48 protein-coding genes, 4 tRNA genes and 1 pseudogene are annotated in these 57,671 nt (G+C 39.5%); 14 read left to right on the top strand and 39 right to left on the bottom strand.

From position 1 onward, the window contains the following. Nucleotides 1-672 precede the first annotated feature (672 nt). The 16 genes from H4J65_RS08285 to aspS all read right to left on the bottom strand — a co-directional run bounded on the left by H4J65_RS08285 (nt 673) and on the right by aspS (nt 12,738). A tRNA-Ser gene (locus tag H4J65_RS08285) sits at nt 673-760 on the bottom strand. Between the two features lie 128 nt (nt 761-888). Beyond that, nucleotides 889-1,935 carry a quinolinate synthase NadA gene (nadA, locus tag H4J65_RS08290; RefSeq protein ID WP_182185248.1) on the bottom strand — a complete coding sequence of 349 codons (1,047 nt, stop codon included), beginning with the start codon at nt 1,933-1,935 and terminating at the stop codon, nt 889-891. A 183-nt stretch (nt 1,936-2,118) separates the two neighbouring features. Further along, nucleotides 2,119-2,194: transfer RNA gene (locus tag H4J65_RS08295), tRNA-Lys, on the bottom strand. A gap of 93 nt (nt 2,195-2,287) precedes the next feature. Further along, nucleotides 2,288-2,363: transfer RNA gene (locus H4J65_RS08300), tRNA-Lys, on the bottom strand. A 46-nt stretch (nt 2,364-2,409) separates the two neighbouring features. Continuing rightward, nucleotides 2,410-2,485: transfer RNA gene (locus tag H4J65_RS08305), tRNA-Lys, on the bottom strand. 146 nt (nt 2,486-2,631) lie between these two features. Then, nucleotides 2,632-3,420 carry a tol-pal system protein YbgF gene (gene ybgF, locus H4J65_RS08310; protein WP_182136085.1) on the bottom strand — a complete coding sequence of 263 codons (789 nt, stop codon included), beginning with the start codon at nt 3,418-3,420 and terminating at the stop codon, nt 2,632-2,634. A gap of 12 nt (nt 3,421-3,432) precedes the next feature. Next, nucleotides 3,433-3,987, bottom strand: coding sequence for a peptidoglycan-associated lipoprotein Pal (pal, locus tag H4J65_RS08315; protein ID WP_182136086.1), 555 nt, complete (start codon nt 3,985-3,987; stop codon nt 3,433-3,435). A 43-nt stretch (nt 3,988-4,030) separates the two neighbouring features. After that, nucleotides 4,031-5,377, bottom strand: a complete 1,347-nt coding sequence (gene tolB, locus H4J65_RS08320) for a Tol-Pal system beta propeller repeat protein TolB (RefSeq protein WP_182197452.1) — start codon at nt 5,375-5,377, stop codon at nt 4,031-4,033. Between the two features lie 33 nt (nt 5,378-5,410). Next, nucleotides 5,411-6,313 (bottom strand): cell envelope integrity protein TolA, encoded by a 903-nt coding sequence (tolA, locus tag H4J65_RS18190; RefSeq protein WP_182185249.1) that lies wholly within the window; start codon nt 6,311-6,313, stop codon nt 5,411-5,413. Continuing rightward, nucleotides 6,313-6,741: a protein TolR gene (gene tolR, locus H4J65_RS08330; RefSeq protein WP_182136089.1), complete on the bottom strand. Its 429-nt coding sequence runs from the start codon at nt 6,739-6,741 to the stop codon at nt 6,313-6,315. The genes tolA and tolR overlap by 1 nt, the downstream gene beginning before the upstream one ends. A gap of 14 nt (nt 6,742-6,755) precedes the next feature. After that, the gene (gene tolQ, locus H4J65_RS08335) at nt 6,756-7,439 is read right to left on the bottom strand and encodes a protein TolQ (protein WP_182136090.1); all 684 of its coding nucleotides are present in this window, start codon (nt 7,437-7,439) and stop codon (nt 6,756-6,758) included. After that, nucleotides 7,429-7,845: a tol-pal system-associated acyl-CoA thioesterase gene (ybgC, locus tag H4J65_RS08340; RefSeq protein WP_182136091.1), complete on the bottom strand. Its 417-nt coding sequence runs from the start codon at nt 7,843-7,845 to the stop codon at nt 7,429-7,431. The genes tolQ and ybgC overlap by 11 nt, the downstream gene beginning before the upstream one ends. A 584-nt stretch (nt 7,846-8,429) precedes the next feature. Next, entirely contained in the window at nt 8,430-9,434 is a 1,005-nt protein-coding gene (gene ruvB / locus H4J65_RS08345) for a Holliday junction branch migration DNA helicase RuvB (protein ID WP_182185251.1), read from the bottom strand. A 103-nt stretch (nt 9,435-9,537) separates the two neighbouring features. Beyond that, a complete protein-coding gene (gene ruvA, locus H4J65_RS08350; protein ID WP_182197454.1) occupies nt 9,538-10,155 on the bottom strand; it encodes a Holliday junction branch migration protein RuvA in 618 nt (205 codons plus the stop codon). 124 nt (nt 10,156-10,279) lie between these two features. Then, nucleotides 10,280-10,807 carry a crossover junction endodeoxyribonuclease RuvC gene (ruvC, locus tag H4J65_RS08355; RefSeq protein WP_182136094.1) on the bottom strand — a complete coding sequence of 176 codons (528 nt, stop codon included), beginning with the start codon at nt 10,805-10,807 and terminating at the stop codon, nt 10,280-10,282. Nucleotides 10,808-10,953: 146 nt separating this feature from the next. Beyond that, complete coding sequence (gene aspS / locus H4J65_RS08360) at nt 10,954-12,738, bottom strand: aspartate--tRNA ligase (RefSeq protein WP_182185252.1); 1,785 nt, start codon at nt 12,736-12,738, stop codon at nt 10,954-10,956. Between the two features lie 358 nt (nt 12,739-13,096). On the opposite strand from aspS, the gene cmoA reads away from it, so the two are divergent. From cmoA to H4J65_RS18050, 4 genes and pseudogenes are all read left to right on the top strand, one after another. Next, nucleotides 13,097-13,831 (top strand): carboxy-S-adenosyl-L-methionine synthase CmoA, encoded by a 735-nt coding sequence (gene cmoA, locus H4J65_RS08365; RefSeq protein WP_182197465.1) that lies wholly within the window; start codon nt 13,097-13,099, stop codon nt 13,829-13,831. Between the two features lie 4 nt (nt 13,832-13,835). Continuing rightward, entirely contained in the window at nt 13,836-14,801 is a 966-nt protein-coding gene (gene cmoB, locus H4J65_RS08370) for a tRNA 5-methoxyuridine(34)/uridine 5-oxyacetic acid(34) synthase CmoB (RefSeq protein WP_182136097.1), read from the top strand. Between the two features lie 754 nt (nt 14,802-15,555). Beyond that, nucleotides 15,556-16,902 (top strand): anti-phage deoxyguanosine triphosphatase, encoded by a 1,347-nt coding sequence (locus tag H4J65_RS08375; protein WP_182197467.1) that lies wholly within the window; start codon nt 15,556-15,558, stop codon nt 16,900-16,902. 103 nt (nt 16,903-17,005) lie between these two features. Further along, nucleotides 17,006-17,116 (top strand): annotated as a pseudogene (locus H4J65_RS18050) (patatin-like phospholipase family protein); the annotation flags it as partial. A gap of 121 nt (nt 17,117-17,237) precedes the next feature. Here H4J65_RS18050 and H4J65_RS08380 read toward each other — a convergent pair. Together H4J65_RS08380 and H4J65_RS08385 are read right to left on the bottom strand one after the other, a co-directional pair. Further along, nucleotides 17,238-19,691, bottom strand: a complete 2,454-nt coding sequence (locus H4J65_RS08380; protein ID WP_182197470.1) for an Ig-like domain-containing protein — start codon at nt 19,689-19,691, stop codon at nt 17,238-17,240. Between the two features lie 518 nt (nt 19,692-20,209). Beyond that, nucleotides 20,210-20,380, bottom strand: coding sequence for a hypothetical protein (locus H4J65_RS08385; protein WP_182197472.1), 171 nt, complete (start codon nt 20,378-20,380; stop codon nt 20,210-20,212). Nucleotides 20,381-20,565: 185 nt separating this feature from the next. Here H4J65_RS08385 and H4J65_RS08390 point away from each other — a divergent pair, with 185 nt between their 5' ends. Next, complete coding sequence (locus H4J65_RS08390) at nt 20,566-21,615, top strand: patatin-like phospholipase family protein (RefSeq protein ID WP_182197474.1); 1,050 nt, start codon at nt 20,566-20,568, stop codon at nt 21,613-21,615. Between the two features lie 81 nt (nt 21,616-21,696). Here H4J65_RS08390 and H4J65_RS08395 read toward each other — a convergent pair whose 3' ends face one another. The 8 genes from H4J65_RS08395 to H4J65_RS08430 all read right to left on the bottom strand — a co-directional run bounded on the left by H4J65_RS08395 (nt 21,697) and on the right by H4J65_RS08430 (nt 33,612). After that, complete coding sequence (locus H4J65_RS08395; protein ID WP_182197477.1) at nt 21,697-23,529, bottom strand: protein kinase domain-containing protein; 1,833 nt, start codon at nt 23,527-23,529, stop codon at nt 21,697-21,699. Nucleotides 23,530-23,731: 202 nt separating this feature from the next. Next, nucleotides 23,732-25,324 carry a dihydrolipoyllysine-residue acetyltransferase gene (locus H4J65_RS08400; RefSeq protein ID WP_182197479.1) on the bottom strand — a complete coding sequence of 531 codons (1,593 nt, stop codon included), beginning with the start codon at nt 25,322-25,324 and terminating at the stop codon, nt 23,732-23,734. 11 nt (nt 25,325-25,335) lie between these two features. Then, nucleotides 25,336-26,313 carry an alpha-ketoacid dehydrogenase subunit beta gene (locus H4J65_RS08405; RefSeq protein WP_182197481.1) on the bottom strand — a complete coding sequence of 326 codons (978 nt, stop codon included), beginning with the start codon at nt 26,311-26,313 and terminating at the stop codon, nt 25,336-25,338. Continuing rightward, nucleotides 26,313-27,497, bottom strand: coding sequence for a thiamine pyrophosphate-dependent dehydrogenase E1 component subunit alpha (locus H4J65_RS08410; RefSeq protein ID WP_182136105.1), 1,185 nt, complete (start codon nt 27,495-27,497; stop codon nt 26,313-26,315). Before H4J65_RS08410 ends, H4J65_RS08405 begins: the two co-directional genes overlap by 1 nt. Nucleotides 27,498-27,935: 438 nt before the next feature. Continuing rightward, complete coding sequence (gene astE, locus H4J65_RS08415; protein ID WP_310649929.1) at nt 27,936-29,045, bottom strand: succinylglutamate desuccinylase; 1,110 nt, start codon at nt 29,043-29,045, stop codon at nt 27,936-27,938. A 666-nt stretch (nt 29,046-29,711) separates the two neighbouring features. Then, on the bottom strand, nt 29,712-31,235 hold the full coding sequence (treF, locus tag H4J65_RS08420; RefSeq protein ID WP_182197484.1) for an alpha,alpha-trehalase TreF: 1,524 nt from the start codon (nt 31,233-31,235) through the stop codon (nt 29,712-29,714). Between the two features lie 8 nt (nt 31,236-31,243). Further along, nucleotides 31,244-32,485, bottom strand: coding sequence for a sugar MFS transporter (locus H4J65_RS08425; RefSeq protein ID WP_182197486.1), 1,242 nt, complete (start codon nt 32,483-32,485; stop codon nt 31,244-31,246). A gap of 104 nt (nt 32,486-32,589) precedes the next feature. Further along, complete coding sequence (locus tag H4J65_RS08430) at nt 32,590-33,612, bottom strand: LacI family DNA-binding transcriptional regulator (RefSeq protein WP_182185259.1); 1,023 nt, start codon at nt 33,610-33,612, stop codon at nt 32,590-32,592. 258 nt (nt 33,613-33,870) lie between these two features. On the opposite strand from H4J65_RS08430, the gene H4J65_RS08435 reads away from it, so the two are divergent. Then, complete coding sequence (locus tag H4J65_RS08435; protein ID WP_182197488.1) at nt 33,871-36,153, top strand: TonB-dependent receptor; 2,283 nt, start codon at nt 33,871-33,873, stop codon at nt 36,151-36,153. Between the two features lie 241 nt (nt 36,154-36,394). Here H4J65_RS08435 and rho read toward each other — a convergent pair whose 3' ends face one another. From rho to seqA, 5 genes are all read right to left on the bottom strand, one after another. Further along, entirely contained in the window at nt 36,395-37,339 is a 945-nt protein-coding gene (gene rho, locus H4J65_RS08440; RefSeq protein WP_182197491.1) for a transcription termination factor Rho, read from the bottom strand. Nucleotides 37,340-38,092: 753 nt separating this feature from the next. Beyond that, complete coding sequence (locus H4J65_RS08445; protein WP_182197493.1) at nt 38,093-39,040, bottom strand: GGDEF domain-containing protein; 948 nt, start codon at nt 39,038-39,040, stop codon at nt 38,093-38,095. Between the two features lie 5 nt (nt 39,041-39,045). Next, nucleotides 39,046-39,408 carry a group 1 truncated hemoglobin gene (locus tag H4J65_RS08450; protein ID WP_182197496.1) on the bottom strand — a complete coding sequence of 121 codons (363 nt, stop codon included), beginning with the start codon at nt 39,406-39,408 and terminating at the stop codon, nt 39,046-39,048. Between the two features lie 514 nt (nt 39,409-39,922). Then, the gene (gene pgm / locus H4J65_RS08455) at nt 39,923-41,569 is read right to left on the bottom strand and encodes a phosphoglucomutase (alpha-D-glucose-1,6-bisphosphate-dependent) (protein ID WP_182197499.1); all 1,647 of its coding nucleotides are present in this window, start codon (nt 41,567-41,569) and stop codon (nt 39,923-39,925) included. A gap of 73 nt (nt 41,570-41,642) precedes the next feature. Continuing rightward, nucleotides 41,643-42,194, bottom strand: coding sequence for a replication initiation negative regulator SeqA (gene seqA / locus H4J65_RS08460; protein WP_182136114.1), 552 nt, complete (start codon nt 42,192-42,194; stop codon nt 41,643-41,645). Nucleotides 42,195-42,458: 264 nt separating this feature from the next. Here seqA and H4J65_RS08465 point away from each other — a divergent pair, with 264 nt between their 5' ends. The 5 genes from H4J65_RS08465 (at nt 42,459) to H4J65_RS08485 (ending at nt 45,704) form a co-directional block, all read left to right on the top strand. Next, complete coding sequence (locus H4J65_RS08465) at nt 42,459-43,226, top strand: alpha/beta fold hydrolase (protein WP_182197501.1); 768 nt, start codon at nt 42,459-42,461, stop codon at nt 43,224-43,226. A gap of 181 nt (nt 43,227-43,407) precedes the next feature. Next, complete coding sequence (locus tag H4J65_RS08470) at nt 43,408-43,629, top strand: DUF2788 domain-containing protein (protein WP_182136116.1); 222 nt, start codon at nt 43,408-43,410, stop codon at nt 43,627-43,629. Nucleotides 43,630-43,641: 12 nt separating this feature from the next. Next, entirely contained in the window at nt 43,642-43,929 is a 288-nt protein-coding gene (gene ybfE / locus H4J65_RS08475; RefSeq protein WP_182136117.1) for a LexA regulated protein, read from the top strand. Between the two features lie 23 nt (nt 43,930-43,952). Continuing rightward, nucleotides 43,953-44,480 carry a flavodoxin FldA gene (fldA, locus tag H4J65_RS08480; protein ID WP_182136118.1) on the top strand — a complete coding sequence of 176 codons (528 nt, stop codon included), beginning with the start codon at nt 43,953-43,955 and terminating at the stop codon, nt 44,478-44,480. A gap of 459 nt (nt 44,481-44,939) precedes the next feature. After that, nucleotides 44,940-45,704, top strand: a complete 765-nt coding sequence (locus tag H4J65_RS08485; protein WP_182197503.1) for an ABC transporter substrate-binding protein — start codon at nt 44,940-44,942, stop codon at nt 45,702-45,704. Nucleotides 45,705-45,936: 232 nt separating this feature from the next. On the opposite strand, the gene H4J65_RS08490 is transcribed toward H4J65_RS08485, so the two are convergent. Next, nucleotides 45,937-46,620 (bottom strand): sulfite exporter TauE/SafE family protein, encoded by a 684-nt coding sequence (locus H4J65_RS08490; protein ID WP_182197505.1) that lies wholly within the window; start codon nt 46,618-46,620, stop codon nt 45,937-45,939. 271 nt (nt 46,621-46,891) lie between these two features. On the opposite strand from H4J65_RS08490, the gene H4J65_RS08495 reads away from it, so the two are divergent. Together H4J65_RS08495 and hflX are read left to right on the top strand one after the other, a co-directional pair. After that, complete coding sequence (locus H4J65_RS08495) at nt 46,892-47,944, top strand: sensor domain-containing diguanylate cyclase (RefSeq protein ID WP_182197516.1); 1,053 nt, start codon at nt 46,892-46,894, stop codon at nt 47,942-47,944. A 605-nt stretch (nt 47,945-48,549) separates the two neighbouring features. Beyond that, the gene (gene hflX, locus H4J65_RS08500) at nt 48,550-49,917 is read left to right on the top strand and encodes a GTPase HflX (RefSeq protein WP_182197519.1); all 1,368 of its coding nucleotides are present in this window, start codon (nt 48,550-48,552) and stop codon (nt 49,915-49,917) included. A 198-nt stretch (nt 49,918-50,115) separates the two neighbouring features. On the opposite strand, the gene H4J65_RS08505 is transcribed toward hflX, so the two are convergent. Then, nucleotides 50,116-50,571 (bottom strand): DUF4442 domain-containing protein, encoded by a 456-nt coding sequence (locus tag H4J65_RS08505; protein ID WP_182185271.1) that lies wholly within the window; start codon nt 50,569-50,571, stop codon nt 50,116-50,118. A gap of 211 nt (nt 50,572-50,782) precedes the next feature. Between H4J65_RS08505 and fur the strand changes: the two genes are divergently transcribed. Next, nucleotides 50,783-51,226 carry a ferric iron uptake transcriptional regulator gene (fur, locus tag H4J65_RS08510; protein WP_182136124.1) on the top strand — a complete coding sequence of 148 codons (444 nt, stop codon included), beginning with the start codon at nt 50,783-50,785 and terminating at the stop codon, nt 51,224-51,226. 192 nt (nt 51,227-51,418) lie between these two features. Here fur and H4J65_RS08515 read toward each other — a convergent pair whose 3' ends face one another. The 6 genes from H4J65_RS08515 to H4J65_RS08540 form a co-directional block, all read right to left on the bottom strand. Further along, the gene (locus tag H4J65_RS08515) at nt 51,419-52,528 is read right to left on the bottom strand and encodes a HupE/UreJ family protein (protein WP_182197522.1); all 1,110 of its coding nucleotides are present in this window, start codon (nt 52,526-52,528) and stop codon (nt 51,419-51,421) included. A gap of 47 nt (nt 52,529-52,575) precedes the next feature. Next, nucleotides 52,576-53,676: a lipopolysaccharide assembly protein LapB gene (locus H4J65_RS08520; protein WP_259367567.1), complete on the bottom strand. Its 1,101-nt coding sequence runs from the start codon at nt 53,674-53,676 to the stop codon at nt 52,576-52,578. 36 nt (nt 53,677-53,712) lie between these two features. Beyond that, nucleotides 53,713-54,255: an Ig-like domain-containing protein gene (locus tag H4J65_RS08525; protein WP_182197525.1), complete on the bottom strand. Its 543-nt coding sequence runs from the start codon at nt 54,253-54,255 to the stop codon at nt 53,713-53,715. Between the two features lie 11 nt (nt 54,256-54,266). Beyond that, nucleotides 54,267-55,859, bottom strand: coding sequence for a DUF4331 domain-containing protein (locus tag H4J65_RS08530; RefSeq protein ID WP_182197527.1), 1,593 nt, complete (start codon nt 55,857-55,859; stop codon nt 54,267-54,269). 561 nt (nt 55,860-56,420) lie between these two features. After that, the gene (locus H4J65_RS08535) at nt 56,421-57,119 is read right to left on the bottom strand and encodes an anti-sigma factor domain-containing protein (RefSeq protein WP_182197530.1); all 699 of its coding nucleotides are present in this window, start codon (nt 57,117-57,119) and stop codon (nt 56,421-56,423) included. Beyond that, nucleotides 57,116-57,646: an RNA polymerase sigma factor gene (locus tag H4J65_RS08540; RefSeq protein WP_182197532.1), complete on the bottom strand. Its 531-nt coding sequence runs from the start codon at nt 57,644-57,646 to the stop codon at nt 57,116-57,118. The genes H4J65_RS08535 and H4J65_RS08540 overlap by 4 nt, the downstream gene beginning before the upstream one ends. Nucleotides 57,647-57,671 lie beyond the last annotated feature (25 nt).

Consider the following 57,671-nt stretch of genomic DNA (forward strand, 5'->3'; position numbering starts at 1 on the left):
CTTGCCTGAAGCGAGATGCGCATTCTACGCACCTGAGTTTTAATGTCAACGTTTTATTTAGATTTTTTAAACTTTCTTTTCAGAAGATTCAAACTCATTTTTAAAACGTTAAGTTAACTTAATCAAGCTAGACTAGATTAGATAACTTATTAAAACCGTTCGTTTGGGTTACCCCTTGGAACTGGAGCGCATTCTAGAGATTTCTCGCTTCACGTCAACACCTAATATCAATTAAATTGCGATTAAATGACTGTTTGCTTTTTAATTAAGCAATGTGAGCAAATAGAAGCCGATACATACATTAATAAACACTAATGCGTAATAAATAGCGGGCTTTTGCTTAAGTTAATGCAAGTAACAATGGCCTTCAAACGCCTTTTATCTTAAATGATTAACTTAATTGTAAGACGCTGCCTAATAATATTCTATTAGACCCTTCTATACTGTGTTCATTTCTAATAACCCTTGTTATGAATGAATACAAACTTACTTACCGCTAAGATTAGTTATTGAATAGCGCTTAGGTTTAATTTTTTAGCATGACTAGTTAGTTATAGAGTGCAAAAGGCATTGTTGACTGGATTGAATGCAAGGTTTGGAAACGAAAAAAGCCGCTAGATAACTAGCGGCTTTCATATTTAATATTGTTATACCTTACAGTAAATCAATAGATGGCGGTGAGGGAGGGATTCGAACCCTCGAAGGCTTGCGCCTTACACGCTTTCCAGGCGTGCTCCTTCGGCCACTCGGACACCTCACCGTTTTAATCACTATCTATTGAGCTCCTCGTACCGAGCTGCGCTATGTTAGAAAAATAATCTCTATAACGCAACCTAATTTAAACAAAGTTAAATCAGTTGCTTATTTAACAGCCAACGTATAATAAGATTACTTATTTTTGTTCATTTCAGTATTAAAATTTAACATGCGATCTAGAGATTTAAGCGCTCCTGTGCGAAGTTTCATATCAACGAAGACTTCTCTACCTTCTGGGTTTAACAGTGCTTGTTCAATTTCCTTTAAGCCATTCATTGCCATCCACGGACAATGTGCGCAACTACGACATGTAGCACCTTCGCCAGCTGTTGGTGCTTCAAAGAATTCTTTATCAGGGCATAACTGTTGCATTTTATAAAAAATACCACGGTCCGTCGCCACAATGAATTTTTTATTGGGTAGTGCTTGAGCCGCTTTAATTAATTGGCTAGTTGACCCTACCGAATCGGCCAGATCAATTATTTCTGCTGGTGATTCCGGATGAACAAGCACGGCAGCATCTGGATGAAGCGCCTTCATATCAATGAGTGCTTTGGTTTTAAACTCATCATGAACAATACAAGCACCTTGCCACATGATCATGTCGGCACCCGTTTGCTTTTCAATGTATGCACCTAGATGGCGATCAGGACCCCAAATAATTTTCTCACCCAGGTCATCAAGATGCTCAACAATTTCTAAAGCACATGATGAAGTCACTATCCAATCAGCACGAGCTTTAACAGCGGTAGAAGTATTAGCATAGACCACAACGGTTCTGTCAGGGTGTTGATCACAAAAAGCACTAAACTCTTCAATTGGGCAACCTAAATCTAACGAACATGTGGCTTCTAATGTAGGCATTACCACTGTTTTTTCTGGGGTCAGTACTTTTGACGTTTCACCCATAAAACGCACACCCGCTACAATCAAAGTCTCTGCAGGATGGTTGTTACCAAATCTTGCCATTTCTAATGAATCAGCTACACAACCACCGGTTTCTTCTGCTAATGCTTGAATTTCAGGATCAGTGTAATAATGTGCAACAAGTACAGCGTTTTTTTCTTTCAATAATAATTTGATACGTGCTTTATACTCTTCACGCTCTACAGCACTTAGTGGCGTAGCCTTTTTGGGGAATTGAAAGTCAAAGTCAACGGCTAAATTTGCTTGGGTCATATGTCTTCTCAATGAGTGCCTTTAAAATCGTGAGAATTATAAGGTATAGAAGAATAAAAGTGTACTACGAATATGGTTCAAGGTGGATAAGAAATATAAAAATTAAGTTACTGATATGAATAATGGTGTAGGTGCTTAGGTAAAATAAAACATTACTGAGGTATAAGATAGGGTTTTTAAAAGTGGTCGGTCGTGAAGGATTTGAACCTTCGACAAATTGGTTAAAAGCCAACTGCTCTACCAACTGAGCTAACGACCGATAAACTACTTTTAATTTTTAATAATGAAACCGCATGGTGCTAATTTCAATGCCACTATGTTCTTAACTATCAACTATCAAGGTTAAGAAAAGTGGTCGGTCGTGAAGGATTTGAACCTTCGACAAATTGGTTAAAAGCCAACTGCTCTACCAACTGAGCTAACGACCGTCATATATTCTGAAACAAATACCAAACACTTTTATTGGTAAAAAAGTGGTCGGTCGTGAAGGATTTGAACCTTCGACAAATTGGTTAAAAGCCAACTGCTCTACCAACTGAGCTAACGACCGGTATTTGTTCCCGCTGGACTACTCGTCCAATGCGGGGCATATAATACTCATAATATTTTTAAGTGCAACAACAATCGTCGACTTTTTTGCACTTTATTGTTTGTTCGAACAAAAAGCCACCAAAGCGCACAACTTATAAGCAAAAATTATGGTTTGATACTATTTAATCGTGGTTGCGCTAGTTTTGCAGCACTTGAATTAGGGTATTGCGCTATCAGCTTTTTGTATACGGCAATCGCTTTGGTTTCATTATTTTCTTTTTGCTCAACCATAGCAAGCTTTAACATTGCGTCACTACGTTTACTGGAATCAGGATAATTACTCACCACTACATCAAATTCTTGACGTGCTTGAGTTAACTCACCTTTGTTAAACAATAACTGTCCTAACCAATAATGGGCGTTCGCTGCATAAGTCGAGTTAGGGTACCTTTGATTAAACGCTTCAAACTCAGGAATAGCTTGTTCGTAACGCTTATCTTTTAACACCATATTAACCGCACGATCATAGGCTTCATTTTCAGTTAAGTTATTACTGTAATTTACCTTACCTGCATCACCGCTAGGTGCAATGATTGTTGCGGGTATTTGATTTGCTGGTTTTAGTGCTTCTGATACTCTGCGATCAAGCTCTTGATACAACTCACGTTGACGGTCAAGTACCTGACTCAATTGATAAGTGTGTAACTCAGTGATGCCACGAAGCTCGTTAACTTCGTTTTGCAGTTCATCGAGTTGTCGTTGAACGTTAACTTGGGCTCTGTTACGGGCATCAAGTTTGCGCTCAAGACTAACCAGCTGTTCACTCAAGCTTAATTTGGCAGCCTTGGTAGGCGTGCCAGCGGTTACTTCAATAACAGGAGCCCGTTCAGCTGCTACTGCCAAATTGGCAGCCACAGCGAACGTCATCCCGAATAGAATACTATTGGGTTTCATTTCATTACCTGATTAGTAGACCAACACGGCACGACGGTTTTTAGCAAACGCGCCTTCGCTACGATCTTTAACCATTGGTTTTTCTTCGCCGTAACTTACTGTGCTTAATTGTGCAGCTGAAACGCCCATGTTCTCTAAAAACGTTTCAATAGCTTTTGCACGGCGCTCGCCTAATGCAATGTTATATTCAGGTGTACCACGTTCATCAGCATGACCTTCAATTAACACGTTGACCGTTGAGTTTTCGTTAAGAAACTCAGCATGTGCTTCAAGAATAGCGACAAAATCACCACTTACTGTTGATCTGTCAAAATCAAAATAAACAATATGCTCTGAACGTAATTTTTCAATTTCTTGACGTTTTTTAGCTTCAATAGCATCAGCACGTTGCATTGCTTCAACTTTTACAAGTTCGGCTGCTTCACGAGCTTTTTGTTCAGCCATAACGGCTTCATTTTTTTGCATCGCACTAGCGTCTTCGCTAGCTGAGTCAGATGAACTACAAGCCGATAAAGCCATGATAGGTAAAACAACCGCTAAGGCTTTTACTGTTTTATTAAAGCGCATTTTATGTGTCCTTATTATTTACAAATTAAATTACTAATAATTATTATAAAAATGGTGACCATGAAGGTGACTTCACTTCGCCATTAAGTGCTGGCAACCTTGCCTTAAATCTTCCATCTACGGAAACTAAACTTAGTACCTGACGGTTATTGTGTAAAGTACTATAAATAATCATACCACCGTTAGGTGATATACTTGGTGATTCGTCCAAACGTGTTGTGGTTAACACTTGAAAAATCCCTGAATCAAATTCTTGCTTGGCTAGATGATACTTACCGTTTGTACGATTTACCATCACTAATTGACGACCATCAGGTGTTAATGAGCCACCTAGGTTCATTTCGCCATCAAAAGTTAGCCTTCTAATTTTGCCATCTACTAAACTTACGCGATATAGCTGCGCTCTTCCACCCCGTTCTGAACTAAATATCAATGACTTGCCGTCTGGTGTCCAACTGGGTTCAGTATCAATGGCACGATGACGGGTTATACGTCGTAACTTTTTCGTTGCAACATTCATCACGTAAAGCTCAGGATTATCATCTTTAGACAATACCATTGCCAGTTTTTTACCATCTGGTGACCAATTAGGTGCACTGTTAATGCCTTCAAACGAGCTGATTAAATTACGTTGCCCGGAATAAATATCAATAATATGAATTTGTGCTTGTCGATTTTCAAAGGTTACATAAGCTAACTGATTACCACTGGGGTGCCACGATGGTGACATTAATGGCTCTTTTGAACTTAATAAAACATGTTCGTTAAAACCATCGTAATCGGCAATAGCTAACTGATAAGGATATTCACCTTGATCGCGCACAATGACATAGGCAATTTTTGTTAAAAATGCACCACGTGTACCTGTGAGCTTTTCATAAACAGCATCACTGATACGGTGGGCGTAACGACGAAATTGATCGGCGCCAATCTCAACGGTACTTTCATCCAAAATATGATCTGAGGTACGCACTAACTTGCCATTACTTAACATTTGCGTTTCGCCACCAGTAACTTGGCCACGAATAACATCAACCAGCTGGTATTTAATTTGATAACGACCTATCGAGGTTTCGCTAACTTCACCAATAACAACGGCTTCAACACCTTCACTTGCCCAAGCGCTGTAATCAATTTCACTATCCTTGTTAGGTATCTGAGGATAACGTGAGGCTTTAATTGGACTAAATTTACCACTGCGTAGTAAATCATCACTGACCACTGTAGATAAACGCTCTGGCATAACACCCGTTCCTGTCCATTTAAATGGCAACACGGCAATGGGTCGTGCACTATCAACACCTTCGGTGATAACAATTTCTAACGTTGCCCTTACCTGCTGCGAAAACACTGCAGCAAAGAATAGTAAAAATAAAGTTATATTTTTCATAGCGTCGATTATCTTCCTAATATATACAAAAACTTAATTAAATTTGTCTGGTGCTACCGTTAAACTGATCGTTCTCATTTCTCGAAATATTTCAGGGTCTTTAGAAACAGGTAAAGTACCCGCTTTATATACCGCTGTTTTTGCTGCTTCACAAACTCGTCTGTCGCCTTGGCCTGTGACCACATTGGTCACAAAACCTGAGGGTGCTAGACTTATGGTTAACTTACAAGATTTACCTTCCATCGTGCTACGGTCAGTGATCAAATTACGCTTTATGGTTTGCGTTATTAATGCGGTAAACCGACCAATTTCTGTCATCATTTGTTGGCGACGAGCCTGTTGACGATTGGCCATTTCTTCAGCCATTTGTTGCTCTAATAACTTTTGCTGAGCGGCACGTTCTCGATCTTCTTGCTGTTTACGTTTTTGCTCTGCCGCTTTCTTTTTACGTAAATCTTCTGCTTTTTTAGCTGCTTGCTCTTCTTTTATTCGCTTAGCTTGCGCGTCTGCTGCCGCTTTATCAGCTTGCGCTCTTTCAAGCTCTTTTTGTTTGCGCTGTTTGTCTGCCGCATTTGCTTTAGCTTGAGACTTTTTAGCCGCGCTGTCAGCTGCCTTTTTTTCTTGCTCTTTTATCTTACGCTGACGTTCAAGACTCTTAATGCGTTTTTCTTCATTTAGTTGTTTTTCTTTTGCGGCGGCAATACTATTCTCAAGATTTTTAAGCTTTTGAGCGTCATCGGCCTTTTGCTTTTTAATCTTATTAATTTGCGCCTCTACTTTACTTCTTTCAACAACAACCGCTTGAATAGGCTCCATTTGTACTGACGTTGGCGTCGATTTTGGTGGCGATGAGAAATCACCCCACAACAAAACAACAGCAAGTACTATGTGTATGGCAAAACTTAACGCTAAGGGAGTTGAATACTTCGATGACACTACTTACTCTCCGGGGTATCAGTCATTAAACCAACAGATGGTACACCTGCTATTTTTTGTAACATCACCATTAATTGAATAACCGCATCATAAGAAACCGCACCATCGCCATTAACCACCACGGGGGTATCAGGTGCCAACTTTAAATGTGCGGCGACTAAGGTGGCAACTTCTTCTGCTGACATAGGTTCATTTTTGCTGGTTCCAACCGCCAGATAATAATTGCCATTAGCATCAACTGAAGCCACTAAAGGCGGTTTCATGTCTTTACTGAGAGGTTGCGCATCAGCTTGCGGTAAATCAACTTTAACGCCTTGTGTTATCAGCGGTGCCGTTACCATAAAAATAATCAGCAACACTAACATTACGTCAATATAAGGTACTACATTTATCTCAGCAACCTTGCGGCGCCTGACTCGATTATACATAGTTAATCTCTACCTTAGCCGTGTTGCTCTGTCGCTGTTTGTCTTTGTAATATACTTGAAAATTCGTCCATAAAGTTACCATAGCTATTTTCAAGTTTTTCAACATTATGACTAAAACGGTTAAATGCCATCACGGCAGGAATGGCGGCAAACAACCCCATTGCAGTCGCGATTAATGCCTCGGCAATACCGGGCGCAACCATAGCCAGAGTGGCTTGCTCAACCGCACCTAGGGCAATAAATGAATTCATGATACCCCACACGGTACCAAACAAACCAATATAAGGGCTTATTGAGCCAACGGTGGCCATAAAGGGCAAATGTGTTTCCAAGTTATCGACTTCTCTTGACATTGCCACGCGCATTGCCCGGTGCGTGCCGTCAACTATCACTTGCGGTGAATAGCCATGCGATTTACGTAAACGAGCAAATTCACGAAAACCAGAAACAAAAAGACTTTCAATACCGTCAATATGCTCTTTGGCAGAAACTTCACTGTAGAGCTTACTTAAATCAGCCCCACTCCAAAATTTGTCTTCAAAGTCTTTTAATTGTATTTTAGCTGCAAGCAATACTTTACGACGTTGAAAAATCATGGTCCAACAGGCAATTGAAAATCCTAATAAGGTCAACATGACCAGCTGAACTAATAAACTGGCCTGTAAAAATAAATCAAAAAACGAAATTTCAGCTGACACGTTTTAATGCTCCTAATATGCTTTTGGGGATAGTACAAGGTTTAGGTTTTGCTAGAGCCAAGTTAACACAAGCGACTTTAATCTCAGCCGTACATAATGTTATCTGGTTCTGGTTCACAAGTTGCTGTGAAAATACCAAACTCGCAGACTTTAATCGGCTTATTGTTGTGGTCATTGTTAGCAAGTCATCAAGTTTTGCTGATGCCTTATTGTCCATTGCCACCTTTGTGACCACAAAACCGATATTTTGTTCTAAAAATATTGATTGATTAATGCCAAGTTCGCGCAGCCATTCTGTTCTAGCGCGTTCAAAAAACTTTAAATAGTTCGCGTAATAAACGATACCACCGGCATCGGTATCTTCATAGTAAACACGTACGGTGTGTTGATGACTGCTTAATGACATTAAATTTTTCGATTTATCTTAGTATAAAATTTTCAAGTGCTTATCTTAATAGATAAAGCTCACACGGAACAAGAGCTAAGGTACTTTCTTTGTAAAAATTTCAACAATAAATCTAATTACGGATCTTTTATTAGTCTAATATTATAAAAAATCATTACTGATCAGCGACTGTAAATGGTTGCTCTCCCTATATTAATGCAAGATTACTATAATTTATTTCGCATTAGTTTTCCTAATGATTAACATAAATTATTTTTGTTTGTGTTGCTCAACTCATCGGACTAGAATAGCCTTGTTGTTTGAGCTAGCGCACGAATTTTGTTTTTTACATTTTTCATCTTAGCCCACAAATGTTTTGATAGGTGTTGTTACCTTTCTCTGTTATATATTTTCTAGGATCCCCATTTCCTTTTAGCAGCTTATATTTTAAGTTGGCCCACATAGATTTATGTGGGCTTTTTTTTACTTAAAATTCAAAGAATAAACATCGACGTTCTTTCACATCCATGTGACCACGCCATACCGTTCATCCTGAACAAAAAAAGCACCCTAAGGTGCTTTTTATAACGGTAAAAACTTAGCAGTTAACTTGGAAAGTCTAAGCCAAAGTGTAGATAAGCTCTACTTGTAGCAATTCGCCCGCGCGGTGTGCGTTGTAAAAAACCTTGCTGGATTAAAAAAGGCTCTAGTACATCTTCAATGGTTTCACGTTCTTCGCCAATGGCAGCGGCAATGTTATCAAGACCAACGGGGCCGCCGGCAAATTTATCAATGATCGCTTCCAATAATTTCCGGTCCATTAAATCGAAACCTTCATTATCTACCTCTAACATATCTAAGGCACTGGCAGCGGTTGCTTTACTGACTATACCGTCAGTTTTTACATCCGCGTAATCTCTGACTCTGCGTAATAAGCGATTAGCAATGCGCGGTGTACCACGAGAACGCCTTGCGACTTCAAATGCTCCCGCTTGAGCAATGTCTAAATCTAAGAAATGTGCTGAACGCATGACAATTTCGGTTAACTCTTGCGTGTTATAAAATTCTAGCCGTTGCACTATCCCGAAACGATCGCGAAGTGGTGAGGTTAACGCGCCTGCGCGAGTTGTTGCACCAATTAAGGTAAAGGGCGGTAAATCAAGTTTTATAGAGCGGGCTGCTGGCCCTTCGCCGATCATAATATCTAACTGATAATCTTCCATTGCTGGGTAAAGAATTTCTTCTACCACAGGACTTAAACGATGAATTTCATCGATAAACAAGACATCATTTTCTTCAAGGTTAGTCAGTAATGCCGCCAAATCACCGGCTTTTTCCAATACCGGACCTGAGGTAGCCCGAACACTGACGCCCATTTCATTGGCGACGATATTGGCTAAGGTGGTTTTACCTAAACCCGGTGGACCAAAAATTAACAAATGGTCAAGCGGCTCTCGTCTTTTCAAAGCCGCCGCAATGAAAATTTCCATTTGAGACTTTACATGAGCCTGCCCAGTATAGTCGGACAACATTTTAGGCCTAATAGCTCGGTCAACCGTTTCATCTTCACGGGTGGCTACGGGTTCAATTAATCTGTCTGCTTCTATCATGTATTACTCATTGAAAAATTCATTGAAAACTCATTGAAAAATTTTATCGTCATTTACCTTTGGCCCAAACTTGTTATCGTCGATATGGCGAAGTGATTAATATTTATAACATGGCTTTTAAGGCACCACGGATCAAGTCTTCGCTACTTTTGTCAGGATGAAAAGCTGATTTAACTGCTTTGTCTGCTTGTAGTTGACTATACCCTAAAGAAACTAAGGCGTTAATAGCATCGCCTTTACTATCACTGATAAAGGCATTCGCTTGATTAACATCCGTTGGCATCATGTGCACCAAAGCATCACTACTGTCAGTTTGCCAATCTTTTAATCTATCGCGCATTTCAATCAACAAGCGTTCCGCTGTTTTTTTGCCAACACCGGGTATTTTCACTATGGTGGTTAAATCGTCATGTATAACACAACTGACAAATTGATCGGCAGACATGCCTGACAAAATAGCCAAGCCTAATTTAGGCCCAACCCCATTAACCTTGATCAGTAAGCGAAACAGTTTACGCTCCACTTTATTAGCAAAGCCATAAAGTAATTGTGCATCTTCGCGTACCACAAAGTGGGTATATAAAGTCGCTTCTTGATTAACCTCGCCAAGGGCATAAATGCTGGTCATTGGCATTGTCACTTCATAACCAACACCATTACATTCAATTAAAATTTCGGGGGCCATTTTTTCTATTAATATGCCACGTAAACGTCCAATCACGGCTTAACCTTTGCTTGATATACTATATGACAACACCATACCACTAGATATTTATACAGTAAAGTTTACGCCCTGAATTATTTAAAGCGGTGCACAAATAACGATAATACTAAACAAATAGCTATTAGCGTAAGCGTCCACGTACTGTTTTAGTGGCTTGGCCTGAGAGTTTACTGATCGAGTCGTGACTGTGCGCATGACAAAGTGCAACGGCCAGTGCATCGGCGGCATCAGCTTGAGGTGTGCCCGGTAATTTCAAAATAGTTTTAACCATATGTTGCACTTGCGTTTTATCTGCCGCACCTGTACCCACAACCGATTGCTTAATTTGTCTAGCAGAGTATTCTGCAATCGTTAAACCATTGTTCGTCGCCGCAACAATAGCCGCACCTCTGGCTTGGCCTAACTTTAATGCAGAATCAGGATTTTTCGCCATAAAGACTTGCTCAATAGCAAACATGTCAGGTTGAAATTGCAAGATAAGCTCACTAACGCCAGCAAAAATTGTTTGCAAGCGCATACCTAAATCTTCACCTGCCGCTGTGGCTTTAATACAACCACTGCCTAAATAGGTAAAATTACGGCCCGATTGTTTAATGACGCCATAGCCGGTTAAACGTGACCCTGGGTCAATACCTAAAATAATACTCACTCGTCATTTACCTTAATAAAAGCGTTAACTTTAAAAATAATACTATTGAAAAAAAACGCACGAATAAGGCCTAAGTAGCATTAATTCGTGCGTTTTAATTGTTTTAACATTAACGCTTAATCACGTTAAAATTTTTCTAACCGACGTTATTCTGCTTTTGGCTCAGTATCAGTTTCTTTTGCCAAACAAGCAATGCCTAATTCAGCCAGTTGTGCTGGGTTTGCATGACCTGGCGCATTAGTTAACGGACACGCCGCAGTTGTTGTTTTCGGGAATGCCATCACATCACGAATTGAACTAGCTCCAGTCATCAGCATCACTAAACGGTCTAAACCAAAGGCTAAACCGGCATGTGGTGGCGCGCCGTATTGTAATGCTTCTAGTAAGAAACCAAACTTTTCTTGCGCTTCTTCATCGCTAATACCGAGAATGCGAAATACAGCGGCTTGCATATCTTGATTATGAATACGCACTGAACCACCACCTAATTCACAGCCATTAAGCACCATGTCATAGGCATCAGACAAAGCACCCACTGGATTTGCTTCTAATTCAGCAGCGGTTAAATTGGTTGGCGCGGTAAACGGATGATGAATAGCATGCATGTTGCCGTCAGCTTCTTCAAACATTGGAAAGTCGACAACCCATAATGGTTTCCAATCACCTTGCAATAACTCAAGCTCTTCACCCACTTTTAAACGCAAAGCACCTAATGATTCAGTCACCACATTATAAGTGTCTGAGCCAAAGAAAATAATATCGCCGGTTTTAGCATGAGTACGGGTTAATAAGGCATTAACGGCGGCTTCATCTAAGAATTTTAAAATCGGTGATTGTAAGCCTTCAAGACCGGCATCAAGGTCATTAACTTTTAACCAGGGCATGCCCTTCGCGCCGTAAATACCAACAAATTTAGTTAACTCGTCAATCCCTTTACGAGAGAATTTAGCGGCGCCTCCTGGAATACAAATAACGGCAACTCGGCCTTTATCGTCGTTAGCCGGGCCAGAGAACACTTTAAACTCAACATCTTTTAAGATGTCAGCCACGTCAACAATTTCAAGTGGATTACGTAAATCTGGTTTATCAGAGCCAAAACGAGTCATCGCCTCTAAATAAGTCATGCGCGGAAATTCACCTAAGTCTACGTTAAGTAGCTCTTGGAATAAGCCGCGGATCATAGTTTCAGTCACTTGCATCACTTGATCTGAACTCATAAATGAGGTTTCAATATCAATTTGAGTAAATTCTGGTTGGCGATCTGCACGTAAGTCTTCATCACGAAAACATTTAACGATTTGATAGTAGCGTTCCATACCTGACATCATCAACAATTGTTTAAATAATTGTGGTGACTGTGGTAAAGCAAAAAATTGCCCTTTATGAGTACGACTAGGCACTAAATAATCACGCGCACCTTCAGGGGTAGCGGCTGTTAAAATGGGTGTTTCTATATCCAAAAAGCCTTGTGATTCGAGTGATGCACGCACCGCTGAAGTCACTTTAGCGCGAAAACGCATACGCTCAGTCATTTCTGGGCGACGTAAATCAAGATAACGATATTTTAATCGCAGCTCTTCAGAGTTCTTCTGATTTGAATCTAAAGGTAGCGGTGCTGACTTATTTAAAATAGTCAACTCTAAGCCCAACACTTCAATAGCGCCAGTTGCCATATCTTTATTCACTTGGCCATCAGGACGAGCGCGTACTTTACCTCTAATTTGCACACAAAACTCATTACGCAAAGTATTGGCTTTTTCAAGCACTTCAGGAAAGTCCGGGTCGTAAACAACTTGTACGATACCTTCACGGTCTCGTAAATCTAAGAAAATTACCGCACCTAAGTCACGACGACGATTAACCCAACCACAAAGTGTGACTTCCTGACCCACATGAGATTCATTAACCTCACCACAATAAAGACTACGCATGTATTTACCCTAAAATTCGAATAAGCTGAACAAGTTAACAGATGTTTTATAAATCTATAACTTGTGATGATAAAAATTGCCAACATTATAAAGCAATGCTAAGTAAAGTCACCCGACATTCAATGAATAGTCTAATTAGACCCGTTCCACTTCGATATGCAGGTTAATGACATTGATGATGCTTACCCCCTCAAGCTTTAAGCCGGTTATTCATTCCGTACTAAGCACTGCCAATAATGGCGTAAAGTCGGCTATAACGCCCTAAGCAGAACATAAAAACACATTACCTTGTTTATCAGAGAATATATCAGGTAAAATACGCTTTTATAGCCGCAAACGTTAGTATAGTTTTGACATCATGAAAACATCAGATACCGATTTAATTTTTTCTAATAAACAAAGTAAAATTAAAGACTTTGCATTCGACGCACAAGTCGTAGAAGTTTTCCCCGATATGATCAGCCGCTCAGTGCCTGGTTATAGCACTATTATTGATACCATAGGCAGACTCAGTCAGCGCTATGTCACCGATAACAGCCAAGTTTACGACCTGGGCTGTTCACTCGGCGCGGCAACATTGGCGATGCGTAAAGGTATCAGCGCAAAAAACTGTAAAATTGTCGGTATTGATAGCTCAAGCGCTATGGTTGAACGCTGTAAAATGCATGTGAGTGCTTTTAAAGGTGAAACACCGGTTGAGATAATAGAAGCTAATATTCTTGATATTGAAATTAAAAATGCCTCTATGGTAGTGCTTAATTTTACTTTACAATTTATCGCGCCAGAACAACGTCAATTATTGTTAAATAAAATAGCTAAAGGCCTTAATCCCGGTGGTTTATTACTACTGTCAGAGAAAATAGCTCATACCGACAGCGTCTGCAACGAGTTACTCGTCGACTTACATCATGACTTTAAGCGTGCCAATGGTTATAGCGAATTAGAAATCGCCCAAAAACGTACCGCACTAGAAAACGTCATGCTCACTGATAATTTAGACACCCATTTAAAGCGTTTAAAACTGGCTGGCTTTAACCATAACGCGCCTTGGTTTCAATGTTTTAACTTCTTTTCTCTGATCGCGATTAAATAACCCCATGATTTCATTTAACAACTTCTATCAAAAAATAGCGAGTAATCGATTAAGCCACTGGCTTAACATTTTACCCGCGCAACTGACTCAGTGGCGTGAACAACATTTACACGGCGAGTTTGCCCAATGGCAAAAAACCTTAATGGCGCTACCAAAAACATCACCATCAAGTGTTGATATTAGTACCACAGTAAGGGCAGGCGAACGCGCTGACATTAATGACGGTGAATATAAACGTTTAGAGAATTTACTGAAAAAGTTTAAACCTTGGCGTAAAGGCCCGTATCATATTCATGGGCTACACATAGATACTGAATGGCGTTCTGATTTTAAATGGGATCGCTTAGCGCCGCATATTAGTGACTTAACTCATCGTTATGTACTCGATATTGGCTGTGGCAGTGGCTATCACTTGTGGCGCATGCGCGGTGCAGGTGCTGAGTTTGTTGTGGGTATTGACCCGACACAATTGTTTTTATCACAATTTCAAGCCATACAACATTTTGTTCAAGATGATCACGTTAACTTATTACCGCTAGGTGTTGAACAGTTGCCTGAGTTAAATGCCTTCGATACGGTATTTGCTATGGGCGTTTTGTATCATCGACGCTCGCCAATAGATTTTCTTTACCAACTAAAAGCGCAATTAGTTAAAGGCGGCGAACTGGTCTTAGAAACCCTAGTGGTTGATGGCGATGAAAATACCGTGTTAGTGCCGGGCGAGCGCTACGCGAAAATGCGCAATGTTTGGTTCTTACCCAGTTGTGAGGCTATGTGTGCATGGCTTGAACGTTGTGGTTTTAAAAATATTCGTGTGGTTAATACTGATATCACGGCCCTTGACGAACAACGTAAAACTGATTGGATAGATACTGAATCATTACAAGACTTTCTTGACCCTGATGATAACAGTAAAACCATTGAAGGCTACCCAGCGCCAAAACGGGCAATATTTATTGCCAATAAATAGCCTTATGTTGGTTAACTGTCACTAAAACACAATGCTATTTCACCACGAGGGACAGAGGGATTTCGTCCTTCGGTGAGAAGAGTAAAAAAATTAAAGCAATGTCATAACTTTCGACATTAAATTTATTACGTGTTTACTCAGTGTTAACTCCTTCTCTTCTCATTCTTTCCTCCCTGTAAATTCTAAAAAAATTCACAGGAAGAAATGAATGAGGACTGAATGAGGTAAAAAACACTAAACCATGTCACAATCAAGAAACGTTGTCCTACACCAATAAAAGCAAAATAAATTAACGTAATGTCTTACTCAATATCAACTGACCTTCATTAAATTTACTCAGTGCTTACTCCTTCTTTTCTCATGTTTTCCTCCCTGTAACACACTAAAAAACTCACAGGAAGAAGTGAATGAGGACTGAATAAGGTAAAAAATGCTAAGCCATTTCACCAGCGAGGGACTTTGTCCTAAACGAAAAATAAATTAACTCAATATCAACTGACCTTCATTAAATTCACTCAGTGTTTACTCCTTCTTTTCTCATGCTTTCCTCCCTGTAAATCCTCCTTGTAAATACTAAAAAAATTCACCACCGAGAGACTTGGCTCTGTACCTAGAGGGAAAAAATTAAAGTCGTGGTCAAACGGCTAGCAAGTGCTGAGTAAGAGCTAACTTAATGGCTTGGGTATTACCTTCCTTTAAAGAATAATATACTATTTGTATCATACGGTTAATTCAGCGTGAAAACAGAGGCATCATGGACAATCCTTGGCAAATAAGACGATTAGAGCGAGTCGCAAAAAGACATCAAGATCACCGCAGCCCATTTCAACGTGACCGAGCACGTATTCTCCATTCAGCCGCATTTCGACGATTGCAATCAAAAACCCAAGTGATGGGCAGTGGTCAAAGTGACTTTCATCGCACCCGATTAACCCATTCTTTAGAAGCGGCACAAATTGGTAGCGGCATTATCGCGCAAATTCGCAGTAAATATCCTAAGCATAGCGCTGCCCTACTGCCTAATGACGACAGTTTGATTGAAGCATTATGTTTAGCGCATGATATCGGCCATCCCCCCTTCGGCCATGGTGGAGAAATTGCCCTACATTATATGATGCGTGATTATGGTGGCTTTGAAGGCAATGGACAAACCTTTCGTATCGTGGCGCACTTAGAACCGTTTAGTGAACATTTCGGTATGAACTTAACCCGCAGAACACTACTGGGCTTAATAAAATATCCACAAACCTTAAACAATTTACAACAAAATATTCCGCAAGCAATACCGGCATCTTTTCGCCAATTAGAAACGTCGAAATGGCACCCACCCAAAGGCTTATATCTTGACGATATTGAAATGTTTCATTGGGTATTAGCGCCTTTATGTCAGTCAGACAAAGCACTTTTTCAACAATTTACCAGCAAAGCGAATAGCCATAGTAAAACCAATTATAAATCTTTAGATTGCTCGATGATGGAATTAGCCGATGATATTGCCTATGGCATTCATGACCTAGAAGATGCCATAGTTACCGGCGTGGTTAATCAACAAGACTTTGATGAAAATGTGATCAAAAGGCTACTAAAAATAGACGATGATTGGCTGCACGATTATAGCTTAAGCTTAGCGGATAATCTTTTTAGTCCTCAACGATATCAGCAAAAAGAAGCCATTGGCGGTTTAGTGAATTACTTAATAACAGCCGTCGAATTAGATGATATTAACGCAACTAAAGTGTGTAACTTTCAAGAGCCACTTTTACGCTATAATGCCGTGCATCCGTTAATTGCCGCTCAAGTGCTACAGATTTTCAAAGACTTTGTTTATCAATTTGTGATCAAGCAAACGTCAATTCAACGGTTGGAATATCGTGGTCAGCAAATTGTGATGGAATTATTTCAAGCCTTGTCTTCCGACCCTGAGCGCTTATTACCTAAAAACACCTCCATGCGTTGGCTACAAGCAAAAGAAAACAAGCTCAATCAACACCGTGTTATCGCTGATTATGTCGCGGGGATGACCGATGAATATGCCACCAAACTTTATCAAACCTTATTTTTACCCATAGGACAAACTGGATTTGGTCAACACGACTATTAACTTATCCAGCGGATAACCTAAGCAGGTGCTGATGAGTTAAGCACCACTAGAAAATAGTATGCACTTAATAACCCATGGAGAGGTTTTTCTAACGATGGCTAATATGCTAGATATTTATTGTGGCAGCAACGCCTTAAAAACAATACAAGAATACGGTTTTAAACAAGAACTTTTTACCACTATGCTGGGCGCCAGTGGTGGGCCAAAATGGTTTCTAGTTTGTATGTATTTAAAACAGACAATGTTAAATTTGATATCACAACATTTGTTAAGACGTTAATTCCCAAGAGTGACCTCAGGAATTAACTAGATTTGAAAATATAAACTTAATGTAACTAACGTGTAGTTATTAATCGAGGGGATTTATTTTGACTAGTGACATCGCGTGCTATTTTATTACTGGTACTAGATGCTGATGTTAATCCTAAATTTTGAGTGTTTTCCCATGCTTCAGTCCAACGACTTAAGTCTTCTTTCATCAGAATATTAATACGAGGATTGATAAGCTGGCCAATTTCATCTTCAGAAACTACACCGTCAGAATTACCATCATAACCTATTGTAGAATATTCGAGCACTATCGCTCTACCCATATCATCGACTGAAATGACTTCCCAAGTACGATGGCGTGTTTGATAAGAATTTTCCTTGTACAAATTAACGATGTTACTCTCAACATCCCAAGTCCAATTGTCATCACCCATGTTAAAATGATCCACACCATGTTCATTCCATTCAGCGAGTTCACCTGTGATACCTCGAATGAAAGTACCATCCGCGTTAAATTTATATCCCCAAATATTTTCAAGCTTTAGTTTATCGCCGTCCCATTGGTCAGCGATTGAGCCATTAATAAAAGCTGCTTGTATCTCTGGTAGCTCAGTAACAAGATTGTCTGTGTATAAAGTAAAACTGTCATCGAATTTAGCTACTTGTGAACTCACGACATAAGTTAATTTACCATCAACCCACTGTTCAATTTTTGCCAGATAATGTTTACCTGATTGCTTAAAAGGCGTTATTTTATAGCTGATGTTTTGTTGCGTCAGAGTTAAAGTTCCGTCATCAAGTGTTGGCGTAAATTGATAAGCCGACTTATCTGTTGTCGCTGAGGTTTCACTAATGGTAATGGTGTCCCCGAAAAAGCCTTCAACTTGCTGTTGTGAAGAATCCTTAATTGAATAGTCAAAATGCATGACCCAACGACCAGATATACCATTTAGCACTTTGCCTGCAAATAAACTATTGTCATTGTGAACATAAGTACGAGTTGAGTTGATAAATTCTGTACCAGTAGGAGATTCACCCTGCCAATCCATTGCCTCTGGAGGCGTCATTTTATAGCCAAATTCGCCTGAAATATTCACTTGGTATGCTGTATCAGTTTTTGATAATAGGGTGACACTTTCATGCCCTAGACCGGAATGAATTTCAATTTCTAAGTTTTTACCGATTACTCCATTATCTGCAGCTTCTTTTAACTTATCTTGAACTGATTGTTCAAAACCATAACGAGTGGTTACGCTATCAAACGGATAAGAAAAATAATCTAAGCGTACTTCATTGTTTTTATAGGCTAACACAAGCTTGCCATTGGTTACTGTCCAATCCGCTTGTTTGGTATCAACACCATCATAGTTTATGGCATAGTTACTTGCTGTTCCGTTACTATTAAAGTGCCAGCCAGTTCCCTCATGTTGAAGCCACCCTTGTTTAGCGCCATAAAAACCGAGCATGGTTTTATCGGTAAACATTTCAGTAGTGAATTGTGCTACCGCGTCTGGGTCCGAAACTGTTGCCGCTATGGCTACGTCTAACGCTTGAGTATAGGCTTCAGTTACCTCACCGCTTTCATCAACATAAGCGTTTGCTACTAGGTAGGTAGTTATAGCGTCTGTTGTTGAACTAGCGTCATCAGAGTCCAGTAATGACAAAATAGACTCGCCTTCAGGTATTTGAAAGTCGGGGTTATCTACTAATAATTTAATAAAACCTGCGGTTTCTAGCGTATCCTCTGCCGAAATATCGCTTTTTAACGCTTCAAGCTGCTCGTTTGAAGCTATGTTTTGGTTTTCATTCCTGTCTTTCGCTAGTAAATACGTTGCCGTAGAAAGGTGAGTCACGTTAGTTCTATTGTTTTCTTGATTTGTTAGTTCTTTGTTAGCATCAACAGAACTAAGCAGATTTTTAACTTCTCCTAGCATAGCAACCAACTCAACGCTTGCCTGATTGTTTATCTCACTACCTTGTGCTTTTATGAAAAGCATATTTTGCATGTTATTAATGGTGATGGGTAGCTGATAGTTGCCTTTCGAGTCGGCTGTGGCGGTATAAGTTTGACCGTCTAATTCAATTGTAACTAATGCATTTGAGATTGGGCTGTCTGTAACCTTTCCCGCTATTGTCATTGTATGATTGATTGTAAGGTTAACTTCAGCTTCTGCGGTTAATGCACCATCAGATATTTGATAGCTTAGGGTGTCAACGCCTGCATAATCTGTTTGTGGAGTGAATAAAAGCGCATTATCAACGATTTCAACCGTGCCAAATTGTGGCTGAACAGTGATGCTGTCTAAGGTTAAAGTATCACCGTTACTGTCTGTGTCATTAGCTAATACATCAAGTGTGCTTGACTTATTATTTTGTGCAAGGCCAGTATCAGCATTAGCTATAGGGGCTGTGTTGCTTTCGGGAGGGGGTGGAGTTGTAGTTTTGGTTGATTTATCACTACCGCCACAACCTGTAATAATTGATAACGCTAGCATTGAAAGTAATAACTGTTTTTTCATGGTATGTCCTTATTAATTGGTATTATGGTTTGAAATTTTTAGTGTATTAATTTTAATTGAGGTATTCATAAGTATAAAAATGACTATTAAGCTAATCTCTATAAAGAGAAAAGGGCCAGTTCATTTTTAATCATGCGCAATAACTCATATTGTTTTTATTAGTGGGCTTTCCGATGCCATACGGCTAACAATTGCTGAGTCCCCTTTATTATTACGAAGGTCGACTATTTACAGCCTGTACGAACTTTTGTTAATTATGGGAAATTGAGCTTATTCTTTTACTTTGAGCTTGGTGTAGGGAGGTTTTTGACAAGTATTAGCTACTGATAATAGCGGAGTTCGAAGAAGAAAAAGTAGCAGTGATGAATGTAAAAATGTTATGAGCATATTAGTTCCTTTAAATTTAAAATCCCTGTTCTTAGGTAGTTAACTACCTAAAACAGATTACACAATACACTAAAACTCATATATAACAACAACTAATACTACTGAGTAAAATAAAGCCAAATTGAGGTTGTTTAGAAAAGCCTTTCCCCCACAACTTTTAAATTACCATCATTCACCTCAGAACTATTATGTTTTTTGAAATGAATGACAAAATCTCCTTCATCTAATACTTCTATATTTTTCACATCACAGTTGAGCATTTTTAGAATAGGTTTCATCTGAGGAGCATATTTTTGATGCATAGCTTTGATGCATAGCTTTGTTCATTTCGAACATTTTTTCATTCATCAATACACGCTTGTTGTGGAATTTAAACCGCTTCATCTATAGGCTCAGACAGAGTACTATTGCACTCTACCTGATGACTATAAACCTAATAATGAAGGGTTAATAACCAGTCACCCGAAAATTAAATTGAAGAAATAAGATGTTAGATATTTATGCAGGCTCTAATGCCTTAAAAAAAATACAAGAACACGGTTTTAAACAAGAACTTTTTACCACTATGCTGGGCGCCAGTGGCGGGCCAAAATGGTTTAGCTTATTTGGCTTAGACAAATACCTTTTTGGTGAATATTTTAAAGATCGCCGCACTGAATTAAATTTAGTCGGTTCGTCAGCAGGGGCATTTCGCTTTGCCGCCCTTAGCCAGCAAGATCCCGTTGCGGCGATTACGCGCTTAGCGACACTCTATTCACAAACCACTTATTCGGAAAATGCCAAAAATAAAGAAATTACCGCCAAAGCAATGGCTCTACTTGAAGAAGTCTTAGGTGCTAACGGCAGTGATGAAATTATCAACAATCCAATTTTCAAAGCACACTTTATTGTCGCAAAATGCCGTGGCTTAACTTCTTTTGAGCAAAAAACGCCGTTAATGTTGGGGTTAATATCAAGCATGGTATTTAATCAAATCAATCGCGGTTTACTGGCCAAACAATATCAACGCTTTGTTTACCATCATCCTAAAAGCCAGTTAACGATTAATGACCCTTATAATTTTAATACCCAATATCAAGCCTTGAGTCACAAAAACTTAACCACCAGTTTGCTTGCCTCTGGCTCTATCCCTGTTGTTATGGGCGGTGTAAAAAACATTGCTGATTCGCCAAAAGGCATGTATCGCGACGGTGGTATTATTGATTACCACTTTGATGTTGATATCAAGCCAGCATCTGGCCTTACCCTGTATCCACACTTTTCACCAACGCCAAAAGCCGGTTGGTTTGATAAAAATTTAGCGCGTAAGGTCAATACCGAGTATTACAAAAACACCGTAATGTTAGTGCCCTCTGCAGCCTTTATTGCTCAATTACCTTTTGCAAAAATACCTGACCGTAAAGACTTTATTAATCTAGCGCCTGCAACACGGCTAAAATATTGGCAAGCAGTGTTAAAAGCATCTGAATGTTTAGCGGATGAATTTTCAGCATGCGTAGCTAAACCGAACACCGAACATATTAAACTTATTCAATGAGCTTAATACTAAACGGACTAATTTAGTCCGTTTAGTATTATTTGAATCAAGCCTTTATGGCTATTTTATTGTTAGACAGAGTTAAGGTTGTGCTGTTTGCTTGGGGTTTCTCGGATAAAACTTATCCGGTAAGCCATTTATGTGTTCAAAAAATCGTGTGTCTTTGTAAGGCAGCTTCATAAAACCAGAAATACCAATACCGGTAATCGTTGGTAGCAACTGTAATATTTCTGTCAAGCATTGCGTAAATTCTGCTTCTTTATCGTGATTTAGCAACATTAAATAACTGTGAATTTTAAGGTGTCGTGGCAAAACCTCAAAAATAATACAACCTGTGTGATGGATCTGATTTAAACGCCCTAGCACCACCATAACTTCGTCGGGTAAATATAAATATTCATCTGGGTCGACACCATCTTCAAAGTAAGAATGCAGTCGTGTTATATCGTCAATATCGGCAATATCACTGACATCAAAATGGATAACTTGATTGGCTAAGGCTTGAAAGGGTTGCTGTTCATTTTCACGCTCAACATGCAAAGTATTTCTGGCATTGAATAAACAACTTTTAAAAACCCCTATTCTGAATATACCTTGAGCTAAGCGCACCATATTATTCACCGCACTTTGAAATGATGTTTTCAGTTTCGGGTCAAATAACGATAAGTTTGAGTCAATATACACGCCATTTTTTTCCCAACGCACCGCTAAGCCACCCACAACAGGAAAATTAGCTAGACGGCTAACCGCAGCAACAAAAGCCTTCTCAGTATCGCCCATGCCCATCAGAAAATTCTTAAAGTATTTTTCTAATTGCACGTCGTCTATATCATTTAATTCGTCTACCTCTACAGATTCTCGCAGGAAAGATTTACGCGAACCATAAACCACAGTATCCATATTTTTGTGATAACTTTTACACCAAACTGGCACTAAAGGCTTAATTTCAACCGGCAAAGGCGGATCAGCCATTACAGTATTTTTTAACAGGGCTAGATGTTTAAAAAAATAGTCCCCAGCTTTATTTCGCTCACTTCTGTCTTTGCTAAACATACCCGATAATATTTGCGCCAGTAATTTAGGCAAGCCCAAAGATGAAGGCGTGATCACCGCACTACCATAGCGACAAGACTGCCCTGAAGCTAAGGCATATAAAGTTGCCGCTAGCCCTTGTTCGTCAAAACGGGGCGACGACATTTCACCGCTAATTTGCTCATCACCAATAAAGTAAACATCGCCTAAGCGGGCATTACTATTTTGTAAATCGCTGCTCATTAAATCCATAACATTATTAGCCGTAGATTGGCCATTAACATCAAGTTGGGCAGGTACTGAGGAGCCCCAATCGATTAGGTAGACTTTCTCAGTTTCAGGGTCAAACACCACATTGGAAGGTTTTATGTCACCATGAACATAAGGTCTACCCTTCTCGTGTTGACTAGAATCGCGCAAATAAATCAGAATATCCGCAAGTTGTAAGGCAATTTTAACGATTAATTCACTGGGTAAAGGCCCCTCTTGATAGGACAACTTCTCAAGATCTATGCCTGGAGCACGCTGCATATGGACAATTGATTGGCGCTTTATCTTGTAATAACCCATGATTTTAGGAATACGTTCATGAGATAATTCTCGCTGAATATCGGCTTCTTCAGCTAAGCGATCTTGAACATGTTGTGGCAGATTAATACGGGAAAACTTAAAGACTTGTGATTGCCCATGTTCGTCTTCTCCGCCAAAGACAAAACCATAAGCCCCTTTACCAATGAGCGCGATATTTTGATAACCCAACAAAGTTAACTGCTGCTGACAAAGCTCAACCCATTGCTTTAACTTGGTTGCATCTTCATGATTTAATAAATAAATCGACTGTTCTTCAGCGATATAAAAATGCTGGAGTTTCTTTTCCGCCACTAGACTTCCTTAACTGTAAACATCTGGATCTAGATAAATTATCATTGAATTTAAGGCTAATTGATATCTTTTAGCTGAGTTCTTGTGACTAAAGTAATTCAAAAACATTGAGTTATTTAAATTTATCATTTCTTCAGCCTAATTTTTAATAAAAAAAACCTGCATAATGCAGGTTTTTTTAATCAAGATAATTGAACAAAAATTATGACATATGCACTAGCATATTGCTTGGCTCTTCAAGGAATGACTTCCATAAATTACAAAAACGAGCAATGGTGCCACCGTCAATAGTACGATGATCGCCAGACCAACTCACTTGCATAATTGAGCGAGCTTCCACTTCACCTTTGTCATTAAAGCGGGGTAATTTTTGTAACTTACCTAAGGCAACAATAGCAGATTCAGGCTTATTGATAATAGGCGTTGCCAATGTGCCACCAATAGCGCCAATGTTTGAAATGGTGATCGTGCCACCTTTCAAATCAGCTGCTGGCACTCGACCTGAGCGGGCGTCATTGGTTAAACGGGTAATATCCGCAGCTAAGTCTAAAATAGATTTTGTTTGTACTTGTTTAACATTAGGTACTAACAAACCTACTTTTGAGTCAACGGCCATACCAATATTATGATCGTCAAAATAAGTTAACTCGGTGCAATCTTCATTCACTTGCGTATTCACTAACGGAAATTGCTTCAACGCTAACGACATAGCTTTCATAAAGAATGGCATCATGGTTAATTTGATATCTTGCTTGGCATAAACTTCTTTTAGTTCACCACGCAATTTAATCAAATTGGTCATGTCGATTTCTTCACAGTAAGTAAAGTGAGGAATAGTCGATACTGACCTAACCATAGCTTTTGCCATCACAGCTTTTATACCGCGAATAGGTTCAACGCGTGTGCCACCAACAACACTACTGGTAACATTGCTAACATCAGCAACGCTAGGGTTAGTCGCCACTGCGGGTGCTGGTACTTTGTTAAAAGCTAAAACATCTTCTTTATAAACCCGACCTTTTTTACCACTGCCAGGTACTTGATGAATATTAACACTTAACTCACGCGCAACACGGCGCACGGCTGGACTCGCGACAGCTTTTTCATTCACTGTTTTTGCTACAACTGCTTGATTTTCAACAACCTCAGCCTTAGCTGGTGCATTAGTGGCAACAGCTTTTGGAGCTTCAACTACAGCAGCAACAGTCGCTGGTCCAGATGCGGCAATTTCAACGGCAAATAAGGGCGCATGAACTTTGGCAATTTCACCTTTGGCATAATAAAGCTTAACCACTTTACCTTTATGCATAGCTGGAATTTGTACCAAGGCTTTATCGGTCATAACGTCAGCTATCGGTTGATCTTCTTCAATCAAATCACCTTCAGCCACTAACCATTCAACCAGTTCACATTCAACAATACCTTCACCAATATCAGGTAAAATAAAGTCTTCTACTTGAGTGCCACTTGCAGTAGTAGGCGCTGGCGCTACAGGTATTTCAGCGGCTATTGTTTCATCTAATGTTGGTGCAACAGCGCTTTTCGTTTCATCGCTACCTTCTGGTGTCATCGAAAATAGCGGTTGATGAACTTTCGCTATCTCGCCTTGTGCGTAGTAAAGTTTGTCTACTACGCCAGAATGCATCGCTGGAATTTGAACCAAGGCTTTGTCGGTCATCACATCAGCAACGGGCTGATCTTCTGCAATCACATCGCCTTCAGCTACTAGCCATTCAACCAGTTCACATTCAACGATACCTTCGCCAATATCTGGCAGTATAAAATCAATGCTCATGCTTATAAATCCTAGTAGGTCATAGTGGTTTTAATTGCTTCAAAGATCTTTAAATGATCTGCGGCGTATTCTTTTTCAAGTGCTAATGGATAAGGTGTATCCATGCCACAAACTCGAGCAATTGGCGCTTCTAAATGCAAGAAACATTCTTGTTGAATAGTCGCGGCAATTTCACTGGCAAAACCAGCCGTTAAAGGGGCTTCCTGACTGACAACAAAACGCCCTGTTTTAGTCACTGAGTTTGCTACTGTTTCAATATCCCAAGGCAAAATGGTACGTAAATCAATAATTTCACATGAAATACCGTCACTTGCTGCCAATGCTGCTGCTTTCTCAACAATCTCAACTTGAGCGCCCCAAGCCAGTAAGGTGATATCACTGCCTTTTTGCACAACGTCAGCTTTACCTAAGGGTAGTTCGTAGTCTTCTTCTGGCACTTCGCCAACTGATGCACGATACAAACGTTTAGGTTCAAAGAATATTACCGGGTTATCGTCACGAATTGACGCCAGTAACAAACCTTTTGCTTGATAAGGGTTACGAGGCACCACAACTTTTAAACCAGGTGTATGAGCAAAATAAGCTTCAGGTGATTGGCTATGATATAAACCACCGGCAATACCGCCGCCGTATGGCGTACGAATAGTCAGTTTACCCACATCAAATTCATTACCACTGCGGTAACGAAATTTAGCTGATTCATTAACAATTTGGTCAAAGGCCGGAAAAATATAATCAGCAAACTGAATTTCAGCAATAGCGGTACTACCTTGCGCGGCTAGGCCATTAGCAAAACCAATAACACCTTGCTCAACCAAGGGGGTATTAAAGCAACGGCTTTTACCGTATTTTTCTTGTAAACCACTGGTTGCACGGAATACGCCACCAAAGTGACCCACATCTTCACCAAAACAAACCGCACGATCGTTTTCTGCCATCACGATATTAAGCGCGTCATTAATCGCTTGTAATAAATTGATTTGCGCCATTACTTAATTCTCCCTGACGTAAACGGGTAAGCTTTAGGATGTTTTTTGATATGTTCTTTAAGATCATCAAATTGACTTTGTAACAAAGGCGGTACTTGGTCATAAACATCAGTAATGAGATCTTCTACTGGTGGCTTGTCAATTTTTTCAGCCACTTTAACAGCGGCTAAAACTTCATCTCTGAGCTTTTCAAACAAGGCAGTTTCTTGTGCTTCGTCCCACCAACCTTGGGCAAGCATCCAGTTCTTCATCCGAAGAATAGGATCATGTTCTTGCCATTTGGCTTCTTCTTCACGTGTTCTATAACCTGAAGGATCATCAGACGTTGAATGCGCACCTAAACGGTAAGACATAGCTTCAATTAATACCGGCTTGCCTTCTTTTATGCCATATTCACGCGCCAATTGTACTGCAGCAATCACAGCTAAAATATCATTGCCGTCAATACGTATGGTTTTCATACCGTAACCCACACCACGTGAAGCAATACCATTACCGACATATTGTTCTTCTGATGGCGTTGAAATAGCGTAGCCATTATTACGACAGAAGAAAATAACCGGTGCTTGATGTACAGCCGCCATGTTTAAGCCGGCATGAAAGTCGCCTTCAGACGCTGCGCCTTCACCGAAATAACAAATGGTCACCGCATCTAAACCTTGCAGTTTTTGACCATAGGCATAACCGGCAGCTTGTGGGATTTGTGTACCAAGTGGTGATGAAATCGTCATATAGTTCAATTCACGACTACCGTAATGAATTGGCATTTGACGACCTTTACCTAAATCTTTTTCATTGCTGAACATTTGGTTCATAAAGTTTTCAAGGCTAAAACCTCGAAACATTAATGCTCCCTGCTCACGATACTGCGCCATGATCATATCTTGATCTTTCAGGCCAGCAGCACCACCAACACTAGCAGCTTCTTCGCCGAGTGCCGTCATATAAAAACTGATGCGACCTTGGCGCTGTGCTGCCACCATACGTTCATCTAATACACGATGAAAAGCGAGCGTTTTATAGGTTTTAGTCGCTAATGCTTGATCTATGTTTGGCATGGCAGCATTTTTATAAATGCTACCATCTTGTTTCAATATTTTAAGGATTGGAATTTCAACTGAATGACCATCAATAAAAGCGGGTTGATGTACAACCGGGCTTTCGCTATATACGTCAGTGTTCATAGCCTTCTCTTTTTTTATTAACCTTGGATATAAGGTAACATTGCCTATTCTACCTTGGCTTTAATTAATGAAAGTATAGAAGCTTTCAACGCAAGGTGAGTATTAATGTCGTTGTTATGAATTGTTGGTTGTAATAATCGCGATCACTTTACCTTTACGTAAACTGAAACACAAGTCTAGTGATCAAAGTGAACTGTTCTGCAAGCCTTGCAGCGAGCAGAATTCTTTACAGTTATATTCGCTATAATCAAGCCTATTAGTCTAAGTCATTGATAAAAAATATTTTAGTTTCAAAAAACTCAGTAGCTAAATACCGAAGTCCATTTAGACGCAGACTTTTAGTTTCAGTTCTAAGCTAAGTATCTAAGTAACGAGATTCACCTAGGTACTTAGGCACAGGTTATTTGTTCCAGACATAACCTAAGTACCTAAGTCCATTTAGGCAAGTGTTGTGGGGGTAACGGTTAGCATCGCACGTTGGCCAATAGCGACATTAGCATTAGGGAAAATAATCGCTTCGCCGTCTTGCTGAGTTTTAACTTCATTTTCACCGTCAATCGCTAATACATGACCTTTAGGAAAGTCTGTGAAGTTTTCAACATCATCAGCAAAAGTTAACGAAAAATCTTCATGTTGGCGATCAATCACCTGTGATATTTCATAAAGATTAAAGTCGCTGGCTTTATATGGTGCTAAATCAAGCTGCTGGCCTGACACTAGCTTGGTCAAAGTGTCTCTAACTTGAACAAACTGGCTCATATCATTCTCACCAAATGGACGTACTTTACCTAGCTCAACGGTAAAAGCATCAGCGCCAAATTCATGTGACGAAAAATAACTAAAGGTAGTCGTTGGAGAATGTGACAACAAAATAGTGCTAACACCGCAGGCATGAAGAAATTGTAACTGACTTTTTTTACGCGGCGCGCCATGTAAAAAAGGGTAAACTGCAAATTTATCACACTTTGAGCCACGAATAGCGGTATGTAGATCGTAATGACAACGACTACGTTCTACGCCATCTGCTGAGTCTAATTTACTGCCTGCAGCGAAGAAGTCTCTCACCGTGTTTTCTAATAACAAAGCACGATGACGCTCTTTATTAATTAACCCCGCACCTTGGCCTTGGTCTTGTGAATGGCCGCCAGAAAACAAACGATTCAGGTTTTCTTCAATAAAGCGCTCAGCAATATTCATTGAGGCCGGATTACCAAAAATAAATAATACCCGCTCTGCTAACTTCAATTCACCTCGGATCAATTGGCCAATAATATCGCTGCAAATTTCAATAGGCGCGGTTTCATTACCATGGACAGCACTCGATAAAACAATATCTTGGCTGCTAGCACGATCAATCGGTTCGAAGGTAATTAAGCCGGTATCTAATACCGTGACTTTACTTGAGGTTTGAGAAGCTTGATGCGTAACATCAAAACTAAAAACGCCACCAGGTAATGACCATTCATTAGCACGAGTCATTGAGAGAAAATCACCACTTTGTTGTAAAGTTGATGCGAAGGCATTGGTTGAACTTGAAAAATCACTCACGCGTTTTCACCTGTTGTCATAAAAGAGTTTAATTGAGTAGCCTAGATTGGAGACGGCAACGCTTATTAATTGTTGATTGCTGATTGCTGATTGCTGATTACGCGCTATTGTACTTGATTTGAAACTAAAGGTCTTTGCGCTGAAAATTTAATCTCTTTTGTGCATGATTACTCAGTGTAAGCTTTAACAGTAGATATTTTTTGTCGCTATTGCTTGCTTAGTAGGTTGATTGCTGGGTAGGTTGGTTGGTGAGTAGTAAAATATCCGTCTTTAACTGTCTCAGCCATCTTATTAAGCACTTTAAGCAAGCGGTTTAAAATAGTGAAAATTACAACTTTCAGAGTTAAAAGTTTAACCAGGTTACTAACTCGCTCTAGGGTATAAAGCGAGTTAAAATTTTATGCTAAAGGTAAACATTTACAAGCGTGTTATTAACCTATGACTTGGGTTATTAACAGCCACTTTTGTCGCTAGCTATTAAAATTAGGACTTAAATTTTAATAGCTACTTTTGTTGCAATAGCGTTTGAAATCTCCTGAGGTCATGGCGACTATCTTCGAAGGTAGCTAGATTAGACAAATATTATCTTTAGCGCGCAATATCCCCTAAAAAATCTTAGATGTTTAAATTTGGTTTGATGAAACTTATTAACCTTACTGCGGATAACTATTTTTGCACAAAGGCTTTATAAACTCCATTTGTCCAACCAAAGCCTTCTTGCACATCATACTCGCCTCCTTCAGCTTTATCACTTTGCTGGCAGACATTGTATTTTTCCATCAGCTTGCCCGTTTTGTTAAAATAAACCTCAACAGTATTTAGCCAACGACTTTTAATTGTTTGCGCTAAAGACGCTTGCTGATAGTTAAGTAAACCTTGCACCGCAAACCAGTGTAAAGGTGCCCAACCGTTAGGGGCGTCCCATTGTTGGCCGCTGTTAATAGCTGTAGTCGTTAAGCCTCCTTTTTGCAAAAACTTATCTTCAATAACAACAGCTATCTGCTCTGCTTGGCTTGAACTGGCTAATTGTACAAATAAAGGTAACACGCCAGCTAAGGAATACACCGCACTCTGGTTTTGCTGACCGATATCGTAATCCATAAAATAACCCTGCTCCGTTGACCACATATAACGATTAATAGCATTTTTTCTGCTTAGGGCATAATTTTGGTAACTTGCACTCGCCGCTTTATCGCCAGTCGCTAAATAATAATCAGCCAGTAGGCTTTCTTGTTTATACAACAAGCAATTTAAGTCTACTGGAATAATTTGGGTGGTACGAATAGAAGCCAATGACTGCGCATCAGCCAACCAGCGCGAGCTAAAATCCCAACCCGACTCACAAGCCGCACGAATATTACGATAAAACTCACCAGGGTTTTCGGGCTTTGACTGATCTAGTAATTCTATATCTTCTTTATATGACTCTGACCGTGGTGTTTCATTGTCATCCCAATAACGATTCAAAAAGCTACCATCAGGCATTTTTACAACACGCCTATGCTCATATTGGCCCTGAGATAAACTGGCACTTCCCTGCATCCAAAATTGGTATTCCACTTCAATCGGCGTAATATATTTTTTTAAAAATGCGCCTTTATCGTCTTGATAAGGTAAAAGCAATTCAACTAATAAACCTAGAATAGGTGGTTGAGAACGCGAGATATAATAGCTTCTATTGCCATTAGGAATTAAGCCGTAACGTGATTGTAAGTCGACAAAATTTTCTAACATAGATTCAACTAGCGCAACTTGATTCGACTCAACCAAGCCCAAAGCAGTAAAATAACTGTCCCAGTAGTATATTTCTCTAAAACGCCCTCCTGGCACTATATAAGGTTTATTAAGGGCTAATAAAGAGCTATTGAGTTGCTGATCTGCTGGCATGCGTAAAGCTTGCCATAAAGCGTCAATTTGCTTATTAATATCAAGACTTGGTGTTTCAATAAGTATTTCATTTAGCTTAGGAATAATAAAATTTTCTTCAACAAATTCAATGATATTTTCATTATTAATTGGCGCTGAATTATATTTTTTCAATATATCTTCAAGCGGAAATCTGGCTATGGCGTCAGCAAAAGTTTTACTATCAGGAAAAATGCCACTCATTTGTACTTGATTAAATAGCTCACTTTCAAAGAATGCTAAGCTTGTTTGGATTGTTGACGTTATATTATTGGTGTGTTTCATTCGAGTCTCTATACCGGCTTTAAATCGAGCGTTTTCTGCGTTGCCGTTTTGAAAAAATACAGACTAATAAAAATTAGTCCCATAGGAATAAGTGACAGATAAAAAGCGGTTTGGCCGCCAAAAGCTTGAAAAGAGAAGCCGGTAATAATTGAACCTGTGGTTCCCCCCAAAGCAGAAAAAATAACAATTAACCCTGTCATAGCCGCATGTTGCGAACGCTCTATACTGCTTAACATCACTGAATTAAGTACTGGATAAATAGGCGCCATCATCAAACCAATCAGGGGTAAAAGATAAGCAACTAAAGGCGCATCAAAAATGCTGGTCACATTTTTTGTTGAAGAAAGTTCGGTTAATGGTAATAGCACGATAATGGTTAGTCCCATCACGATTAAGCAGATGTTGAGTAACACATACCAATGAATTACTCGTAATACTTGTCCGGCCAATAATCGACCAATGGCAAGCGCAGCCGCAAAAATACTGGTCATTTGTACGCTAACATTACTGGGTAAACCCAGAACCTCACTGTTAAAGGTGGGTAACCAAGTGCCAATACCCTGCTCAATTAATACGTAAAGGAAGATAGACAGAACAAACACCAACACTAAGGGCTGAAAGCTCATTTTAATCATGTGCATAAAACCACTGATCATGTTTTTATTTTCACTGCTTATTTCAGCTTTCTCAATGGAAGAAAAAGCGACTAAGACTAAGGTTAACGCGATCATTGCGGCCAAAGGATAATACACGTCTAACCAATCGGTGGAGGTTTTGATATTAGGGTCGACATAAAAGCTAAATAACCAATAGCCTGACAAGCTACCCAACATAAAAATACCTTCAATGGTGTTAAGTAGTGACGAATGTGATTTTACCGATGATGATAGTTGGCCAATAATCGAGTAAACCGATACTTTGACTAACGCAAATGAAACACCAATGCAGGCAAACAGTAACTTAATCACCCAAAAACTGCCCAGTATTGGAGTAATCAAGCACGCCAGTGTCACTAATGACAAACCCATCATCAAGGTGACTTTATAGCCAATTCTTGGAATGAGAGAGGCTATAAAAAAAGAAACAAAAGCAATGGATAAGTCTTTAAAGCCTTCTAAAGTACTAGCTTGTGGCATACTAACACCAAAACTATTAATCGATTGAAGGATCACTGTACCAACGCTATTTAGCAGAATGGCAAAAACAAAATAGGCTGCTGCAATAGCACTTATGGTGACTAGTCGGGACATACTTTAACTTATCCTTGAAGGTGATTTTACTTAGTGTATAACAAAAAAACCACAATGCAAACGTTTGCATTGTGGTTTTTTTATAATCTATATCCGCTAGTAGCTTAACTATCGCGGGTAGATTTTCGCTTAATAAGCTCAATGTCGATGACAACAGACTCGGCTGCTTGGTGATTAAATTGCCTTAACAGCTGCTCAACCATTATTTTAGCCGCTAATTTAGTGTCCTGTTTAATGGTAGTTAAGGCAGGATGAAAAAGTTCTGCCATCGCAATATCATCAAAACCAATAATACTGACATCATTAGGAATGTTAATGTATCTTTCTTTCAAAGCCTTTAAAGCCCCTAGAGCCACCATATCACTCGTGGCAACTATGCCATCAAAAAATAACCCTTTAGCTAAAATTATCTCGTCAATTTTTTCATAGGCAACTTTACTGGTAATGTCACAAGATAAAGTTAACTCGGTTGACGAGTCTATATCAGCTTCTATTAAGGCTCTTTTATAGCCTTTATAACGTTCACTCATTTCAGCATGTTCAGGATCGCCAAGAAAAAGAATACGTTTACAGCCGCCGTCAATCAAATGCTGTGTTGCAAGGTAGCCGCCCAAGTCGTTATTACTGCCAACAATAACGTAACTGGATTGTGCCGTTGGAGCGCCCCAAACCACAAGCGGAGCACCTGATTTAGCCACTTGCTCGACTTGTGTTGTGCTTTTACCCTGGCCAATAACTATAATGCCGTCGGCTCTGCTACTGCTAATAAAATAGTTAGCCCAATCATCATTAGCCATGTGCGAATTTGACAATAATAATTCATAGCCGTGTTGATTAAGCTCTTGGTTCAAATCGCCAACAACTTTAAGTAAAAAAGGGTCGCTGATACTTTGGTCTGTATCATCAGTTAAATTTAAAATAACAGCTACAACATTAGTCTTTTGGGTACGTAAACGACTTGCCGCTCGGTTTAAACTGAAATTGTGCTCTTTAGCTAAAGCTTGTAGGCTTTCTCGCGTTGCTTTTTTTATCAATGGGTTATCTTTCAAAGCCCTTGATACTGTTGACGTCGAAACACCGGCTAGCTTTGCCAGCCCTGCTAACGTTAATTTGTTGTCATTAACCAATTGTCTTTACTTCCTAAGTTGATACAACTTTCGATTTTACCGTCATAAATTTACAGCTTAATTTTTTCTACTTAATAATGCTCAAGAATTATTGCACAATTAGCCAGTAATGCAATTGAAAACAAAAAAATGCAAACGTTTGCAACAATCGACTTGCAAACGTTTGCATTCACACTTATATTGCTTGTGGGGAAAAATATATTCAACAAAACTATTAACTGATAAAGCGAATGCTCTTATCAGATCAGGGGACAAAACATGACTAAGAATTTCAAACTATCTGCAATCACCATTGCAATAACCTTACTTTGCCAAGCAAATAATGTTTTAGCTGCAGAAGAATCAAGCCGTAAAGTAGCCAATGAGAAAATTGAAAAAATTATCGTTACTGGTACTTTTAGTGGTAAAGCGGTTGCTAAGGAAGAAGCCAGCTTTGCTATTAGCTCGTTTTCTGAAGAAGATATTAAAAGATTAGCACCAAAAAGCACTGCTGACTTGTTTAAGGCAATTCCTGGTGTTTGGTCTGAAAGTTCAAGCGGCGTTGCTGGTGCCAATGTTTTCGTGCGTGGCTTCCCTAGTGGTGGAGATGCGCCTTTCTTAACAGTTCAACTGCAAGGTGCGCCGATATTTCCGCCACCAACGCTTTCTTTCCTAGAAAATTCAACCCTATTTCGCTTAGATGAAACAGTAGAATTTATGGAAGCACTACGTGGTGGTACCAACCCAGTGATCAGTAATGGTCAACCCGGCCTTACCACTAACTTTCTATTAAAAGAAGGCTCAGAATATACCGAAGGCTTAGTAAAGTACTCTACTTCTGACTACGGTTTACAGCGTGTAGACGCAGTGGTGAGTGGCAGCCTTGCTGATGATCTGTTCTTCATGGTAGGTGGTTATATTAAAAGCTCACCCGGTGTGCGCGATGCGGGTTTTAATGCTGAAGAAGGCAATCAATTTACGCTTAACTTAACCAAAGTTTTAGACAACGGTAAAATCAACTTCTACACTCGTCAAACTGATGACCATGGTGTTTGGTATTTACCAACACCTTTAAATGTTGAAGGTGTCGATAATAAATTTACTCAAATAGGCACATTAAATCGCCAAGCAAGTATTCAATATGGTCCTGAAGGTAATAAAACCACTGAAACGGTTGATTTTGGCCAAGGGCGTGGCTGGAATGGCTCAGTGTCTGGCGGTAGTATTGACCTAACTTTAGATAATGGCTGGGGACTAGTTGATCGATTCATTTATACCAGTGGCGATGCTGATACCTATGGTTTAGTACCAGAAGGCTCAGCCGTTAAATTATCAACAGTGGCAGATAATGGCAGTACTGCATTGGGTAGTGTTACAGGTACTGAATATTCAGGTGATACTGATGTTCAACAAATTGGTCGTTGGGTAGTAAAAAAACAAATTGAAGCATTTACCAATGATTTCGCTTTAACCAAAACCTTTAACAAGGGCAGCGTAACCGCCGGTTTATATAACTCTACTTTTTCTGCCAAAGATTGGTGGGCATTAGGTAATCAGTCTTATCATGTCATAGCACCCGGCGGCGAAAACCTGACCGGTATCGATTGTAATGACAATGTGGATAGCTGTGGCTGGAATTACGATATCAATAGTATTGGCGAAGGCCGTACAACAGCCCTTTACCTTGCCGCTTCTTATGAAGTATCAGATGCAATAACGATTGATGGTGGGTTGCGTCGTGAAAACCATCAAATTGAGTACACAGTAGATGAAGGCTTAGACGGTGTAATTAGCAAAGCTGTCTCTTACGATGAAACAAGCACGGCATGGACAGTTGGTACGAACTGGATGTTTGCTGAAAAACAAGGCATTTTTGTCCGCGCTAGTGAAGGCAGTAAAATGCCTTTCTTTGATGATTTCAGAGATAACTTTGGTGCCTACCAAACCGGTGAAGATCTGATCAAAGATGTTAGTCAATTTGAATTAGGTTATAAGCTTTCTACCAATAGCTATGAGCTTTATGCAACAGGTTTTTTCAACGAGGTAAAAGGTGACACTTTCGTGGCAACGCCAGGTGATCCTGCAGAAGTTTTTACCAATGAAGCTTATGGCGTAGAACTCGATTTTAATTACTACAGTAATAATGGTTTTTCAATAAACCTAAATGCTACTTTGCAAAAAACAGAAGTCACTGAGCATAGCGATCCACTGGTTATTGGCAATGAATCGCCAAGATTACCAAGCTATCAAGTGCGGGTAACACCTAGTTATAATATCGACTTTAGTAATGGCATGTATGCCACCTTGTACGGCACACTTAGCGTGGTAGATGATCGTTTTAGCGATGCATTAAATACCCCAGCAGCAGTATTAGAGGGCTACGAGAAAATTGACCTTGGTATGATTTTAAATCTTTCTGATGCAGTACAAATGCAATTATCGGTAAGTAATTTAACTGATGAAGAAGGTTTAACCGAAGGAGATCCACGTGACACCTTATCTTCAAATGGTCGTTACATCTTAGCGCGCACTATTGATTTTAATGTCAGTTATCAGTTCTAGTTTGCACTAGCGTCAGCTAACAACAAAGCGAAACAACTTGATTCGCTTTGTTGTCTTGACTCACTATTAACTATTAAACTAAGCCAGTAACTAAGCTTAACATAGATTATTAACTACCTATTTGCCAATCTAGCAGCAAAAGTAGCAGAAAAAACAGAGCTTATTAGCACATAAAGTTATCGCTTTGTGCGCTAATTCATTTCATCAACTCACACTGTAATACACTGCAATTTTTTCGCCACTAACGATTTAACAGCTCGGCATTGCTTGGATATTTTTTCAGTAACTCAACAAGTTTACTCGCACCTTCTGTGGGTTTAAGCCCGGTAAATGCTCTTCTCAAATTTTTTATATTTTCGAGATCCTTAACATTTAACAGCAGTTCCTCACGGCGCGTACTACTTTTAGCCATATCCAAGGCAGGAAAAATTCGTTGTTGTGCAGCTTCCCGTGATAAAACAACTTCCATATTACCCGTGCCTTTGAATTCCTCAAATATCACTTGGTCCATCCGGCTGCCAGTATCAACAAGTATGGTTGCTAAAATAGTCAGTGACCCACCATGCTCAATCTTTCTCGCCGCGCCAAATAATTTTCGTGGTATCGCCATCGCGCTAGCGTCAAGGCCGCCCGACATAGTACGGCCACTGCTTTTCTGATTGGCATTATGTACTCTTGTCAGTCGAGTTAGAGAATCAATAACAATCATAACATCATGACCTTCTCCCGCTTCCTTGCGCGCAATATTAAGCAGGTTATTAGCGACAAGAACGTGTTGGTCATGGTTTTCATCTGTAGAGGAAGCATGTACTTGTGCCGACACGCTGCGCTTAAAGTCGGTCACCTCTTCTGGACGCTCATCAATAAGTAAGGCATAAAGCTTTATTTCGGGATAAGCTGTCGACACTGCTTGGCAAACATCTTTTAAAAGCGTGGTTTTTCCGGAGCCTGGCGGAGCAACAATCAAGCCTCGTTGACCTCTGCCAAGCGGTGTAAACAAATCCATCGCTCGCATGGAAAGTTGCTCAGAGCCTGATGCTAGCTCAATACACTGATATGGATTGATGGCTACGCCATTTAAAAAACGCTTTTGTGGGTCATCAGAAGATACATCTTTAACTACTTCATCCACTTGTTTGGGTAATTTTTTTCTTTTTACCGGTAATGTTAATATTTTTCTTGTCATGATATCGCTTTATAGCTCTGGAGAGTGAAGTGTTCTTTAACCTCGGTATTTTAGTCTAAGGTAACTAACGGGTATTACACCCATACAATATTAGCGACCTGCTCAGATTATATTTTATTAAAATAGCGATTAAGCCACTAGAGAAAATTGATCAATATTTTCAGCTGTTATCTTTAAAATCAAAATCAAAATCTAGATTAAGCTTAAAGCGCTATCGCTCTGCTTGCCTTGCTAACACCGAAAAAACTATATCCATAGCATTGTAAATTAAGGTAAAGAAGCCCAATTTATCATCACAGAAAAGCGTTTTTTTAGATAACGTTTTATGTCAGTAACATAAATTAAGCGCTAACGTAGCATTTTTATAGCGGCTAACTTTCCTATTAAAGTCATGGTAGATAGAGTCACGTTGAAGAGTAATTACCAGCAGTTTTGAGAATTTATGCCATCATTATCAATGACTATTTTATCGCTTTATTTTACTCATTGGACATAAGTAAATTTCAGCGGCATAAGGGCTCTATTAATTGTGCTCGTTTTAAGTAATTAACAGCGCACTTGTGCGGATGGTTCAATAGCGATCCTGACTGTTGATTTTTAATGCCAGTTTTTATCACTGAGTCGGCTTGTTTTTATTGTTCAGGATGACATTGAAAAGCTGAACTTAATATCTTAACAGCGTTAATTTGCTCACAAAAACCAGTAAAAAAAGATTTAAAAATTCAAAGCTCATTTCTGATAGCAATAAATAACTTAACGCTTTATTTCTCGAGATTTAGGCATAGGCTTAGCTTCATGCTTTGCCAGTAAATCTGTTGAAAAAGAAATAACTTGACCACGTCCAGTCGCTTTAGCAAAGTATAATGCCATGTCTGCATTGCTTAGTAGTTCATCTAAAGTCGTACCATGTGTTGTATTTTCGACAATGCCAGCACTAAAACTAAGTTGAGTCATGTTTTTTTCTGGCGTCAGTATTTCATAACATTTTATTGAATCTAAAACCGTATCAATCAGCGTAGTTAACTCTATGCCAGTGCGCGTGTAACTAAATACACAAAACTCTTCTCCACCAATGCGGGCAAAATAACAGTCATTATCTAATGCTAGTGTCACTTTTTCAGCAAAACGCTTTAGTACATAATCACCAAACTCATGGCCATAAACGTCGTTAAACTGTTTAAAATGATCAATGTCGATTATGCAGATCGACCCCTTAGTATTATTTTGGTTTTGGTTTTGGTTTTGGTTTTGAATGTATTCATTAAATCTTTTGAACATAGCTCGACGGTTGGCAATACCGGTTAATGAGTCGGTATAGGCCATTTTAATCAGGCTCTTTTCTTGTGTTTCCATAAGAGAAGCATAAGCCTGTAATGAATATTCTAGTTTTTTCAGCTCGGTTATGTCCTGACCAACAATCATGAGTTGGTCTTCATCATAATCACTCATGATAACTTTGATGGTTTTACGCGTGCGTTCATCTTTTAATTGTATGGTAAATGCATAAGGGCTTTGTGCAGTTACAGCTAAGACTTGCTCTCTAGAGAATTCTTGATATTTGCTCTCAAATAGGTTGAAAATGGCCTCGCCACATTCCCCTATGATCGCCTTAAACTTGCTACTCGAATAAGATGGGGCTAATGTTTGCCTGTTACATATTGCAACGACAACGTCTAATTTATTTAATAAATCAAATCCCATGGTTATTACTCCGCGACAATTAACGATTTTCGAGCGGCTATCAAGCGAGCTAACGCCTTGATATCCTCGTCTTCAACTTTAAAATTGTTCAAGGTAGCGATAAAAATATTGACCACTTCATGCCATTCAACTTCAGTTATCTTAAATCGACTATGAGCTGATTTGAGCTTTGCATCATCATATTCACCTGGGCCTCCCATCATAGCCGCCAAGTATTTGGTTTGGTGCTCGATTAATGCCTCCATCCTAATAGGTTCAAAAATATAAGCGACAATATCTGACTCTAGAACTGCATCGTAAAACTCACCCACAAGCGGATATAAAGTGGCAAAGCCCCCGTATTTTTCAAAATAATTTATTGACGTCATTTAATTTCCATTTCTAGTTCTATTGCTAGAGTTTATCCATAACTAGGAAAGCTAATATCTCGCTAACTAATTGACTAGTAGATATTTTTTAATGAATACAACAAGAATAAAGCTTGTTATATTCATCTTAACCCGCACCACAATACTTGATAATATACTAAGCGTAAATAAAACTACCTTAACGTCTTGTTACATTCATCTTAACCCGCACCACAATACTTGATAATATACTAAGCGTAAATAAAACTACCTTAACGTCTTGTTACATTCATCTTAACCCGCACCACAATACTTGATAATACACTAAGCGTAAATAAGACTACCTTAACATCTTGTTACATTCATCTTAACCCGCACCACAATACTTGATAATACACTAAGCGTAAATAAGACGACCTTGAGTATCATAAGAACAGAAAGTAATAGATAAATATTAGAATGACATAACGATAAATAAAGTCATCCACTCGCAACTTTATTTAACATCATTCTAACCATATTTTTTATGCTTGTATTACAAACCAGCAGCCACAAAGGCAGCACTGACAAGTTTTTGTGCATCGCTAATAATTAACTGTAAATGCGCATCATCAATAAAACTTTCTGCGTATATTTTATAAATATCTTCAGTGCCTGACGGGCGAGCAGCAAACCAACCATTTTCAGTACACACTTTAATGCCACCAATAGCGGCATTGTTACCGGGTGCATGTGACAATATTTGGCTGATTTTCTCACCCGCTAACACATCAGTAGTAATAGCATCGGCGGTTAGTGCCGTCAGTACCTGCTTTTGTTGCAAGTTAGCGACCGCCTCAACACGGCCATAACAGGGCTCGCCTAATTGCTTAGCTAATGCTTGATATAATTGATAAGGGTCTTTACCGGTAACGGCAAGCATTTCAGCCGCGAGTAAGGTCATCACAAAACCATCTTTGTCTGTGGTCCAACAGCTGCCGTCACGGGCGATAAATGTCGCACCGGCGCTTTCTTCACCGCCAAAGGCATAGCTTGCATCATGTAAACCATCAACAAACCATTTAAAACCAACAGGTACTTCTGAAAGAGGACGGTCAATAAGCTTGGCAACACGGTCAATTAGCGAACTAGAGACCAGTGTTTTACCTATTTTACAAGTTTTAGGCCAGTTTCGGTGGGTCATTAAATAGTGAATAGACACGGCTAAGTAATGATTAGGGTTCATCAAACCACCGGTTTTAGTCACAATACCGTGGCGGTCAAAATCAGGATCGTTGCCGACGGCAATATCAAACTTGTCTTTCAAAGCAATTAAGCCTGCCATGGCATAAGGTGATGAACAATCCATGCGAATTTTGCCATCTTTATCTAATGGCATAAAAGCAAAACTTGCATCAACCACTGGATTGACTACGTCTAATTTTAAACCATATTTTTTAGCGATTACCGGCCAATAGTGAATACCTGAGCCCCCTAAAGGGTCAACACCAATATGTATACCTGCTTTTGCAATCGCTTCCATATCAACTACTTGGCTTAATTGCTCAACATAAAATGTGATAAAGTCTTCACGAGTCAGTAATGCTGACTTTAGTGCTTGGGTATAATCAAGGCGTTTAACATCAAGCAGTTTATTCGCAATTATTTCGTTCGCACGCTGCTCAATAACTTGGGTTATTTCACCTTCAGCTGGACCTCCATGAGGAGGATTATATTTAATGCCGCCATCGCTGGGTGGATTATGCGAAGGCGTGATGATCAAACCATCAGCTTGGCTTGACTGGGTTTTATTATGGACAATAATCAAGCGTGAAATAACCGGCGTTGGCGTAAAGCCATCATCGTCTTGAATAACAACAGGGACATTATTGGCGATCAATACTGAAATAGCAGAAGCAAAGGCTGGCTCAGATAACGCATGGGTATCTTTACCTAAATAAAGTGGCCCATTAAAGCCTTGCGCTAAACGATATTCAGCTACTGCCTGACAAATAGCTTCAATATGCTGCTGATTAAAGCTTAATTTACTGGCATTACCACGATGCCCAGAAGTACCAAAAGTCACTTTTTGCTCGGCAATGTCAACATTAGGTGTTTGTAAAAAATAGTCGCTAACCAAACGACCAAGGTTAATTCTATCTATCGGTCTTGCTAGTTTGCCTGCATGTTGATGAATGGTCATTTAATTTCCTTATCCCTTATAAAAATTTAAGCCGTATACCTTACTTGATCACAGATTAATATCACCATGATAACTAAAGTAAATCGCGAATGTCTTCGACATCTTGCTCGTTATAGCCTAATGCTCGACTGACTTCGGTCAACATCATTTTTTTACGGGTAGTGTTTGAGTTTGTAATCACCCAAAATGGGCTTTCTGGGATCTGACGAGGCTTAGTACTGCTGCCACTAGCCACTAATTCTGCTTCACTGGCCGCAAAATATAAACGGTCACGACCTCTGATCTGACAAGCGACTGAAAAACGCTGGCCGTGCACCCGATGTAATGCCGCTAATACCAGTAAAAATCGACCTACAGCGCCACGCTGCATAGCCAACTCTTCTCTATTGATGTAATGAAATACTGAGCCATTAACATCAACCTTTGCATCAGCTACTGGCTCTTCAACAACTGCTTCTACAATTTGTTCAACAACTTCTACTTTAACGGCAGCTACAACCTCAGCATTGTTTTGGCTGGGTAAATTAATTAGACGACGTAATATCGACGAGGCACTTTCGCCAATATACTGGGTATTTGAGGCAATATGTTGATAAAGTTCTTCATCTATTTCGATGTTTTTCATTGATGACCCTAGGAAAATTATGATAGATCGCGGCAAGATTATACTTGCGTTAATAATAAGTCTCTATAGTGGATTAACAAATGATGGAAATATTTTTCAAAAAGCCATTGGGTAAGCTCTTAAAATTAAATATTAGCCACCACAATCAGCACGCTCAAATCGATATACTGCTTGATTTTAATAAAATTTAATTTAGATTTTATTACCTCAAAATGTAAAAATAAGCACAGTTTTATTCCTTAAATAACACCATAAGAGACTCCAATGGCAAAGCTTTTAAACTATCAACAATCTGGCAGCGGTAAAAACATTATCCTTATCCATGGTTTATTTGGCCGCTTAGAAAACCTCAATATGGTGGCAAAAGCCTTAGCGGAAAATTATCGAGTCACCAGTGTTGATGTCCGTAACCATGGCGACTCATTTCACGATAGTGTGATGAACTACTCAACCATGGCACAAGACATCATTGATATTATGCAGCACCTAGCCATCAATAGTGCCGTAGTCTTGGGGCATTCTATGGGCGGAAAAATAGCCATGGAATTAGCCCTTACTGCGCCAGCGCTAGTTGAAAAGTTAATTGTTGCCGATATAGCCCCGGCTGAATACCCACCGCACCATAAGCAAATAATTGCTGGCTTAAGGTCACTTGACTTTACCACGATAAAACAACGTAAAGACGCGGATAAACAGCTCAGCCAATATGTTGACAATCTCAGCGTGCGACAATTTTTATTGCGTAATTTAAGTAGCGAAAATGGCCAGTTTTCTTTTAAATGTAATATTGAAAACATAGCAAAAAATTATCCACATATAATGACAGCTTATCAAGGCAGCAATAGCTATCAAGGCCCCACCCTGTTTATCAAAGGGGCTAATTCTGACTATATATTGCCCGAACACCGCACTGCAATATTACGCTTATTTCCACAGAGTCGTGCTCGCGTTATTCAAGGGGCTGGGCATTGGTTACATGCTGAAAAAACGCTTGCCTTTAATCGCAGCGTTGAAGGATTTTTAACAAGTTAATTGATCTAGCGCTAATACCAAACAGTATAACTTTGTATAATTAGCGAGATAAAATTATTTTATACTCATAGGCGCCAAAATAGCAAAATAATGCTGACAAAGTGGTTACTCAGGTAACAAAAATAATGTCTTTAAAAGCCGTAATATGCTATAGTGCGCCCTGAAAATTTTAGGGTTAAATATGTTAGCAGAACACTTCGAATTAATTGAAACCATTGGGCTAAATTTATTTTTTGCTTTTATCTTTATTTTCATTGGCTTATCAATGCATGATGTAATGAAAAAAAACGATGTACCTAAGATCGGAAAGATAGTTGTTTATTTTGTATTATTTTTAGGGTGTGCTGGATTTATCGCAAAAGGCATCATTCAGTTTATTTGGGAAAGCCAAGGCGTTGGGTAAGTAAGTAATAAGATGGCAAAAGAAGTAGCAGATTTAACGACCATTGACTTATTTAGCGATGAAAAGCGACCGGGGCGACCAAAAACGAACCCCCATTCACGCAGCGTGCAAGTAAAAATAAACAAACGCAATCAGGTCAAGCGCGATAAGAACAATGGCTTAAAGCGAATAGAGTTTAAATTACATCAAGATGTATATGAACGCTTAGACGCTTTAGCAAATGATAAAGGTGTTAGTCGAAGTGAATTAATAGAAGCCCTATTAGTTCAGTCGCTTGATGCCAACGATATTAAAGTTTAGTTAGCTATAAAAAGGTTAAATTGATGGCAATTGTAGGTTTATTTTTCGGAAGTGACACAGGCAACACCGAAGCCGTAGGCAAAATGATCCAAAAAAAATTGGGTAAAAGCCTTGTCGATGTTAGAGATATCGCCAAAAGTACCAAAGAAGAAATCGCTGAGTTCGATTTAATAATTTTAGGTATTCCTACCTGGTATTATGGCGAAAACCAATGTGATTGGGATGACTTCTTACCTGAATTAGAAGAAATTGATTTTACCGACAAACTCGTGGCTATTTTCGGTTTAGGCGATCAAGAAGATTACTCTGAGTACTTCTGTGATGCGATGGAACCATTGCGTGATATCGTGGAATCAAAGGGCGCTATTATTGTTGGTAACTGGCCAACCAAGGGTTATGAATTTGAAGCCTCTAAAGGCTTAGTTGACGAAAACACCTTTATCGGTTTATGTATTGATGAAGACCGTCAGCCTGAACTAACCGCCGAGCGCGTCGATACTTGGGTTAAACAAATTTACGATGAACTATGTTTAGCTGAGTTAGCAGACTAACGCTTTAACCGTAAACTACATTGTATTGAAAGAGCCAGCGGTTAGCTGGCTTTTTTGTTGCTATTATAGCTAATACCAACCTCACTAATTATCTGATCATTTTTACTCGTTAAAACAACCCACTACTGCGTATAAAGTAGACCACCTAGTTAATGAAATTGGTATAACAAAACCTGCTATACGCTTGCAGCCGGACATGCGTTTCAAGGTATATACATTAATTTTCAACCCTTCATCTAAAAAAACTAGCAAACAAAAAATGTAGCCATAGTAGCGCATAAGCGCTTGAGAGAAAGGCAATGGCGGTTGACTATCACTATAGTCCAAGGCATTTAATAGTTAGCACTTAGTAATGCTGCTCCTAATTAAGTTTAATTATTTGATTTTAATAATTAAACTTAATTAATATCGTGAATCTTGCTATCATGATCTTCCGATGGTTTGGTACTGATCTTTCTAATGAAAATATTTATTTTAAAATCAATTTTGTTGTTTTTTTTAGTGCTTCCTCAGCTGAAGGCATTTCAATCTCCATCGGCCATTGAAAACATCACTTTTTATACTGAGATTTATCCGCCAGCCAATTATTTAATCAATGATGAACTCAAAGGCATTTCAGCAGATACGTTAAAAGCTATCTGGAAAAATTTAGACATACCTGAGCAAGAAGTACTGCTAGTGCCATGGGCACGTGGCTATAAATTTACTTTAGATAAAAGTAATACCGCTTTATTTACTGTGTCTAAAACTCAACCACGTGAAAAGCTATTTAAATGGGTTGGGCCTTTTTTTCATTCTACTCATGTCTTAATTGCCAAAAAATCAAAAAACTTTAATTTTTCCAACCTACAACAAGTGTTTAATCATACTGTTGTAGCGGTAAAGGATGATATTTCCGGTATTTCGCTACATAAAATGGGTTTTCCTGCGGCTAGTCTTGCAGAAATTTCACAACTAGAACAAGCCTTTTTGTTGATGCAATCAGGTCGTGTAGACATGATGGTTACCTCTATTCATGCTTTTGAGCATTTAGCGAAAAAAAGCAACTTAAATACTGATGCCTATGAACAGGTTTGGCAGGTCAACAAAACAGGTAATTACTTGGCATTTAATATCAATACACCCGATCACATAATACAAAGCTACCAGCGAGCCTTTGATAATATTGCTAAGCAGCGATTAACCATTAAACAACAATATGACTTGTCTCCAGCTGAGTACTAATTAACAGTTTTTTTAGCTATAAAAGGACTTTAGCCATAATAAACTTGTTTTTTCAGCTACTAATTTTCATGGTTAAAAGTGACTTAGCCAGTTTCCTCTGAAAAAGCCTTACCTTACCTGATCAGATATAAGATAAGTATTTCAGCAATCGACTCACCTTGATTCAAACTCAGTTTATCCTAGTTACTGGCTAGCAATGTTGTAGGATAAAAATCCTGTGCTCTGCCCTCTGTTAAGCTAAATAAGTCGCGAAAAAGAAATATAATGTCGTCGCAACACTTATCACAATAACACCACCTCTGACCTGCTTTTGTGGTAGTTGGCGTGATATATTCGCCGCCATATAGCCTCCTACTAACGTGCCACATAACAAAACAGTACCTTCATACCAGACAATAACGTCATTATAAATAAACAGGGCGATGGCAATTAATGACACTGCCGCTGACACTAATAATTTCAATCCATTCATTGCATTGATGTTGGTATGGCCTGCTAATGCTAAATAGCTGAGTATAATGATACCCAGTCCCGCGTTAAAAAAACCGCCATAAATAGACACTCCCAAGAGTAGTATTAACAGTAAAACCCCACCAATAGCAGATGCGTGTTGGTGCTTAGTCGCTATTTTTTTAAACCCTGCATTAAGCTGAGCACCAAAAACACCCCCTAGTAAACTGATAACGATGATGAGTAAGAGTTCATCTTTATGCGCAGCAAGCTCTTTTCGAAAGGCATAAGTACCGCTCATATAACCGGCGCACGACGCAAAAGTATTGGTCGCATTAGCCATAATAGGAGGAATACCGACAAAGATAAGCGCGGGAAAGGTAATAAAACTTCCACCGCCGGCAATCGAGTTAACAACACCACCAAAAAAACCGGCAAGGAACAAAAATATGAGTTCAAATGACATGATTAATAATAAGCCTGTAAAGATGAAAATGAGTTAAACGGTAGCATATTTTCTTTCAGCCCCCAGATACTGGCAAGTAAAATGCCTGTGTGATGTTCAATCCTAACCTGATTTCATCCATTTGAATATTATATATGATGACGGCTTGACTACTATTTGACTAATGATTGACTAGAGTTTCATCACTGAATAATAGAAATTAATCGACAAAAGAGACAAAGCGATATAGTTTAGCTGTATCATTTACAGCATCCATAACTGACGGATTAACTTGATCTATTTCAAAGATGCCCACCCTCTTGGAAAAATTAATCATATTCCTAGAATTGTTGCAACCATGTATGCTTTGTCCATTTCGGTGCAAATTTTAGGAGCAAATATCTTTGATATACATTATATCTGGATTATTCCCTTGTGCCTTTTATGGCCACATCTTGCCCTGACAGCAACCAACCTGTCTGCAAATGGACGAAAACAGGAAGAGATAAACATGCATTTAGATGCTTTGTTTGCTTGCCTGATGATACTGGTTACACCGATTTATTCCTTTACTTCAACGATGATCACATTATTGATTGCAAACGCGCTATTTGTTGGTGGCTTTCGTGCCATGTTAACTACGCTATTAGTGATGATCACAATTTTTGCTCTAGCTTTTGCTATCTTGCCTGAATTGCACTTTTTGGATGAAGAATACAATACTATTATTACCAGTAGTTTTTTCTTGCTTATTTACTTGTGTTCATTCGCTCTAACGGTTTTTCGACTTACGCATCGATTAATTAAGCTCAATAAAAAAGTTAAAACACTCTCGGTAACCGACCCATTAACTGGCTGCTACAATCGATTATACTTGGATAATAATTTGGCCAAAGAACTACAGCGTACTTATCGTTTTAAAAATCAAGTTACTGTGCTGTTTGCAGATTTAGACCATTTTAAAAAAATTAATGATCAACAAGGTCACAATACTGGCGACAGGGTACTAAAAAAATTCGTACAGATAGTTAATACATGTATTCGCAATGACGTTGACTGGATAGCCCGTTATGGTGGAGAAGAATTTATTATTATCTTACCCAACACCGACGCAGAATCAGGTGCCATCACGGCCAATCGTATCCGAGAAGCCATCAGTCAATATAAATTTGTTTCAGACGAGAGCTATTTTCAAGTTAGTTGTAGTTTTGGTGTCTCAGAAACTTATCTCGATAATGATGAATTAAACATAGAACAACTGACTAATCAGGCTGATCAAGCGCTTTATAAGGCGAAAGATAAAGGTCGAAATCGCGTTGAAATATTTTACCAAACGAAACTTTGAAAGGTTAATCGCTAGATACCCGTACATAAATGATCAAACGCTAAGTAACAAACTTTATTGCTTAATGATTTTAATAACAGCACAAGCGTGACTTCTTCTGACTAAGTTAACTTGATGCTTATCACCACTTAATTTTTTTATTATGGCTTGTTCTGTTTCAGTTCGCCAAAAAAATACGGTCAGGCATGAGCTGTTTTATTCAATCAAAAAACTTCGCTTTTTCTTCAAACTAGCTCGCCTTAAGGTTTAAAGCTCAACCGTATTAACTCCTAACGGTAATAACTTACAAGGGAAATAAAGTCTAAGCGCTATTAACGTCTAACAAGCCAACTGACGATTAGTTATTTCGTCCCCTCACACACTCACAAGGTGAACCAGTGGCTAAAAAGTGTTCATCATAAAACACCGGCTCACCTTGGCCTTAAGGCATTATGGCCTAAATACGCTGTTTAATGAGTTAACTGATATCTCAATATATCGACAATTTTTCGCTTACAACAATTTAGTCTGCAATTACTCTATAAAGCTTACCTATAACAGCGTAGGATGAGGTAACTTTAGATATAAATTAGGGCTGCACTTAACGTGCACTAACATAAAAAATTATGCAACTAACAGCAAAAGCATCACTGACTAACGCGTTACTTATTTCTATTTGCACACCGAATTTTAAAGGTGATGAAGCAACCGAGTCACTTGCAGAGCTTGCCCGCTTAGTCACTACTTTAGGCTTTAAAGTAGTAGGTACACAATCGCAAAAGCTGAGTTCTACCCAAAAAGTGAATGTACTCGGTTTAGGAAAACTGGCTGAAATAGCGCAACTCACCGGTAACAAGGGTGTGGTTGAAGGCTTAGAAGAGGATGAAAACTTAGAAGAAGATGCAGAATTCACCCTTAACCCTGTAAATGTTCCATCGGATAACCTGCCGTTTGCCTGCGCTGATGTGGTGGTATTTGATTGTGATTTAAGCCCATCTCAGCTACGTAATGTCGAGAATCAGTTAGGCGTAGAGGTGTTTGATCGTACCGGCATTATTATTGAAATATTTAGTCGCCATGCTCGGACCAAAACAGCGAAATTACAAGTTGAAATTGCTCGGCTTAATTATGTTGCACCGCGCCTTCGTGAAACATCAACGGGTGATAAAGAACGTCAAATGGGTAAAGGCGCTGGCGAAACTACACTAGAGCTAAACCGCCGTGCAGTTCGCGACCAATTAGCCGAACTCAAGCGTGAGTTAGTCAGTGTTCAAGACGAAATGAAAGGCCGACGTAGCCAACGTTCTGAGCTTTTTTGTGTCGCTTTAGTGGGTTATACCAATGCCGGCAAGTCATCGATGATGCGAGCCATAACCGGTAGTGATGTCGAAGGTGAAAACAAACTTTTTGCCACCCTTGACACCACAGTTCGTGCCTTATATCCCATCACTCAACCACGAATATTAGTCTCAGATACTGTCGGTTTTATTAAAAAATTACCACACGATTTAGTCGCCTCATTTCATTCCACTTTAGCAGAAGCCCATGATGCATCATTATTGCTCTATGTGGTTGATGCTGCCGATCCTTCATTTCGTGCACAACTCGATGTCGTTCATGACGTATTAGAAGAAGTGGGTGTTGAAGACAGTAAAAAATTACTGGTACTCAACAAATCAGACCAACTGAGCCTTGAGCAACAACAAGCGCTGATGGAAGAGTTCCCTGATGCTATGATGACTTCAACCCGTAATCCCGCTGATATCAGTAAATTGCATAAATATATTGTTGGCGTTGCACAGGACGAGATGATTGAAGACGAAGTTATTATCCCCTATACCGCTAAAGGTATCATAGGTGAAATTCGTTCAAATATGAGTGTTATTAAAGAAGAATATGAATACAGCCATATTAAGCTTACTGTACGTTCAAATGCGATTGATTTAGAAAGATTAAAGAAGAGCATGCTAGGTTTATCAACTGATGACTCATAAAGCGTAAGTTATAAGTCATCAATGCTAGTGCATCAACGGCACAGTAATTAACTGTTCTCACGGGGACACATTAACCCATGTGTTCCCGTTTTTGGTCTAATAATCAAAATAAAGCTCACGCCTGCTTTACTTTAGCTAACTTATTAGCATAAATGATTAAAATTTTAACCCCAAGTATTAGTCACTTTACAGCCATTATTACGCTGGTTTTTTTCTGCGAATATAGAGTTTTCTATTGAGCTTAGCGACAATTTCGCCTTGCGCATCTTTTACATACACCGGAATTTCAGGCAGATATTTTTCGCCTTGCGCGGTCTGGGTCAAAATATCGGCAATCAAAGCATCGGTAATGAAAAATTCTGCGGTTACTGTGCCCTTGCCGGGTTTAATATAATCGATGTCTGCTGACTTATCCCAAACGATATAATCTTTTCCCAATCGCGCCATTACCAATAACATGCAGAAGGGATCTGTCATTGCATATAACGAACCACCAAAATGTACACCAACCGCATTTTGGTTAAACATGTTTAATTTTAAACGCACTTTGGCTTGACGAAAATCCTCAGAAACATCAACAACACGAATGCCAGTAAATAGAAATGGTGGCCAGATATTTAGTAATAATTTCATTTGCCAAGCTTTTTTAAACATAGGTTTTCCTCAAAGGTGGAATAAAAACGTGAGTACTGAGATAAACGCTAAGGTTTATATCCTCATACTCGTCAGACCAGCAAAGTATTATGACGTTTTAAGCCAATAAAACCAACAAAATAGACAATCATTTACAACTAGCCCTTTCAACCGAGCCCATAACCCCCTATAATTTTCACTATATTTAAAGCAGATGTAGAGACCAAAATTAATGCCTGAACAAAATGAAGAACTAAAAAGAGCTGGACTAAAAATTACTCTGCCGCGCATTAAAATTTTGGCCATTTTACAAAACCCCAATAACCAGCACATCAGTGCTGAAGACGTATACAAACTTTTGCTTGAGCATAATGAAGAAATTGGTTTGGCGACAGTATATCGCGTATTAAACCAATTTGATGATGCAGGTATTGTCACTCGTCATCATTTTGAAGGTGGTAAATCAGTATTTGAACTAAGTCATAAGAAACACCATGATCACTTAGTGTGTTTGAATTGCGGTAAAGTGATTGAATTTGAAGATGATGTAATCGAACAGCGCCAAGAAGACGTGGCAAAATTTCATAAAGTGAAATTGACCAATCACAGTTTATACTTGTATGGCGAATGTGAAGATGAAGTAGCGTGCGAGAAATATCGTAAAGCGCAGTCTTAAAGCGCAGACAAAATAACAAATAAAAAGCCCTAGTTATTAAGTTAACTAGGGCTTTTTATTTTCAAGAAGAGCGGTATATATATAGAATAGTAACGCAAGTTATCGCTCACTTAGTGAGAATACACTGTCGTTAAACCGCTACTACCTAAGCTAACATCAAGCTAACGCAGCGCAGCTAAACGCTAATCAAACTCACCAACGCTCAATACTCCACTGCACCGCCATCAAGGCAATCAATAAAGAACCTAACGGCATCACGCCTTTGCTATAGAATTTTCTCTTGCGCAGTAAAATCAATACCGGTAGTAAAATAGCTAATATGGCTAACTGACCGATTTCCACACCAAGATTAAAGGCTAATATACTCAGCAATTGTTGATCAGCGGGTAAACCTAACTCGCCTAATACGCCAGCAAAGCCCATACCGTGTAACAAACCAAAAGCAAAGGTTAACCAAGCTAAACGTAGTACTAGAGGCCAAATATTATTCAGGGCAGCAAATAAAACGGATAAAGCAATGCCAAGTTCCACCCAACGACTACTTGGGCTTAACCAGCCTAAAGCGGTTGCGGTTAATGTCAGCGAATGGGCTAGGGTAAATGCGCTAATAATCCATACCGTATGGGTCAAAATAACCTTAACACTGGTAATAGCTTGCCACTGCTTGTTTTTACGTTCTAGTACCGCCGGCAACAATAGCGCTAACAAGAACAGAATATGATCAATACCGATCCAAATATGAATAATGCCTTGATAGACAAACTGCTTAAAAGTGGTCCGCCAACTTCCCTCACGTAAATCTATCGTTATTTTTCTGGTGTTATCATCCAAGACAAAGCTGTGCATATTGCTGCCATCACCAATGTTTAGCACCATTTCATGGCTACTATCTAAAGCAAATATCGCACTATATTTTATATTTAATGGCCCACTGATAGCACATTGTCCTGAAAAGTCAGTAACAGCGAAGGCTTCGTTAGCATGATCTTGTAAACGCTCTACAAGGTCGAAACGCAGGTTACATGTAAGCTTGTCTCGATTTAGTAATAAGTTTTCTGCTAAGTAACTGGCGATCTCAGCTTGGCGACTTTTTACTTCTCCCCAAGTTAACTTACCGTTGGCATTGACATCTAAACCCACCGCCAGTTCTAAATCAGCTAAACTCAATTGCCATTCGCCATTAATGCGACCTGTGTCGTCAATTTCGGCAATAATATAACTGGTGCTCAATTGATGAGCCGCCACGGTATTCGCTAATAATAACGACAGTCCGATTAAGGCTATTTTTAACCACTGGTGCATGTTTAATCTCACTACTGTTACTGCTTATTGGCTATAAGCTTTCTAGCTTATGCCTTCGTTGAAATTTTAAGGTCGGCTTGTGCTGCCATTGCGCGTTTAAGTATGCGTTTATCTGGGCCTAATTTAGCTTGTTGCCAATTTATTTTTGCCCAGTGCAAAGCTTTAATTGGGTCTGGCGCAATATCTAAATAATAACGGGCAATGTCGGCGGCATGGGCTGTGTCATTGCGCTGCAAGCGTATTTCAATGCGCTGGCTTAGTCGCTGCTGCCACACTTGTTTGTCTAGATTACTGGCTGAGTTACCGGCTTGCTCTGCCAAGGCTAAACGCAGTAATAATGCATCATCAAAACTGTCACTGGCTAATACAATCGGCCCTAACTTATCTAATACAATGTTACCTTGTTGTTGCTCCAAATGAATATCAGCCCATAACGCCAAATAACTCACCGGCGCTTGTGCTAAAGGAAAGTCTGACAAATGCTGAAGTGCTTGCTCTGGAAGCTGTTGTCGTTGGGCAAGATCAGCCAAAATTTGTTTAAGCCAGACATGCTGTTCACGTGGAATGTCGCCCGCCATATTAACCACGCGTTTTAGTTGCTGATAACTTTGGGCAACTTGTCCTTGTTCAGCATTAACTTCAAGTACACAAGCTGTGCTTAGCAAAAGACTGCCCTGCCCCAACACTTGTAAACAGGCTTGTTTAGCTGCCACTAAATCACCTTGAACCATGTGAATATTGGCTTTCATTAGCCAAGCGGCGACATGATCAGGCTGAAGCTGCAGTATTTCCAAAAGCAGTTGTTGTGCCTGATCAAACTCATGATAGTGCTGCAATACCGTAGCTGAATAAAATTGTAATTCTAAATCATTAGGATCAGCTAATAATAAGGGCTTAAGTAATGCGCTGGCGCGGCCATAATAGCGACTGGCTAAACCTGGTTTGCTCGCGTCACTGATCAGTTGCGCGATAAACACTTTTGGTTGTTCTGCGGGTTGAGGCACCGTCCAACTGGCAACGATACTTTGGTCTGATTGGGGTACATAACTTGCTGAGTATGCCGGGTGTGCGATAGTAATAAAAATCAATATTAATAAGGCGCGGCTGTAACCTTGTAGGTAAATGAGTATGGCCATATTATTATCCATAAAAGGGCGCCTTCCATGGCGCAGTCAAACTTTATTTTACTGTGGAAGCAAGTCGTCGTATGCCGCTGGATCCTCAACATCTTGAGTAAACGTACGACCATTTACGGCCAAAGGTTTATCATTAGATTGCTGATTAAAGGCTGCACGACTCGTACTATTAAAAGATACTGTCAGCGTTTCAATAGTAATGTTAACTGTACCAGTAACCGCAGTATTTACGCCGTCAGTCACTGAAAAAGTAAAGCTGTCACTACCGGTTACTTCGTTATTTGGCTGGTAAGTAAATCCACCATTGCCGCTAACAGTAACCACACCTAACATTGCCTGTTGATCAAGGCTAAAGCTTAAAGCGTCGCCATCTGCATCAGCTGCACTTAACATATCGGTAATCGGCGTTTCTGTTTGAGTAATCAAATCCACCGTTATCGTAGTAGGTGCCGCATTGGCTGGCTCGCTTGGCGCTTCATAACCATCATTACAGCCGGCAAGTACCAGAGTGGTCGCTAAACTTAACGCTATCACCTTAAGTTTAGGTGCTGCGATAATAGGCGACGCTGTGTTGCGTTTATTATATTGCATTAAAGTGCTCCTTATTCAGAACCGGGTAACGGCATAGCTAAATATGGGAAGCTAGTACCTGTCATAGATGCATCGCTAGGTGCGCCATCCGTAAAGGCGGCATTACCAACACTAGCCTGTTCTGGTGTACAGAAACCTAAGTTTGTCGGCACGCCATTCACTGGAATGTCATGACATAAAGCACCCATGACTACACGAAGTGCAATATCAACTACGTCATCACCTGGACGACGACCGTTTGGAAAACCCGCTAAATCGTTGCCAGCTACACCGAATGCAGATTGCTCGCTAGCTGGCTTTGCAGGAATACCTGTATTTAAGCGCAACATTTCAGAACCTGTAACGATTGATTGCTGGTTAACACCTTCAACTCCAGTCAAAAATGCCGCGATCAAATCAGTTCGTGGAAAGTTTGTTGGTGCCAGTGTTTCTAAATCAGTGCCAAGTCTAGTGTTTACTGCATCTTTAAACAGAATATTCAGTAACTCAGGTAACGTTGGGTGTGTGACATAATCGATAAACTGACCATCATTACTTGGATGCGAACTAGAAAATTTATCTTTATCTGCTAAACCGATAACCAACTCGTTTACTAGCGGTGAACCTAAACGTGAAACCTGAGTCATTGCACCACCGTTCACTTCAGTGCTATCAAAACTAGCATTAGGATTCAAAATTCTTGCTTGCGGCAAACTTGCGCTAGTCCAACTACCAATAACACCATTACCTTCGCCAATTAAACAAGCGGTTGGTACTTCAATAGCAATACTGGTGACGTTTTTATCAGCTAAATCATCATTCATTGATGACTGAGTAATACCGTCTGGGAAACCTTCTCCATCGCCATTACCACGAACACTGTCACCTTCAACAGGAACAAAGTTGACTAAATCAAAGACCTTACCCAAGTTAACAGTAAATGCATCTTTACGCTGACCAACGAACACTTTAGCCGGGACATCACATCCAGGGATAGTTGCTGAGTAAACAAAGCTATCGGCGTAAGTTTTATACTCTGCGGCGCTGCCAAATGATTTAGTACCAATATAATCTAGTGGCTTGCGAAAACTTGTGCCGCCTGTGTCCATATTAGTAACATCAACAGTAGTACCGGTGCGCATCGGGCCTGAAGTCATTTTAACCGTGTACTTTTCAGAGAAATTAGCTGCCCCTTGATTATCCGCCGTGATCTTACCGACATTCTTAAGCGGTACACCAACAGGTATTTGTTCACCTTCTGGACCTACCATCAAGGCAATACCCGCATTGTCATTGCCTAGCATCTGACTAAAATTAAAACTAAAAGTAATATCTTCAACGGCATCGCCATCACTGTCGATATGGATGTCATAAGTCGCAGCAGGATCCATAGCGAAATAGTTAGGTCCACCATAAGCATCTTGTAAAGGGATATAGTTCGCAATTAGGGTAACGTAATCACCACGCCCTGCTTCGTAACTATTGAATGAATAAAAATCTGTTGAATCTATTGTCGGCATGCGCGTAACATTAGGTGCTTCACGATGACTTGATGCTGTAACAGCTTGAGACAAGGTTGCACTCATAATTACCGAGGCAATAAGCGTTAATTTATATTTTTTCATGACGTTTCCTTTTTAATTTTATGATTCTTAGTAGTACTTTTTTTAGACTTCATATAGTTAAACGGTTGAGATTAAGTATTGGATGCAAAGAAAGTAATCTTTTTTTAAATTAATTATTTTTCCAAGCGATTAATCAGCTTAAACACGCTAATAGGTCATATTTATCTACCCGATTAAAAACCTGTCATAACTTATATACTGCTCTTATGTACCGCAGCACCTCTATGCTTTTATACTTTTGTGCTCTTTTATTGATAATGTTGTTCCAACCCAGACAACTTAATTAACTAACACAAGCTGATTTAAAGCCAGCTCGCAATAACACTGTATGCATTTGTGCTTTTATGACTAGGTTAGCTTTCAACTTGTGCTGTAATCCCGCTCAATATTTTTTAATGATTGACGATTCATCCAACACACTAATATCAGACCGCTAATGGATAAATTTATTTCAGGACAGTAAAAAAAAGTAAAAAAAAAGCGAAACTTGCGTTTCGCTTTTCACCTTATTTAGAACAGATCATGCGCTAGGTGTAAAACTCATTAGCGCTGATTAATAAACTAAAGCGTAACCAATTTAGAGGTATATAGCACGGTAGTAGGTGAACCATTAGGCGAGCCACCTAGCGGCTCTAAACTCACCGCCAAAGCAGCAATTTCAATTTGATCAAACAACTGAGGTTTACTTAAGGTCAATTTACCCGTTTTAGGTAATAAGCCTAAAGAGATAGGCGCTCTGCCATCTGCTGGTACTATCCATAATTGATAATCCGCATTAGCCTGCGCCACTAAGGTTTTAGTCGCTTGAATATCAATAGTGTCTGTGCCGATTTCTAGTGCCCATAGCAGCTCAGTTTGTTCATTATTTACTAAAGCGAGTTGTTGAGCATCCGGTGCTGATATGGGTTCAACATTGACTAATAATACCGCTAGCACCAAAGCAGCCGCTGACGCTAAACCTGCGATGCTTTGCCAAATCTTTGACTTGGCCTTGGTGAACGACACAATATTATTTTTTTCTGGCTCAGTAACAAACCCTAGCTGCTGTTCGATGCGCAGCCACACTGACACATCAGGTGTCACGGGTGAAATTTTTTCTCCTAAGCCATTTAGCTGCTGCTCCCAAGTTTGGGTAGCCTCGCTGATCGGCGGATATTGCATCATTAATTTTTGAAAGCGCTGACGAGCAGGTCCGCGTAAGGTACCTAATACGTATTCTGCAGCTAGGGCATTTTTGAGGTTTTCAGATAAATAATTCATGAGGTTAAGCAACTTTGTAAACTTGTAAGACCGCGTCTTATCCAGCTTTTAACCGTGCCCAAAGGATTATTGAGGTGTTTAACCACCTCCTGATGGGAGCAGCCATTGAAGTAGGCCAAATAAATAGCCTGACGTTGTTGCAGATCAAGTTTTTGCAAGCATTTGTCTAGTAACAGTTCTTCTATGTCATGGCTTTTCTCGGGCGTATCTAGTTCAACGCTGTCTTGCTCAAGTAATTCATCTTCTTTTCTAATTTTGTTATAGCGCAAAATATCTAGCGCCCGATAACGCACTATGCTGATCATCCAAGTCAACACTGTGCCCTTGCCCACTCGGTATTCTGATGCGTTATGCCAAATACGCACATAAGCCTCTTGCAAAGCTTCTTCAGCTAATTCTTTACGCGCTAACATTTTCAAGCTAACCGCATAAAGCTGTTTACTGGTGGTTTGATAAAGCGCTGAAAACGCCTTTTTATCGCCTTGAGCTATAGCGCCAAGTAAGGCTAGGTGCTGTTCATGTTCCATTATTTAGTGCTCTTTTTCTGAAGGA

Source organism: Colwellia sp. MB02u-9, assembly GCF_014077085.1.
Lineage (GTDB): Bacteria > Pseudomonadota > Gammaproteobacteria > Enterobacterales > Alteromonadaceae > Cognaticolwellia.

What these genes read in the sequence shown, in the direction of transcription:
- seqA (WP_182136114.1), bottom strand. Translation starts at nt 42,194, where the DNA reads ATGAAAAACATCGAAATAGATGAAGAACTTTATCAACATATTGCCTCA.
- H4J65_RS08380 (WP_182197470.1), bottom strand. Translation starts at nt 19,691, where the DNA reads ATGAAAAAACAGTTATTACTTTCAATGCTAGCGTTATCAATTATTACA.
- ybfE (WP_182136117.1), top strand. Translation starts at nt 43,642, where the DNA reads ATGGCAAAAGAAGTAGCAGATTTAACGACCATTGACTTATTTAGCGAT.
- H4J65_RS08375 (WP_182197467.1), top strand. Translation starts at nt 15,556, where the DNA reads ATGGACAATCCTTGGCAAATAAGACGATTAGAGCGAGTCGCAAAAAGA.
- H4J65_RS08540 (WP_182197532.1), bottom strand. Translation starts at nt 57,646, where the DNA reads ATGGAACATGAACAGCACCTAGCCTTACTTGGCGCTATAGCTCAAGGC.
- H4J65_RS08525 (WP_182197525.1), bottom strand. Translation starts at nt 54,255, where the DNA reads ATGCAATATAATAAACGCAACACAGCGTCGCCTATTATCGCAGCACCT.
- H4J65_RS08515 (WP_182197522.1), bottom strand. Translation starts at nt 52,528, where the DNA reads ATGCACCAGTGGTTAAAAATAGCCTTAATCGGACTGTCGTTATTATTA.
- H4J65_RS08400 (WP_182197479.1), bottom strand. Translation starts at nt 25,324, where the DNA reads ATGAGCATTGATTTTATACTGCCAGATATTGGCGAAGGTATCGTTGAA.
- treF (WP_182197484.1), bottom strand. Translation starts at nt 31,235, where the DNA reads ATGAAACACACCAATAATATAACGTCAACAATCCAAACAAGCTTAGCA.
- fldA (WP_182136118.1), top strand. Translation starts at nt 43,953, where the DNA reads ATGGCAATTGTAGGTTTATTTTTCGGAAGTGACACAGGCAACACCGAA.
- aspS (WP_182185252.1), bottom strand. Translation starts at nt 12,738, where the DNA reads ATGCGTAGTCTTTATTGTGGTGAGGTTAATGAATCTCATGTGGGTCAG.
- H4J65_RS08520 (WP_259367567.1), bottom strand. Translation starts at nt 53,676, where the DNA reads ATGGATAATAATATGGCCATACTCATTTACCTACAAGGTTACAGCCGC.
- fur (WP_182136124.1), top strand. Translation starts at nt 50,783, where the DNA reads ATGCCTGAACAAAATGAAGAACTAAAAAGAGCTGGACTAAAAATTACT.
- ybgF (WP_182136085.1), bottom strand. Translation starts at nt 3,420, where the DNA reads ATGAAACCCAATAGTATTCTATTCGGGATGACGTTCGCTGTGGCTGCC.
- H4J65_RS08505 (WP_182185271.1), bottom strand. Translation starts at nt 50,571, where the DNA reads ATGTTTAAAAAAGCTTGGCAAATGAAATTATTACTAAATATCTGGCCA.
- cmoB (WP_182136097.1), top strand. Translation starts at nt 13,836, where the DNA reads ATGATTTCATTTAACAACTTCTATCAAAAAATAGCGAGTAATCGATTA.
- rho (WP_182197491.1), bottom strand. Translation starts at nt 37,339, where the DNA reads ATGACAAGAAAAATATTAACATTACCGGTAAAAAGAAAAAAATTACCC.
- H4J65_RS08485 (WP_182197503.1), top strand. Translation starts at nt 44,940, where the DNA reads ATGAAAATATTTATTTTAAAATCAATTTTGTTGTTTTTTTTAGTGCTT.
- H4J65_RS08410 (WP_182136105.1), bottom strand. Translation starts at nt 27,497, where the DNA reads ATGAACACTGACGTATATAGCGAAAGCCCGGTTGTACATCAACCCGCT.
- pal (WP_182136086.1), bottom strand. Translation starts at nt 3,987, where the DNA reads ATGCGCTTTAATAAAACAGTAAAAGCCTTAGCGGTTGTTTTACCTATC.
- H4J65_RS08445 (WP_182197493.1), bottom strand. Translation starts at nt 39,040, where the DNA reads ATGGGATTTGATTTATTAAATAAATTAGACGTTGTCGTTGCAATATGT.
- tolR (WP_182136089.1), bottom strand. Translation starts at nt 6,741, where the DNA reads ATGTATAATCGAGTCAGGCGCCGCAAGGTTGCTGAGATAAATGTAGTA.
- pgm (WP_182197499.1), bottom strand. Translation starts at nt 41,569, where the DNA reads ATGACCATTCATCAACATGCAGGCAAACTAGCAAGACCGATAGATAGA.
- H4J65_RS08425 (WP_182197486.1), bottom strand. Translation starts at nt 32,485, where the DNA reads ATGTCCCGACTAGTCACCATAAGTGCTATTGCAGCAGCCTATTTTGTT.
- ybgC (WP_182136091.1), bottom strand. Translation starts at nt 7,845, where the DNA reads ATGTCATTAAGCAGTCATCAACACACCGTACGTGTTTACTATGAAGAT.
- H4J65_RS08470 (WP_182136116.1), top strand. Translation starts at nt 43,408, where the DNA reads ATGTTAGCAGAACACTTCGAATTAATTGAAACCATTGGGCTAAATTTA.
- nadA (WP_182185248.1), bottom strand. Translation starts at nt 1,935, where the DNA reads ATGACCCAAGCAAATTTAGCCGTTGACTTTGACTTTCAATTCCCCAAA.
- H4J65_RS08530 (WP_182197527.1), bottom strand. Translation starts at nt 55,859, where the DNA reads ATGAAAAAATATAAATTAACGCTTATTGCCTCGGTAATTATGAGTGCA.
- tolB (WP_182197452.1), bottom strand. Translation starts at nt 5,377, where the DNA reads ATGAAAAATATAACTTTATTTTTACTATTCTTTGCTGCAGTGTTTTCG.
- cmoA (WP_182197465.1), top strand. Translation starts at nt 13,097, where the DNA reads ATGAAAACATCAGATACCGATTTAATTTTTTCTAATAAACAAAGTAAA.
- ruvB (WP_182185251.1), bottom strand. Translation starts at nt 9,434, where the DNA reads ATGATAGAAGCAGACAGATTAATTGAACCCGTAGCCACCCGTGAAGAT.
- H4J65_RS08535 (WP_182197530.1), bottom strand. Translation starts at nt 57,119, where the DNA reads ATGAATTATTTATCTGAAAACCTCAAAAATGCCCTAGCTGCAGAATAC.
- H4J65_RS08465 (WP_182197501.1), top strand. Translation starts at nt 42,459, where the DNA reads ATGGCAAAGCTTTTAAACTATCAACAATCTGGCAGCGGTAAAAACATT.
- H4J65_RS08490 (WP_182197505.1), bottom strand. Translation starts at nt 46,620, where the DNA reads ATGTCATTTGAACTCATATTTTTGTTCCTTGCCGGTTTTTTTGGTGGT.
- H4J65_RS08385 (WP_182197472.1), bottom strand. Translation starts at nt 20,380, where the DNA reads ATGCATCAAAAATATGCTCCTCAGATGAAACCTATTCTAAAAATGCTC.
- H4J65_RS08405 (WP_182197481.1), bottom strand. Translation starts at nt 26,313, where the DNA reads ATGGCGCAAATCAATTTATTACAAGCGATTAATGACGCGCTTAATATC.
- H4J65_RS08450 (WP_182197496.1), bottom strand. Translation starts at nt 39,408, where the DNA reads ATGACGTCAATAAATTATTTTGAAAAATACGGGGGCTTTGCCACTTTA.
- H4J65_RS08390 (WP_182197474.1), top strand. Translation starts at nt 20,566, where the DNA reads ATGTTAGATATTTATGCAGGCTCTAATGCCTTAAAAAAAATACAAGAA.
- H4J65_RS08435 (WP_182197488.1), top strand. Translation starts at nt 33,871, where the DNA reads ATGACTAAGAATTTCAAACTATCTGCAATCACCATTGCAATAACCTTA.
- hflX (WP_182197519.1), top strand. Translation starts at nt 48,550, where the DNA reads ATGCAACTAACAGCAAAAGCATCACTGACTAACGCGTTACTTATTTCT.